The sequence below is a fragment of the Paenibacillus dendrobii genome (assembly GCF_009807035.1).
In the GTDB taxonomy this organism is placed as follows: domain Bacteria; phylum Bacillota; class Bacilli; order Paenibacillales; family Paenibacillaceae; genus Paenibacillus_AQ; species Paenibacillus_AQ dendrobii.
Genome location: NZ_WUBI01000009.1, coordinates 1 through 57,671, shown reverse-complemented (window position 1 = coordinate 57,671; position 57,671 = coordinate 1). Strand labels below are relative to the sequence as shown.

Annotated in this window: 49 protein-coding genes, 9 tRNA genes, 1 rRNA gene and 1 other RNA gene (1 of these 60 running past the window's edge); 7 read left to right on the top strand and 53 right to left on the bottom strand. The window is 49.5% G+C overall.

Features of this window, described 5'->3' with window-relative positions:
- Window positions 1-494, bottom strand: the 5' end (the start) of a protein-coding gene (locus tag GRF59_RS28635; RefSeq protein WP_160501111.1) for an S-layer homology domain-containing protein. Its footprint begins 4,027 nt before the window's first position; the window shows 494 of its 4,521 coding nt (coding positions 1-494); its start codon is at window positions 492-494; its stop codon lies off the left edge, out of view.
- 848 nt (window positions 495-1,342) lie between these two features.
- Between GRF59_RS28635 and GRF59_RS28630 the strand changes: the two genes are divergently transcribed.
- Entirely contained in the window at window positions 1,343-4,354 is a 3,012-nt protein-coding gene (locus GRF59_RS28630; RefSeq protein ID WP_160501110.1) for an S-layer homology domain-containing protein, read from the top strand.
- A gap of 191 nt (window positions 4,355-4,545) precedes the next feature.
- Here GRF59_RS28630 and ssrA read toward each other — a convergent pair.
- From ssrA to GRF59_RS28580, 10 genes are all read right to left on the bottom strand, one after another.
- Window positions 4,546-4,912, bottom strand: a transfer-messenger RNA (tmRNA) gene (gene ssrA, locus GRF59_RS28625).
- Between the two features lie 239 nt (window positions 4,913-5,151).
- The gene (gene smpB / locus GRF59_RS28620; protein WP_160501109.1) at window positions 5,152-5,634 is read right to left on the bottom strand and encodes an SsrA-binding protein SmpB; all 483 of its coding nucleotides are present in this window, start codon (window positions 5,632-5,634) and stop codon (window positions 5,152-5,154) included.
- Between the two features lie 265 nt (window positions 5,635-5,899).
- Window positions 5,900-8,617 carry a ribonuclease R gene (rnr, locus tag GRF59_RS28615; RefSeq protein ID WP_160501108.1) on the bottom strand — a complete coding sequence of 906 codons (2,718 nt, stop codon included), beginning with the start codon at window positions 8,615-8,617 and terminating at the stop codon, window positions 5,900-5,902.
- Window positions 8,618-8,856: 239 nt separating this feature from the next.
- The gene (gene secG, locus GRF59_RS28610) at window positions 8,857-9,090 is read right to left on the bottom strand and encodes a preprotein translocase subunit SecG (RefSeq protein ID WP_160501107.1); all 234 of its coding nucleotides are present in this window, start codon (window positions 9,088-9,090) and stop codon (window positions 8,857-8,859) included.
- Between the two features lie 214 nt (window positions 9,091-9,304).
- Window positions 9,305-10,591 carry a phosphopyruvate hydratase gene (gene eno / locus GRF59_RS28605; RefSeq protein ID WP_160501106.1) on the bottom strand — a complete coding sequence of 429 codons (1,287 nt, stop codon included), beginning with the start codon at window positions 10,589-10,591 and terminating at the stop codon, window positions 9,305-9,307.
- Between the two features lie 67 nt (window positions 10,592-10,658).
- Window positions 10,659-12,203 carry a 2,3-bisphosphoglycerate-independent phosphoglycerate mutase gene (gene gpmI / locus GRF59_RS28600; RefSeq protein WP_160501105.1) on the bottom strand — a complete coding sequence of 515 codons (1,545 nt, stop codon included), beginning with the start codon at window positions 12,201-12,203 and terminating at the stop codon, window positions 10,659-10,661.
- A gap of 1 nt (window position 12,204) precedes the next feature.
- The gene (tpiA, locus tag GRF59_RS28595; RefSeq protein WP_160501104.1) at window positions 12,205-12,957 is read right to left on the bottom strand and encodes a triose-phosphate isomerase; all 753 of its coding nucleotides are present in this window, start codon (window positions 12,955-12,957) and stop codon (window positions 12,205-12,207) included.
- 98 nt (window positions 12,958-13,055) lie between these two features.
- A complete protein-coding gene (locus GRF59_RS28590) occupies window positions 13,056-14,237 on the bottom strand; it encodes a phosphoglycerate kinase (protein ID WP_160501103.1) in 1,182 nt (393 codons plus the stop codon).
- Window positions 14,238-14,521: 284 nt separating this feature from the next.
- Window positions 14,522-15,532 (bottom strand): type I glyceraldehyde-3-phosphate dehydrogenase, encoded by a 1,011-nt coding sequence (gene gap / locus GRF59_RS28585; RefSeq protein WP_160501102.1) that lies wholly within the window; start codon window positions 15,530-15,532, stop codon window positions 14,522-14,524.
- Between the two features lie 112 nt (window positions 15,533-15,644).
- Entirely contained in the window at window positions 15,645-16,700 is a 1,056-nt protein-coding gene (locus GRF59_RS28580; RefSeq protein WP_160501101.1) for a sugar-binding transcriptional regulator, read from the bottom strand.
- Between the two features lie 325 nt (window positions 16,701-17,025).
- Here GRF59_RS28580 and GRF59_RS28575 point away from each other — a divergent pair.
- A tRNA-Arg gene (locus GRF59_RS28575) sits at window positions 17,026-17,100 on the top strand.
- Window positions 17,101-17,288: 188 nt separating this feature from the next.
- On the top strand, window positions 17,289-17,885 hold the full coding sequence (gene clpP, locus GRF59_RS28570; RefSeq protein WP_127604593.1) for an ATP-dependent Clp endopeptidase proteolytic subunit ClpP: 597 nt from the start codon (window positions 17,289-17,291) through the stop codon (window positions 17,883-17,885).
- A 257-nt stretch (window positions 17,886-18,142) separates the two neighbouring features.
- Here the strand turns inward: clpP and GRF59_RS28565 are convergent, their stop codons facing one another.
- The 14 genes from GRF59_RS28565 to GRF59_RS28500 all read right to left on the bottom strand — a co-directional run bounded on the left by GRF59_RS28565 (window position 18,143) and on the right by GRF59_RS28500 (window position 33,299).
- Window positions 18,143-19,258 (bottom strand): DUF3298 and DUF4163 domain-containing protein, encoded by a 1,116-nt coding sequence (locus GRF59_RS28565; protein WP_160501100.1) that lies wholly within the window; start codon window positions 19,256-19,258, stop codon window positions 18,143-18,145.
- 203 nt (window positions 19,259-19,461) lie between these two features.
- Window positions 19,462-20,568 carry a PdaC/SigV domain-containing protein gene (locus GRF59_RS28560; protein ID WP_160501099.1) on the bottom strand — a complete coding sequence of 369 codons (1,107 nt, stop codon included), beginning with the start codon at window positions 20,566-20,568 and terminating at the stop codon, window positions 19,462-19,464.
- Window positions 20,569-20,708: 140 nt separating this feature from the next.
- Entirely contained in the window at window positions 20,709-21,914 is a 1,206-nt protein-coding gene (locus tag GRF59_RS28555; protein WP_160501098.1) for a DUF2087 domain-containing protein, read from the bottom strand.
- A gap of 160 nt (window positions 21,915-22,074) precedes the next feature.
- Window positions 22,075-23,127, bottom strand: coding sequence for an extracellular solute-binding protein (locus GRF59_RS28550; RefSeq protein WP_160501097.1), 1,053 nt, complete (start codon window positions 23,125-23,127; stop codon window positions 22,075-22,077).
- Window positions 23,128-23,311: 184 nt separating this feature from the next.
- Window positions 23,312-24,118 carry an ABC transporter permease gene (locus GRF59_RS28545; protein ID WP_160501096.1) on the bottom strand — a complete coding sequence of 269 codons (807 nt, stop codon included), beginning with the start codon at window positions 24,116-24,118 and terminating at the stop codon, window positions 23,312-23,314.
- A complete protein-coding gene (locus GRF59_RS28540) occupies window positions 24,115-24,966 on the bottom strand; it encodes an ABC transporter permease (protein ID WP_160501095.1) in 852 nt (283 codons plus the stop codon). The genes GRF59_RS28545 and GRF59_RS28540 overlap by 4 nt, the downstream gene beginning before the upstream one ends.
- Window positions 24,963-25,937, bottom strand: a complete 975-nt coding sequence (locus tag GRF59_RS28535; RefSeq protein ID WP_202128928.1) for an ABC transporter ATP-binding protein — start codon at window positions 25,935-25,937, stop codon at window positions 24,963-24,965. Before GRF59_RS28535 ends, GRF59_RS28540 begins: the two co-directional genes overlap by 4 nt.
- Window positions 25,938-26,382: 445 nt before the next feature.
- Window positions 26,383-27,135, bottom strand: a complete 753-nt coding sequence (locus GRF59_RS28530; protein ID WP_160501093.1) for an SIMPL domain-containing protein — start codon at window positions 27,133-27,135, stop codon at window positions 26,383-26,385.
- Between the two features lie 147 nt (window positions 27,136-27,282).
- Window positions 27,283-28,797: a methyl-accepting chemotaxis protein gene (locus tag GRF59_RS28525; RefSeq protein WP_160501092.1), complete on the bottom strand. Its 1,515-nt coding sequence runs from the start codon at window positions 28,795-28,797 to the stop codon at window positions 27,283-27,285.
- A 225-nt stretch (window positions 28,798-29,022) separates the two neighbouring features.
- Window positions 29,023-29,292: an HPr family phosphocarrier protein gene (locus tag GRF59_RS28520; RefSeq protein ID WP_127604616.1), complete on the bottom strand. Its 270-nt coding sequence runs from the start codon at window positions 29,290-29,292 to the stop codon at window positions 29,023-29,025.
- Between the two features lie 96 nt (window positions 29,293-29,388).
- Entirely contained in the window at window positions 29,389-30,318 is a 930-nt protein-coding gene (gene whiA / locus GRF59_RS28515; protein ID WP_160501091.1) for a DNA-binding protein WhiA, read from the bottom strand.
- A 7-nt stretch (window positions 30,319-30,325) separates the two neighbouring features.
- Window positions 30,326-31,309: a gluconeogenesis factor YvcK family protein gene (locus tag GRF59_RS28510; protein ID WP_160501090.1), complete on the bottom strand. Its 984-nt coding sequence runs from the start codon at window positions 31,307-31,309 to the stop codon at window positions 30,326-30,328.
- A 14-nt stretch (window positions 31,310-31,323) separates the two neighbouring features.
- Complete coding sequence (gene rapZ / locus GRF59_RS28505; protein WP_160501089.1) at window positions 31,324-32,223, bottom strand: RNase adapter RapZ; 900 nt, start codon at window positions 32,221-32,223, stop codon at window positions 31,324-31,326.
- A gap of 125 nt (window positions 32,224-32,348) precedes the next feature.
- Complete coding sequence (locus GRF59_RS28500) at window positions 32,349-33,299, bottom strand: ROK family glucokinase (protein ID WP_160501088.1); 951 nt, start codon at window positions 33,297-33,299, stop codon at window positions 32,349-32,351.
- Between the two features lie 306 nt (window positions 33,300-33,605).
- Here GRF59_RS28500 and GRF59_RS28495 point away from each other — a divergent pair, with 306 nt between their 5' ends.
- The 4 genes from GRF59_RS28495 to GRF59_RS28480 are packed head-to-tail and all read left to right on the top strand — an operon-like array spanning window position 33,606 to window position 37,026.
- A complete protein-coding gene (locus GRF59_RS28495) occupies window positions 33,606-34,544 on the top strand; it encodes an ABC transporter ATP-binding protein (protein WP_160501087.1) in 939 nt (312 codons plus the stop codon).
- Window positions 34,544-35,281: an ABC transporter permease gene (locus GRF59_RS28490; RefSeq protein ID WP_160501086.1), complete on the top strand. Its 738-nt coding sequence runs from the start codon at window positions 34,544-34,546 to the stop codon at window positions 35,279-35,281. Before GRF59_RS28495 ends, GRF59_RS28490 begins: the two co-directional genes overlap by 1 nt.
- Window positions 35,282-35,287: 6 nt before the next feature.
- Window positions 35,288-36,427, top strand: coding sequence for a sensor histidine kinase (locus GRF59_RS28485; RefSeq protein WP_341480153.1), 1,140 nt, complete (start codon window positions 35,288-35,290; stop codon window positions 36,425-36,427).
- On the top strand, window positions 36,424-37,026 hold the full coding sequence (locus tag GRF59_RS28480; RefSeq protein ID WP_160501085.1) for a response regulator: 603 nt from the start codon (window positions 36,424-36,426) through the stop codon (window positions 37,024-37,026). Before GRF59_RS28485 ends, GRF59_RS28480 begins: the two co-directional genes overlap by 4 nt.
- 123 nt (window positions 37,027-37,149) lie before the next feature.
- Here the strand turns inward: GRF59_RS28480 and trxB are convergent, their stop codons facing one another.
- From trxB to GRF59_RS28340, 28 genes are all read right to left on the bottom strand, one after another.
- Window positions 37,150-38,097 (bottom strand): thioredoxin-disulfide reductase, encoded by a 948-nt coding sequence (trxB, locus tag GRF59_RS28475; protein ID WP_160501084.1) that lies wholly within the window; start codon window positions 38,095-38,097, stop codon window positions 37,150-37,152.
- Window positions 38,098-38,117: 20 nt separating this feature from the next.
- Window positions 38,118-39,869 (bottom strand): tetratricopeptide repeat protein, encoded by a 1,752-nt coding sequence (locus tag GRF59_RS28470; protein WP_160501083.1) that lies wholly within the window; start codon window positions 39,867-39,869, stop codon window positions 38,118-38,120.
- Between the two features lie 299 nt (window positions 39,870-40,168).
- Window positions 40,169-41,116, bottom strand: coding sequence for a ribose-phosphate diphosphokinase (locus GRF59_RS28465; RefSeq protein ID WP_160501082.1), 948 nt, complete (start codon window positions 41,114-41,116; stop codon window positions 40,169-40,171).
- A gap of 24 nt (window positions 41,117-41,140) precedes the next feature.
- Window positions 41,141-41,965 carry a histidinol-phosphatase HisJ gene (gene hisJ, locus GRF59_RS28460; protein ID WP_160501081.1) on the bottom strand — a complete coding sequence of 275 codons (825 nt, stop codon included), beginning with the start codon at window positions 41,963-41,965 and terminating at the stop codon, window positions 41,141-41,143.
- A 13-nt stretch (window positions 41,966-41,978) separates the two neighbouring features.
- The gene (gene hisIE / locus GRF59_RS28455; RefSeq protein ID WP_160501080.1) at window positions 41,979-42,677 is read right to left on the bottom strand and encodes a bifunctional phosphoribosyl-AMP cyclohydrolase/phosphoribosyl-ATP diphosphatase HisIE; all 699 of its coding nucleotides are present in this window, start codon (window positions 42,675-42,677) and stop codon (window positions 41,979-41,981) included.
- Complete coding sequence (gene hisF / locus GRF59_RS28450; protein WP_160501079.1) at window positions 42,674-43,432, bottom strand: imidazole glycerol phosphate synthase subunit HisF; 759 nt, start codon at window positions 43,430-43,432, stop codon at window positions 42,674-42,676. The genes hisIE and hisF overlap by 4 nt, the downstream gene beginning before the upstream one ends.
- A gap of 77 nt (window positions 43,433-43,509) precedes the next feature.
- Window positions 43,510-44,241 carry a 1-(5-phosphoribosyl)-5-[(5-phosphoribosylamino)methylideneamino]imidazole-4-carboxamide isomerase gene (gene hisA, locus GRF59_RS28445; RefSeq protein WP_160501078.1) on the bottom strand — a complete coding sequence of 244 codons (732 nt, stop codon included), beginning with the start codon at window positions 44,239-44,241 and terminating at the stop codon, window positions 43,510-43,512.
- 120 nt (window positions 44,242-44,361) lie between these two features.
- A complete protein-coding gene (gene hisH / locus GRF59_RS28440; protein ID WP_160501077.1) occupies window positions 44,362-44,991 on the bottom strand; it encodes an imidazole glycerol phosphate synthase subunit HisH in 630 nt (209 codons plus the stop codon).
- A complete protein-coding gene (gene hisB, locus GRF59_RS28435; RefSeq protein ID WP_160501076.1) occupies window positions 44,992-45,600 on the bottom strand; it encodes an imidazoleglycerol-phosphate dehydratase HisB in 609 nt (202 codons plus the stop codon).
- Window positions 45,590-46,897, bottom strand: a complete 1,308-nt coding sequence (gene hisD, locus GRF59_RS28430; RefSeq protein WP_160501075.1) for a histidinol dehydrogenase — start codon at window positions 46,895-46,897, stop codon at window positions 45,590-45,592. Before hisD ends, hisB begins: the two co-directional genes overlap by 11 nt.
- Window positions 46,898-46,949: 52 nt before the next feature.
- Window positions 46,950-47,582, bottom strand: a complete 633-nt coding sequence (gene hisG, locus GRF59_RS28425; protein ID WP_160501074.1) for an ATP phosphoribosyltransferase — start codon at window positions 47,580-47,582, stop codon at window positions 46,950-46,952.
- 40 nt (window positions 47,583-47,622) lie between these two features.
- Window positions 47,623-48,789: an ATP phosphoribosyltransferase regulatory subunit gene (locus GRF59_RS28420; RefSeq protein WP_160501073.1), complete on the bottom strand. Its 1,167-nt coding sequence runs from the start codon at window positions 48,787-48,789 to the stop codon at window positions 47,623-47,625.
- Between the two features lie 303 nt (window positions 48,790-49,092).
- Window positions 49,093-50,295: an acyltransferase gene (locus GRF59_RS28415; RefSeq protein ID WP_160501072.1), complete on the bottom strand. Its 1,203-nt coding sequence runs from the start codon at window positions 50,293-50,295 to the stop codon at window positions 49,093-49,095.
- A 266-nt stretch (window positions 50,296-50,561) separates the two neighbouring features.
- Complete coding sequence (locus tag GRF59_RS28410) at window positions 50,562-51,101, bottom strand: acyltransferase (RefSeq protein ID WP_341480152.1); 540 nt, start codon at window positions 51,099-51,101, stop codon at window positions 50,562-50,564.
- Between the two features lie 6 nt (window positions 51,102-51,107).
- On the bottom strand, window positions 51,108-51,749 hold the full coding sequence (ppaX, locus tag GRF59_RS28405) for a pyrophosphatase PpaX (RefSeq protein ID WP_160501071.1): 642 nt from the start codon (window positions 51,747-51,749) through the stop codon (window positions 51,108-51,110).
- 8 nt (window positions 51,750-51,757) lie between these two features.
- A complete protein-coding gene (gene lgt, locus GRF59_RS28400) occupies window positions 51,758-52,798 on the bottom strand; it encodes a prolipoprotein diacylglyceryl transferase (protein ID WP_160501070.1) in 1,041 nt (346 codons plus the stop codon).
- A gap of 12 nt (window positions 52,799-52,810) precedes the next feature.
- On the bottom strand, window positions 52,811-53,749 hold the full coding sequence (gene hprK, locus GRF59_RS28395) for an HPr(Ser) kinase/phosphatase (protein ID WP_160501069.1): 939 nt from the start codon (window positions 53,747-53,749) through the stop codon (window positions 52,811-52,813).
- 318 nt (window positions 53,750-54,067) lie between these two features.
- A complete protein-coding gene (locus GRF59_RS28390) occupies window positions 54,068-55,192 on the bottom strand; it encodes an ABC transporter ATP-binding protein (protein ID WP_160501068.1) in 1,125 nt (374 codons plus the stop codon).
- 104 nt (window positions 55,193-55,296) lie between these two features.
- Window positions 55,297-56,466, bottom strand: a complete 1,170-nt coding sequence (locus tag GRF59_RS28385; protein WP_237392106.1) for a PucR family transcriptional regulator — start codon at window positions 56,464-56,466, stop codon at window positions 55,297-55,299.
- A gap of 258 nt (window positions 56,467-56,724) precedes the next feature.
- A tRNA-Lys gene (locus tag GRF59_RS28380) sits at window positions 56,725-56,797 on the bottom strand.
- Window positions 56,798-56,804: 7 nt separating this feature from the next.
- Window positions 56,805-56,889, bottom strand: a tRNA-Tyr gene (locus GRF59_RS28375).
- Window positions 56,890-56,897: 8 nt separating this feature from the next.
- A tRNA-Phe gene (locus tag GRF59_RS28370) sits at window positions 56,898-56,970 on the bottom strand.
- A 73-nt stretch (window positions 56,971-57,043) separates the two neighbouring features.
- Window positions 57,044-57,120 (bottom strand) — tRNA-Asp (locus GRF59_RS28365).
- 13 nt (window positions 57,121-57,133) lie between these two features.
- Window positions 57,134-57,209: transfer RNA gene (locus GRF59_RS28360), tRNA-Thr, on the bottom strand.
- Between the two features lie 6 nt (window positions 57,210-57,215).
- Window positions 57,216-57,291 (bottom strand) — tRNA-Val (locus GRF59_RS28355).
- Window positions 57,292-57,302: 11 nt separating this feature from the next.
- A tRNA-Met gene (locus tag GRF59_RS28350) sits at window positions 57,303-57,379 on the bottom strand.
- A 30-nt stretch (window positions 57,380-57,409) separates the two neighbouring features.
- A tRNA-Ser gene (locus GRF59_RS28345) sits at window positions 57,410-57,501 on the bottom strand.
- A 91-nt stretch (window positions 57,502-57,592) separates the two neighbouring features.
- Window positions 57,593-57,671: ribosomal RNA gene (locus GRF59_RS28340) — 23S ribosomal RNA — on the bottom strand; the annotation flags it as partial.

The window sequence follows — 57,671 nt, the reverse complement described above, 5'->3', positions numbered from 1 at the left end:
TGATCCTGAAGATAAGTGCCCATCGGCACTTCCGCAGTGCTTTTCGCTGTAAATTTATCTGTATAGGGACTATTTGTATCTACAGAGGGGAAGGTACCATTAAAATTATGGTCCAAGCTATTCGCGGCAGAGCCCCTTGCCTCCATATACAGAGTGTGACTCGGGACTCTTAATACAGTAGCAACCGTCAGGACCAACTCTGCTGATATAATGGTCCCTTCTGGAGCACCTAGATTAAAAGTTGTTGCCATCCTATTGCGCACATTGGCGAAACCGTCATTATTGTTCATGCCGACATAGAGATAACCATCGCCGTCATTATCATAGATTCCGTTATATTCCGCTTGACCATTTAATTGCATGGTATCAGCCGTTGCTGTGTAGGTCTTTGTAACCGTTCCTCCTGCCGCTTCAGCTCTTGGAGCTAACCCGGGTGTGATTGTTGTGAATACAATAATCATAGTCATGAATAGAATTGAAATTCTTTCTTTCATTATGTCTCCCCCATTTTATAAAAAAACAATAATTTCACACTTAGCAATGAACAACTCCACTTAATCCGTCCACATATGTACTTGAAAAGCGTTTATGCACTAGAAAATTCTGGTTATATCATAAATCTTTTAAATTGAGATAAATAGTGACAGCAGTCATCAAATTGTCATGTGACACTTTTACATTTTATGGTGTAATAATCCCTCCAGGATATAAACAATTAAATTAACAGCTATAGTAACCACCCCATACGACTCCTCCAAAAGTGGATTTATTTGCTCCATGCACCGCAATTCATATCATTCCGTAATATCATTCTTGCTTACCCGCGCAATAAACTCCTCCGGTTCGCTTCCCGGCTTGTTAATCCATCAATTGCAACGTTTCGGCTTGGCAACGGATAGATATAACTACCAATTTAAACAGAGATACGATCTCTCTTTTTTTTATAAAATTAAATCCTGGACGATACAAGGTAATTGTAAAATTATTTCGGTTTGTCACATGACAATTTGATGATAGGAGTAACTATTATTTAAAGTAAAAAATTAATATAATTAAATGATTATTCGGAGATATAGCCATAAAATACAGGGCCTAGAGCCAATCGAGAAGGAAATTATTAGCATGAGTACTGAAATTGAAGAAATAGAGGCGGCGTGTCTGTTAGTTCCCAGTATGGGGCTTTCGGCGTTTGCCGCTCCGCCCGGGGGGAGGGTGGAACCAAGCCAATCCGTTAATGACGAGTTGATGCGTTTTTAGCAATCCGATTACGGCAAAAAACAAGCCCCCCCGCGATGCTCTTGGCTTAGACAGTATATAACACATTAAATAAGGAGGAATTTTAATGGAGAGTAGAAGAAAGCTGTTTAAAACAACGATGAGTTTACGAAAAATAATTGTATTCCTGATTATACTTGCAGTAGCACTTCCTGTAACCGGCACGGTTTCTGCAGCCACTCCGCCGTCAATTGTTATTACTACTACAACCTCCAACGTATCGCTGCCCAGCAGCGGTACCGTTACGCTCTCTGCGATCGTGACTTTTACTGGGGGGACCGCCCCTACAGGCTGGATTGAGACTACACTAACTACACCCAGCGGCAGCGCATTAAGTACTCCCCTTAATGTCACTGGGAATAAGTCATTTACGGTATCAACCACTCTTCCCACTTTTGGACGGGTATCCGGCACGTATACTTGGGCCGCAACCTATACCGATGATATTAATTCAGACAATAATGCTGTCAGCAATCAAATTCAAACTACCGTTTACGCAGCAGATACTACCCTTGCACCCAACGCCTCCACCTCGACCACGATCGGATCGTCCCCCGCCGTGCTCAGTTCTTCCGTGAATTTATCCGGAGGATATTACCCGACCGGTACGATTACGTTCAATCTGCATGCTCCCGGCGGAGCCGTTGTTGATACTGAGACAGTCGCCGTGAACGGAAATGGAACTTATACAACTCCAACAGGATTCACACTTACCCCATCAGGGGCGGTAACAGGCACGTATACCTGGTATGTACTCTACTCAGGTGATTCTAACAACATCACTTCCACCACTTCCAACGACTGTTCTGTAACGGTAATTCCCCAGGCTGACCTCTCCCTCGCAACAACGGCGATGAACGCGACGCCGAATGTTGGAGACACGATAGCTTTCGCCGTCACTGTTAAAAATAATGGGCCTGCTAGTGCGACAGGTGTCGTTGTAACCGATTCGCTGCCTGCCGGTTTGACATTCATCTCTGCTACGCCTAACCAAGGAACCTACGACTCCGCAACAGGAGCTTGGTCTGTCGGAACCGTCCCGGTAGCTTCGCCTGTATCTCTCGTGTTCCAAGCCAGAGTCGTCTCGCCGAATGCGCAAACAAACACAGCAACAATATCGCACGCCGACCAGTCCGACCCGGACACAAGCAACAATTCGGCATCGGTAACTGTAACTCCTCAACAAGCTGACCTCTCCGTCGCAAATACGGTGAGTAATGCAACACCGAATGTTGGAGACACGATAACTTTCACCGTCGCTGTTACCAATAATGGACCTGATAGTGCAACAGGTGTGGTTGTAACCGATTCGCTGCCTGCCGGTTTGACATATGTTTCTGCAACGCCAAGTCCTGGAACAACCTACGACCCCACATCCGGAGATTGGACTATCGGAACAGTCGCGCAAGCTTCGGCTCCATCTCTCAAACTCCGAGCTGAGGTTGTCTCAACGAATGCACAAACAGACACAGCGACAATATCGAGGACTGACCAGTATGACCCAAATACAGTCAACAATACGGCATCGGTAGCGGCAACTCCTGTAACTCCCCAAGCCCCAACCTACACTGTCACCTTAGACTCCCGGGGGGGCAGTTCTGTATCAAATATAAGCGGTGTTACCTCAGGCTCCACAATAAGCGCCCCGGTTGCACCTACATTATCAGGCTATACATTTGTTGGCTGGTATAAGGAATCATCCTATACTAACGCGTGGAATTTCAGCATAGATACCGTAACCGGTAACGTAACCCTATTTGCGAAGTGGATGTATAATGGTGGCGGCGGTAGCGGTAACAGTAGCGGTAGTAGTAGCGGTAGTAGTGGCGGTAGTAGTGGCGGTAGTAGTGGCGGTAGTAGTGGCGGTAGTAGTGGCGGTAGCGGAAATCTCCCTGTCATATCAACTTACTATGCAGTTGCATCAGGAACCGGCATGTCGGAATCTACCCTGCCTATTATTACGAATACGGATGCCGGCAGCGCTGCGGTAGACCTGGGAAATATGGCAGAATATAAGCCCAATGATGAAAAAGCGATTGTTATCACCATGCCTGGCATCCCTGGAGTGAATACCTATACCTTAGGAATTCCAGTTGACTACCTGTCCACGCCAGATCGAAAAGGGACTTTGGTCTTCCGTACCCACATAGGAAACATAACTCTTCCTGCAGGAATGTTGGCCAATATTGGTGGATCAGAAGGACAAAAAGCTGAAATTACCATCAGCCCGGGCGATAAATCAAGTTTGCCTGACAGCGTAAAAACAGCTATAGGTGATAGGCCGCTGATCCAATTGACAGTGAGTATAGGCGGAAAGAAGTTCGAGTGGAACAATCCCAATGCACCGGTCATGATATCCATACCCTATACACCGACAGAGGCCGAGCTTGCAAGCCCCGAAAGCATTGTGATCTGGTACATCGACGACAGCGGCAAGGCGGTCTCCGTACCAAACGGACAGTATGACTCGGTCACAGGAACCGTAACCTTTTCCACCACCCATTTCAGTAACTACGCTGTAGCCTACAATCAAGTTAGCTTTAAGGATGTGGCGGCAGGTACGTGGTTTGACAAAGCGGTTTCCTTTATAGCCGCAAGAGAGATTACCACAGGTACAAGCAGCGGGAATTATAGCCCGGATACCAAACTGATTCGTGGGGATTTCCTTGTCATGCTAATGAAGTCTTATGGTATAGCCGCGGACACTAATCCAACGGATAACTTCTCCGACGCAAGCAATGCATACTATACCGGTTATCTTGCAGCGGCAAAGCGGCTCGGCATATCCTCTGGCGTGGGTAATCATATGTTCGCACCGAAAAAGGAAATCACACGCCAGGAAATGTTTACTCTGCTCTACAATGCCTTGAAGGTCATCGGAAAACTGCCGCAAAGTCATTCCGGTAAGACGCTCTCTGATTTCACCGACGCTAACCTAATCGACTCCTGGGCAAAAGAAGCTATGACGCTGCTGATCGAAACGGGAAGCATCGGCGGCAACGCTGGAAAGCTCACCCCTACGAGCACGACTACAAGGGCGGAAATGGCGCAGGTGCTGTACAATCTGTTAGCGAAGTAGATCATATAACGCTTTAAAAATCAGGCCGCGAGTAAAAAAGCTCGCGGCCTGTCTTACATACAATAAAGCCTTAAATCAGTTATAAGGAGTTGGCCGTAACGGTGTTGAAAGTATTAATCGCAAAGTTGATACCATCATGAATCGAGAGTGTTACAGCAAAAATCCACAACCGATTAGGTTGTGGATTTTCATAATGGAGGCGAGGGGAGTCGAACCCCTGTCCGAAGACAACGCCACATAAGCTTCTACGGGTGTAGTGACAGTTTTGTTGTCACCCAATCAAGCTCCCCGTCACCGGATCTCAAAAGGGTCAGCCTGATTATCTTCTTCCGTCGACCCCAGGCGGAGACCGAAGCGGCGTATCCCACTACTTGTTAGCCCCTAGCCTAGTCACATGGGCGATGCTAGGTAGGAGCACGCTAACAGGTTATTAAGCTGCTAAAGCGTAGTTGTTTTGTTGTTTGCCGTTTAATAGGCTTTAGCGTTGATGAAGTGGACGCGTCCCCACTACCCGCAACCTATGCTCGAACTATCCCCGTCGAATCCAAGAACGCCCCCTTATTATAAAGGGCTTCTTCGGATTAGATGAGCTGCTCTGCAGCATAAGAAGCAATCTATTCCGCATCCTTTCCCTCCATAAGAAAGGATGATCAGAAGCAAATTCACTATTCATGTAAAAGATCAAGTGTTAAGCTCGCCTCTTACATTACTTATTATATCACACCATCCGGCCAAAATGACACAGAGGATACAGGAAATGCAGGTTAAACTTGGTTGATCTTTCACTTAACCGTGCGTTAACGCGCGATTTTCTGTTTTTCGCGTAGTGCGCGCTGAATGTCACGCTGTGCATCACGCTTGGCAGCCGTTTCACGCTTGTCATACTGCTTCTTACCGCGGCCAAGGCCCAGCAGCAGCTTGGCATAGCCGTTGCGGATGTAAATCTTCAGCGGAACAATAGAGAAACCGTCCTGCTTGGATTGACCCAGCAGCTTATGAATCTGCTCTTTATGCATCAACAGTTTACGCGTTCGCGTCGGATCTGTCGGATTGCTCCGGTTGCCCTGCTCGAACGGGCTGATGTGCATGTTGTGAATATGAATTTCCCCATTACGGATCGTCGCAAAAGCGTCGCCGATGTTGGCCTTCCCGTTCCGGATCGACTTGATCTCGGTCCCGGTCAGCACCATGCCCGCCTCGTACGTATCCTCGATGAAATAATCATGGGAAGCTTTCTTGTTCTGGGCTAGTACCTTCCCGTCACTCTTCTTACCACCCATGTCCTTCACTCCTCACCCATTACAAAATAGCCGGACTCCCGGTCGCCCGCATCACCATGACGCATCGTACCAGAAGTCCATTGTATCAACTGATTCGGGCAAAATCAAGGCGGAGACAGTCTCTGCCCTGTGCCAAAAATAAGCCGTCAATATATATAATTCTTTTCTGCGAAATGCTTCCCATTACGACGACACGGGCATGCATGGCATACTCCCCCATACAGCCCGTCGCACATTCTTAATGCGCACATGGGTTGCAGCAGAATTACTTTTTATTCTTCCTTACAAAAGCCGCGGTGCTGTTCTTGCCAGCGCCCTTTTTCTTCTTGCGCTTGCGGAAACCACCTTCGCCATTGTTTGGTGCTGCGTTGCCTCCGGCTTCCTGTTCACCGCCGTTATTCTTACGACGACGTCCACCTTCGGCAGGAGTTCCGCCTTCACCGATGAAAATGCCGCTGCCGGACGTTTTCTTCTTTCGTCCGCTACCGCTATTCTCGCCCTGCGCAGGCGAGTTGTAGCCGCCTTTGCCCGAGCCGAATCCGAATGTCATCGGGCGTTTTGCTTCGACGCTCGCATCCGTCGCTGCCGGGCCGCGTCCGCCGCCTCCAGCACCGCCGCCGCGTTTGCCGCGCTTGCCTGCGGACGCTCCTGTGCTCGCATTACCCTTACCAGCAGCAGCCTCCCCGGCTGCGCCTGCGGCCGAGCGCTCTCGCTTGCCTGGACGGCCCGCTTTGCCTTCACCCGACTTCTTGCCGCGACCGCCGCCGCGTGCAAAACCACCCTTATCGCCGCCGCGCTCACCGCCACGGCCGCCAAATCCGCCACCGCGATTGCGTTCGCGGCGCGGCTTCATATCCAGCAGCTCGAAGTCGATGGTATGGTCGTCCATGTTGACGCGTGCCACACGGATCTTGATCTCGTCCCCGATACGGAATACTTTCGAGGTGCGCTCACCGATGAGCGACATCGACTTTTCGTCGAAGTTATAATAGTCGTCCGTCAGGGCCGCCAGACGGATGAGGCCTTCTACCGTATTCGGCAACTCGATGAACATGCCGAAGTTCGTCACGCTGCTGATCATGCCTTCGAATTCCTCGCCGACCTTATCCAGCATATACTCGGCCTTCTTCAGCTGATCAGTGTCACGTTCTGCTTCCACAGCCACGCGTTCGCGCTCGGAAGAATGCTTAGCAATCTCCGGCATCCGGGATCCCAAGTACTCCTGCCGTTTCTCGGAGAGCACATTGTTGCTCTCAATCACCTCGCGGATAACGCGGTGAATGACAAGGTCAGGGTAACGGCGGATCGGAGACGTGAAGTGCGAATAGAATTCAGCCGCCAGACCAAAGTGGCCTGACATATCCGCATCGTATTTCGCCTGCTTCATGGAACGAAGCATCATCGTACTGATGACCGTCTGTTCCTTGGTATCCTTGATTTCCTCCAGGAGATTCTGCAGTGCACGCGGATGTATCGCGTTGCCCCGGCCTTTGACATGAAAGCCGAAGTTCTCGGCAAATGCCATGAAGTTCTGCAGTTTCTCCGGATCCGGATTTTCGTGAATCCGGTATATGAACGGCACCTTCAGCCAGTGGAAATGCTCCGCAACCGTTTCGTTGGCTGCCAGCATGAATTCCTCGATGATCTGCTCAGCGATCGAGCGCTCGCGCTTCACGATATCGACCGGCTTGCCGTTTTCGTCCACGATGACCTTCGATTCCACGAAGTCAAAATCGACCGCGCCTCTGTTCATACGTTTCGAACGAAGTTTTAACGCGATTTCTTTCATCAGTCGGAAGTCATCCACGAGATCCTTATAGCGCTCCATCAATTCCGGCTCTTCATCCTCAAGGATCTTGCGCACATTGTTATAGGTCATACGTTCCTTGGTCTTGATCACGCTCGTGAACACGTCATGCTTCACGACCTTCATATGCTCGTCGAACTCCATCTCACAGGAAAGGGTGAGACGATCCACCTGCGGATTCAAGCTGCAGATGCCGTTCGACAGACGGTGAGGCAGCATTGGAATAACCCGGTCAACGAGATACACGCTGCATCCGCGATTATAAGCTTCCTTGTCGAGCTCAGAGTTCTCCCGTACATAGTAGCCGACATCGGCAATATGAACGCCAAGACGGTAATGTCCGTTCTCCAAGCGTTCTACGTTAACGGCATCATCCAGATCCTTGGCATCCTCGCCATCAATAGTAACGATTGTCTTGCCGCGCAGATCGCGGCGTCCCTGCTTCTCAATTTCTTCTTCCGTAATCGAATCTGGAGCATTCTCTGCTTCTTCCATCACTTCTTCCGGAAAACCTTCCGGAAGCTGGTGCTTCCGAATAATAGAGAGGATGTCCACCCCTGGATCATCCTTGTGCCCCAGGACCTCGATGACTTCGCCTTCAGCAGCCGAACGGCCTTCCGGATAATTTACGATGTGCACGACGACCTTATCGCCATCCACAGCTCCTTTGGTCGATTCCTTCGGGATGAAAATATCGCGGACGATCCGCTTGTCGTCAGGCAGCACAAAGCCGTATGCTTCATGCCCCTGGAACACACCTACCACCTGACTCGTGGCGCGAGTGATGATTTTGACGACCTCGCCTTCCAATTTGCCTCCAGCAGGCCCTCGTGTCGTAATTCGGGCAAGCACCGTATCACCGTTCATGGCGCTCAGCAGATCATGGGCTCCGATATATACGTCAGGGTGTTCCTTATCCTCGGGGATCAGGAATCCAAAGCCCTTGGCATGAACCTGCAGCCGTCCGCGCAGAAAGTCCAAGCGCTCAGGGAGACCATACCGGTCCGTGCGCGTCATCATGACTTTACCTTCCTGCTCGAGCGTGTTCAGCAGTTTCAGGAATTCCTTGAATTCCACTGCATCGGAGATCGCAAAATGCTTCTCCAGTTCCTGATACGTCATGGGTTTATAGTCCGGTGCTTGCATCAATTCTAGTATGGATTGTTCCGTTATCATGGTTATCTCCTCGGTTGACTCGCAGGTAGGAGTATGCCTTCCGCAAGTATCTATGTATTCAATCAGAATGTTTTGCCGCTTAGTATACACATACCCTAGTATACACGAATTTAATCGTTTGCATCCCTGCTTGCCGCTTACATGCCTTCAAAGACAACATCAGCAAAATTATCGCTATATATCAAAAAACCCCCGCTCTTCTTCATTGCAAGAGCGAAGGTTTTCAAAGACCAGCTATGTTATTTCGCGAAGACAGCCGTAAGAATGGCCAAGATAAAGAAACAAGCTGCCACAACCACGGTCACGCGCTGCAGGACCAAGTCCATGCCACGAGCCTTTGTTTTTCCGAAAAGATGTTCTGCGCCACCGGAGATGGCACCGGCCAGACCTGCGCTTTTCCCTTTCTGCAAAAGAACAACCGCAATTAGAGCGACAGAGAAAATCACAAGCAGCACTTTCAATAAGATATCCATTCGTTCCACCTCCTAAATGGCTTAAACATCATTCTATGTTTGAATAATTCTAAATCCTTGTTCATGAATGCTAAGTATTCGTCCATAAAACAGCATTTTTATTGTACCATAGCCCATTTCCTAAAACAAGGACTTCCCCCTCTTCTTGATACAAAAAAAGCCGCCCTGGCATTCCTGCCGGGACGACTTTCTGAATTACAGCGCAAAGGCTGTATTATCTTTTCAGGTTGTAGAAGGATTTCAGGCCGTTGTATTGAGCCAGTTCAGCCAATTCGTCCTCGATGCGGAGCAATTGGTTGTACTTCGCGATACGGTCGGTACGGGAAGGTGCACCCGTTTTGATTTGGCCTGCATTGGTTGCAACAGCGATGTCAGCAATGGTGCTGTCTTCGGACTCACCGGAACGGTGGGAGATAACAGCAGTGTAGCCAGCACGTTTTGCCATTTCGATCGCATCAAAGGTTTCAGTCAATGTACCGATTTGGTTCACTTTGATCAAGATGGAGTTACCGATGCCTTCATCGATACCTTTGCCTAGGCGCTCTGTGTTTGTAACGAACAGGTCGTCACCAACGAGTTGGATTTTGTTGCCGAGCTTCTCGGTAAGAAGTTTCCAGCCTTCCCAGTCATCCTCGGAGCATCCATCTTCGATGGTGATGATCGGGTATTTATCAACCCAAGATACGAGCAGGTCAACGAATTCGGAGGAAGTGAAGGATTTGCCTTCGCCTTCGAGATGGTATTTGCCATCTTTGTAGAATTCAGTAGACGCTACGTCCATACCGAGGAATACGTCAACGCCTGGTTTGTAACCGGCTTTTTCGATCGCTTCGATAATAGAGCTGAGTGCATCTTCGTTGGAAGTGAAGTTCGGTGCAAAACCGCCTTCGTCGCCAACAGCTGTGTTCAGACCCTTGGATTTAAGTACGGATTTCAAGCTGTGGAAGATTTCAGCGCCTGTGCGAAGTGCTTCTTTGAACGTAGGAGCGCCAACAGGCAGAACCATGAATTCTTGCACGTCTACGTTATTGTCGGCATGAGCGCCGCCGTTAACGATGTTCATCATAGGTACAGGCAGTTGTTTCGCGTTGAATCCGCCGAGGTATACATACAGCGGCAGGTCCAAAGCGTCAGCTGCTGCACGGGCAGTAGCCATGGAAACGGCCAGGATCGCGTTTGCGCCGAGTTTGCCTTTGTTTGGAGTTCCGTCCAGTTTGATCATCAACTTGTCGATGCCGAGCTGGTCCAGAGCGTCCATGCCGATCACTTCGGGAGCGATGAGTTCGTTTACGTTGTTAACAGCGTTCAGAACGCCTTTGCCGAGGTAACGGTCTTTGTCGCCATCGCGAAGCTCAACAGCCTCGTGAGCGCCTGTGGAAGCGCCGGATGGAACGATCGCGCGGCCCATAGCGCCGGATTCCAGATAAACTTCAACTTCAACAGTCGGGTTGCCGCGGGAGTCGAGGACTTCGCGTGCGTACACGTCAGAAATAATAGTCATAGTACTTGTTCTCCTTTGTCATTCATATTTAGTCCAGGTGTAAAACACATCTATATCATTATACCGCTTATTTGCGGCTTGCAATCATCGATTCTCCAGTCATTTCGGCAGGCTTCGGCAGCTGCATCAGGTCGAGAATGGTTGGAGCCACATCGGCCAGGATGCCTTCCTCACGCAAAGTTACGTTATCCGCCGTCAAAATGAACGGTACCGGGTTGGTCGTATGTGCTGTAAAAGGTCTTCCCTCTTCGTCAAACACCATGTCGGCGTTTCCGTGGTCCGCGATAATGATCGCAACCCCGCCTTTGGCGATCACGGCATCTACTACTTTACCCATGCATTCATCCGTTACTTCAACCGCCTTGATCGTTGGCTCCAGCATGCCGGAGTGTCCAACCATGTCCGGATTGGCAAAGTTCAGGATAATCGCGTCATGCTTATCTGCTTCAATTTCCTTCACGCAAGCATCTGCCACTTCATAAGCGCTCATCTCAGGCTGAAGGTCATAGGTCGCAACCTTCGGCGAGTTGATCAAGATACGCGTTTCGCCCGGAAGCTCAACGTCGCGTCCTCCGCTGAAGAAGAAGGTTACATGCGGGTACTTTTCGGTTTCCGCAATACGAAGCTGCTTTTTGCCCTGCTGCACGAGCACTTCGCCCAGCGTATTGTCCAGGTTTTTCGGCTCGTAAGCCACAAACCCTTCCACTGTCTCGCTGAAGAGCGTCAAACATACAAAATGAAGGTTCTCAGGGAACTTCGGACCCCGGTCAAAGCCGCGGAAATCCTTGTTCGTGAACACTTGGGACAGCTGGATGGCACGGTCTGGGCGGAAGTTCAGGAATACGACAGAGTCGCCGCTTTCCACGAGCGATACCGGCTGACCATTCTCGTCCACGATGACCGTAGGCTCTACGAACTCATCGAATACTGATTTGTTGTAGGATTCTGTGACAGCTTCCAAAGGATCCGTGTATTTAGGTCCGTCTCCGTACACGATGGCACGGTAGGACTTCTCTACGCGCTCCCAGCGCTTGTCGCGGTCCATCGCATAATAACGGCCTTGAACGGTCGCGATTTTGCCGACGCCCACTTCTTTGATTTTGGCTTGAAGCGCTTCGATGAACTTCTTGCCGGAGTCCGGAGATACGTCGCGTCCGTCAAGGAAAGCGTGAATGTAAACTTCATGCATTTCCTCTTTCTTCGCAAGATCCAGCATAGCAAACAGATGCTCAATGTGGCTGTGCACGCCGCCGTCGGACAGAAGTCCGTACAGATGAAGCTTCTTGCCGCTATTTTTGGCAGCACGTACGGCTTCAACGAGCGTCGGGTTGCCGAAGAACTCACCTTCACGGATCGACTTCGAAATACGGGTCAAATCCTGATATACAACGCGTCCTGCGCCGATGTTCAAATGGCCCACTTCGGAGTTGCCCATTTGACCTGCCGGCAAACCCACGGCTTCGCCGCAAGCTGTAAGCGTTGTATGCGGGTATTTTGCTCTCAGACGGTCATAGTTAGGCTTGTTGGCTTGAGCAACTGCGTTGCCTTCTTCCGTGCCGCGAAGACCGAATCCGTCCATGATGATCAATGCTACAGGTTTAGGTGCGGTCATCTTACTTCGCCCCCTCGACGAGCTGGATGTACGAAGCAGGCTGCAAGCTGGCACCGCCGACAAGAGCGCCGTCGATATCACTTTGGCCCATGTACTCAGCTACATTCTCAGGCTTCACGCTGCCGCCGTATTGAATGCGTACCTTGTTTGCTACTTCTTCTCCATACAATCCTTTCACCAGTTCACGGATATAGGAAATGACTTCGTTCGCATCCTGTGCTGTTGAAGATTTCCCGGTTCCGATTGCCCAGATCGGTTCGTAAGCAATGACAGCTTCAGCCGCTTGATCTGCGGACAGACCTTGGAAAGCTGCTTCCGTTTGCACCTTGCAAACATCCTTTGTTTGGCCGGCTTCGCGCTCTTCGAGCTTTTCGCCTACGCATACGATCGGAGTCAGTCCGTGGCGGAATGCCGCATGCATCTTCTTGTTCACCGTTTCGTCGGTTTCCGCAAAATAAGCACGGCGCTCGGAGTGGCCGATGATCACATAGTCCACGCCCAGATCCTTCAGCATTTCGCCGCTGATTTCACCGGTATACGCACCGTTGTCTTCGAAGTGCAAGTTTTGGGCGCCGATTTTGATGGAGGTCCCTTTAACCGCTTCAACGAGAGCCGGAAGGTTCGTGAATGGTGCGCAAATGACGCTTTCCACGCCGTTCACTTCCGCTTTGCCTTTTACTTCTTCGATGAATGCCTTGGCTTCAGGAACGGTTTTAAACATTTTCCAGTTGCCAGCGATGATTGGTGTTCTCAATTGTTTCAACTCCTTCTTAAGTCAGGGTTTTGCAATACAGGTTCCACTCGCCGCTCTGCAAGATGATTGCAAAACCCTTATACCTACACTACTCGGATTTACTTATCGTTCAGGGCTACGACGCCAGGAAGCGCCTTGCCTTCCATGAACTCCAGCGAAGCGCCGCCGCCTGTGGAGATATGGTCCATTTTGTCAGCCAGATGGAATTTCTCTGTTGCCGCAGCAGAATCGCCGCCGCCGATAATGGTATAGCCTTCTGTAGTTGCGCAGGCTTCAGCCACTTCGCGCGTACCGTTAGAAAATGGATCGATTTCGAATACGCCCATCGGTCCGTTCCATACGACCAGCTTGGAGTTTTTGATCACTTCGGCATATTTAGCGCGGGTTTTCGGTCCGATATCCACGCCTTCCCATTTCTCAGGGATGTTGCCCACTTCAACGATCTCTACGTTCGCATCCGCTTTGAAGTCGTCTGCAATCACGATGTCAACCGGAAGCAGGAAGTTCTTGCCGAGATCCTTTGCTTTTTGGATAAATCCGAGCGCTACGTCCAGTTTATCATTATCGCACAGGGACAAGCCAATTTCGTATCCTTGAGCCTTCATGAAGGTGTAGGACAGTCCGCCGCCGATCAGTACGTTGTCTGCAATGTTCAGCAGGTTGTCGATCACGTCAATTTTATCCTTTACTTTCGATCCGCCGATAATGGCTGTGAAAGGACGCTCAGGATTGGAAAGAGCTTTGCCCAATACAGACAATTCTTTTTCCATCAAAAGACCGGAAACCGCCGGCAGGAAATGCGCGATGCCTTCAGTAGAAGCGTGCGCACGGTGAGCGGCGCCAAATGCGTCGTTGACGAACAGATCCGCAAGTTCAGCAAATTGCTTCGCCAGTTCCGGATCATTCTTCTCTTCACCAGGGTAGAAACGCACGTTTTCAAGCAGCAGCACGTCGCCGTTTTGCATTTTCGCGATCTCGGCTTTAACAGCTTCGCCTACGGCTTCGTCTGCTTTAACGACCGGTTTGCCGAGCAGTTCGGACAGACGCTCAGCCGCAGGAGTCAAGCGCATGGAGTCCACAAATTGACCTTTTGGACGGCCCATATGGCTCGCCAAGATTACTTTTGCACCGTTTTCGATCAAGTACTTGATCGTTGGCAGCGTTTCGCGAATGCGCGTATCGTCAGTGATTTTGCCGTCTTCCAATGGCACGTTGAAATCCACGCGTACAAAAACGCGTTTGCCGTTTACTTCCACATCACGTACAGACTTTTTATTCATTGTTCGTTCCTCCGCACCCATTTTTTTGTTTGTATCAGGAATCAGGGGTAACAGTTATAGAATGAACTAAAGAAAATCCTAGCTCCGAACACCGGCGTGTCCGCAACCTTTAGTTCAATCTATATAAGTATCGGGATTTTTACAATCCTCGTGTTTTTATCTATCCAAACTCTCCAGTTTCACTATCCAAATCGGTTTTCTATCCAAAAAAACCTCAGTATTTATAAAGAGCGGAAACAAAAGGTTCTGTTTCCGCTCCATATGTTCGTTAAACGGCGCCGTTATTACTTAGCCAGTTTAGCGAAGTATTCCAATGTGCGAACCAATTGAGCCGTGTAGGACATTTCGTTGTCGTACCAAGCAACGGTTTTAACGAGCTGCTTGTCGCCTACAGTCAGAACTTTAGTTTGAGTCGCGTCGAACAGGGATCCGAAAGTGATGCCTTTGATGTCGGAAGATACGATTTCGTCTTCAGTGTAGCCGTAAGTTTCTGGATCAGAAGCGGCTTTCATCGCTGCGTTCACTTCGTCAGCTGTTACTTTTTTGTCCAGAACAGTTACGAGTTCAGTCAGGGAACCTGTCGGAACCGGAACACGTTGAGCTGCACCGTCAAGTTTGCCTTGCAGTTCTGGAATAACCAGACCGATCGCTTTAGCAGCACCTGTTGTGTTAGGGATAATGTTCTCAGCAGCTGCACGAGCGCGGCGGAAGTCGCCTTTTGGATGCGGAGCATCCAAAGTGTTTTGGTCGCCAGTGTAAGCATGGATGGTAGTCATCAAGCCTTCTACGATACCGAACTTGTCGTTCAATGTTTTAGCCATTGGAGCGAGGCAGTTCGTTGTGCAAGATGCGCCGGAGATTACTGTTTCAGTTCCGTCCAGAGTTTCATGGTTTACGTTGTAAACGATGGTTTTCATGTCGCCTGTAGCTGGAGCGGAGATAACAACCTTCTTAGCTCCACCTTTCAAGTGCTTCTCAGCAGCTTCTTTCGTTGTGAAGAAGCCTGTGCACTCCAGAACGATGTCAACGCCAAGGTCTCCCCAAGGAAGTTCTTCAGGGTTACGGTTCGCAAGAACCTTAACTTCTTTGCCGTTCACTTTGAAGAAGCCGTCATGTACTTCAACGTCGCCTTCGAATTTACCTTGCGTAGTATCATATTTAAGCAAATGAGCCAACATTTTAGCATCAGTCAAGTCGTTGATTGCTACAACTTCGATACCTTCCACATTTTGAATGCGGCGGAAAGCGAGTCGTCCGATACGTCCAAAACCGTTAATGCCTACTTTTACACTCATTGAATAGTCCTCCTAGAATTTCTTTTTTTTGAGGATTCCGCTAAGCCATAATGGGGCCGCGTAATCCAGTATTTATTCAAAACAGGCAATTACGCCTGTATTGATAACTCGTTTACGTATGACTCTCCGGGGATTGTTCATCAATCTGCCTGCAGATTTCGCTTGCGGCCGCCTCATCCGTAACGAGAATATTCTCGTGACCGAACTTCAGCACCGCGTGAATGGCATCCGCCTTGTCTCTACCACCGGCAATACCAATCACGATCTCCGTTCTCATGATGTCCTCGAGCCGAAGGCCGAGTGTAAGCATCCGATGAACAACTTCTCCCTGCTCGTTAAAATAATAGCCAAAGGATTCAGCTATCGCGCCTTCCTTCTGAATGTCCTGCACTGCGGACGAATCCAGTCTTCTGCGCCGGGTCATTTCCATCGCGTCTCCAATGCCATGCATGATAATGCGGCACTGCCGGATCACCTGTACAATCTCCTGAATGTTTCGGTCCTGTACAAGCGATTGATAGGCATCGTCGCTCAGCAGATCCGGTACATGAAGCAGCCGGTACTGCGCGCCCACGCGTTTGGCCATCGTCGAGGCTATGGTGTTGGCCTGGAATTCCATACTCTCTCCAAGTCCGCCCCTGGCTGGTACAAACCAGCTGTTCTTCATCGGTACGGAGACTTGAGGGTTCAGCTCTTCTGCCACAGCAGCCAGCGTAGATCCACCTGTCACGGCTACCGTGTCCTCTTGATTCATGACTCCGAGCAGCGCCTTGGCTCCGGCGCGTCCGAGGTCCCGTTTGGTCAGCGGCGAGGATTCGCAATCCCCCGGCACAACCACAACCTTATGCAGGCCGTAGGCGCGGCGGATTTTCTCACCTAGCTCGTTCAGTCCGAACAGTTCCTTGGCCATCGGGCCCATCTCTTCCAGCAGTCTTCGTCCCGCTTCGCTGATCCTCATGCCGGAACTCTCGATATCGATCAGCCCTTGGGCCTTCAAGAGATCCGTCTCTGCACGCAGCACCCGCTCTGTCATATGTAGCGATGCAGCCAGCGTGCGCCGTCCTACCAGCTCCGAGAGCATGATCTGATGAAGAATAGTGTACCTTGTCTTAAGAATGTCCATGAGATCAGGCAGAAGCTGCTTTTGTATCTCTAATATTTTCCGCATTGCTTTCCACTCCTGCAACTTCAACTTCCTTCTCTCCGACTCCCTTGGCCTTAAAATGTCCCGGGTTAACGTTTTAAGTCCCACTTACATTCTACTCAATTTTCGTGCCCGTTGCAAGTAGTCCAACGACTATCTTTCACATTCTCTCTTCCTCTTATACAGGCCTATAACAGGAAAGCGTTCGCATCCTCCGATAGATACATGTTGGCAGTATTTATAAAGTACCTCTTGCAATCCTAACGAATTTAGCATATAATCATTTTTGCTGTACTGAATGTGATAGAGCTTGGACAACAACTCGATCCCAATTCAATTTCAAACTTGTGCGCCCGTGGTCCAATGGATATGACGTAGGCCTCCGGAGCCTGAGATCGAGGTTCGATTCCTCGCGGGCGCGCCATTTATAATCTCCAAAAGTTCTACCATATGTTTAACCAGCAGGACAAAAGCCAATCATAGGCTATTTTTTTTACCCTGAGTTTGACTTTCTTTGACTTTTTGTTTGAAATTGTTTATCATGTGGGTAATACGGTAACAGTATGAATAGAATGATTACATTTTGATCTAGTGAATAGGGAGGTTTTCCACGTGAGTTATGTACCTATGGTCGTTGAACAAAGCAACCGCGGCGAGCGCGCGTACGACATTTATTCCAGATTGCTGAAAGACCGCATTATTTTCCTGGGTTCCGATGTCAACGACGTGGTTGCCAATTCGATTATTGCCCAGCTGCTGTTCCTGGCTGCCGAAGACCCTGAAAAGGATATCCACCTCTACATCAACAGTCCGGGCGGCTCCATCACAGCCGGTATGGCGATTTACGATACAATGCAATACATCAAGCCTGACGTGTCTACCATCTGCGTAGGCCTTGCCGCTTCCATGGGCGCATTCCTGCTGAATGCAGGTGCCAAAGGCAAACGTTACGGCCTGCCAAACAGCGAAATCATGATTCACCAGCCTCTTGGCGGTGCACAGGGTCAGGCAACGGATATCGAAATCCGCGCCCGCCGCATCCTGAAAATGCGTGATACGCTGAACCGGATCCTTTCCGAGCGCACAGGTCAACCGCTGGAACGGATTGAAAAAGATACGGACCGCGACTACTTCATGAGCGCGAAAGACGCTGCGGAATACGGCTTGATCGATAAAGTATTGGAGCATCCTCCGGTACAAGGCGTATAATTAAGCAAAATCAAACAGGGACTTTCCGATAAGATCTGAAATAAGATCTTAGGGAGAGTCCCTGTTTTTGGGTTACAGAACGGGTTCCTAGCCAAAAGAAGTAATTCACTACCGCAAAGTGAGACCTTCCTTAAATTGAATGGGAACGTTGATCCGCTTCTTATGCCCGATGATAAATTTATATTTATGACTACAAGAAAAAAAGGGGCGCCCCACGGTCTATGACCGTTTTAAGGACGCCCCTTTTGACGAATAAGTTATTTGAAATCAGCGAACGGATCGCTGCCTTTCGGTAGCAAATCAGAGAAGCCAAACGTATATGTCGGGAGACCCGCAGCATACGGTGCGATTTCATACTGTTGATAGAAGATGGCAATGCCGCCTTCCTTCACGTAGAAATCAGGCTTTGCCTTGAGTCCGGCAGAAACGTCTGGGAACGTATCCTTCTTCGACTTTTCCTTCAGTAATTTGTCGAGCTTCTGCTTGTAGTCCGGCGAAGACTTCATCAGATCGCCGAGTTCAAGCCGTTTGCCGTCCTTCAGGGAGAAGGTCCATCCTTCGCGATAAGTGCCGCCATGCGCGCCACCGGAATATCCATACTGGTCAACTACGATGCTAAGAACCCCTTCGCTGTTAAAGTTAACGACGAAGGTCTGAATGAAGTCATATGTGTGCTCAATCGTTCCATCCCGATGAGCGGCTTCCTTTTCACCCTCTGCAGCGAAACTCTCGGCATCTTTTTTGAATGCGTCATTGATTTTGGACTGCACGTCCTCCGGAAGCCCGCTTACTTTCGGATAATGAACCACGATGCTGGCATCTTTATTCGTTTTGGTTATCGTTTCACTCGAAATATTGATGTTATTCAGTGTTTGTTTGCTGATGTCGAGTGACTTCAGGGAAGAATTCCACACACCCTTGAAACCCATGAAGTCGTTCAAAACCTTGAATGGCACATACAGATGCCCATCAATATTTTTGGATTCATAGAGATCGACGCCATTACCACCGTAGCTGTAAATATAATAGCTGTTCAGATTCGAGGTTACGCCATACTCGGACAATTCGAGATTCAGCTTCGATGTTCCGCTTCCGACGCTGTACGTTTTCGTACCCGGGTTATAACTGAGCGGAAGGCCCAGCGAATCACGCAGTACCGTGATTGGAATCATCGTTATGCCATTTACGATTTTCCCCTGCTGTTTCAGGGTTGTACCATTATATTTGAGAACAACGGATGGCTGTACGGTCTGCTTCAACGCCGGTTTACCGGCCGCTGCCGCATGTACTGAAGTCCCTCCCGTCATATTCGCTCCGCCTAACAATACGCCTGCAGCCAGGACAGCTGCGCTCCATTTCATGCTTTTATTCATTCCTTACGTCCCCTCTCTCCATAGATTGCTACATATGCTAGTCATATGAATGATTACTGAATTTATCCACTTCCTCATTATACAAATGGCCGCATCCGATTTGATGACAATCGCGGTTACATTATTGTCGTATACAAGCGGAAAAAGTATAATTCTGTTCATTATTTTTCCATATGCAAAATATCCGTCGTACCCGATTCAGTTTACTTGAAAGCTGCGAATGGATCCGTTCCTGGCGGCAGCAGCTCCTGGAAAGGCACGGTATACGTCCGAATGCCTTCGGCAAACGATTCCGGGCCTGTATCTCCGAAATAAAAATTCAGACCCGCACCGGATACATAAAACTGGAGAGAACTAAGGTTCTGTTCAAGACTAAAGGTGCTGCCATCCCTCAACATACGCTCTGCCAAAATCTGATACAGCTTTTCTTCCGCACCGCTGCCTTGGGGGAGAAAGTCGCTCAAGCTCAAGAGGCGCCCATCCTTAAGGGAAAAGGTCATCGCCTCACGATGTACAGGGTCCTCACCGCCGGTATACGTCGATTGATCGGTCAACAAGCTGAGTACACCGTTTTGATTGTAGGCCACCATGTAATTCGTATTATAGCTGTACGGAAACGGAACAAGTTCCGGGTCGCGGTGCGAAGATCTTTCTGTTCCTTCCGCCGCAAAGGCATCTGCCTTATTCTTAAATTCCTCATTGATCTGCTGCTGCACCTGTCCGTTGGCCAGACCGGTTATTTGTGGATAACGGATCACCATTTCCAGGTCTTCTGTCTTTTGAGAGAGCGTTCCGGACATCACCTGGAGCGAATTGATCTCCCTGGTCTCCAGCTTTAGCATGCGGGATGCCGGATCATACGCCCCCTCGTATTCGAGAACATCATTCAATAGTTTAAAAGGCACATAAATTCTGCCTTCGATGTTAACCGCATTGTATTCCGTACTAATACTTCCCATGTAAAAATGGTTCACACTCGTCAGCAATCCGTTTTCGGCAGTGCTCAGAGTCAGCTGGCTGCTCCCCGAGCCTACGTTATACGTATAGGTACTGTTATCGTAGGTAATAGGAACACCCGCAATATCCCGAAGTACCGTAACCGGCACCATGGTCCGGCCGTCAATCAGGATACCCTGCTGCTTCAGCTTATTGCCGTTAAATACGAGCTGCACCTGTACCGTTTGAGCGGCCTGTTTGAGCGTCGGCGCTTTTGCGGCATCGGAAGCTTTCGCCGTATGAGCGCCTCCAGCCCCGCCGATCAGCAGACTTGCTGACATGAAAACCGAACTCCACTTTATCCACTTGTTCATTTCCCAGGTTCTCTCCCATTCCATATTTATAAGCATTTATAAGCGCTAAGGATTATTACCCCAATTTGCAGGTGTATATATCCTAAACGATGAGAAAGAGAGAGAAGTAACAGGAAAATGACAGAGACAGAAGCATTTTTCTAGGATTTGATTGTACGCGGGCGCTTGTTGTAGCCCTTTTCATCATAAGGTTGAAGCTTTTCCAACCATGCCTTTTCCAAAGCGGCCACTTTATCCTTGTAAATCTTCTGCTGCTTCAGATCATTAGCCGCTTGCGGATCTGGCTCCATCTCTTCCAGAATTTCAAAGGCAAAGGCTTCCTCCCCGTTCTCTTTCCAATCCTTTTGCAGCGATGGGCTGACATGATAATCCGAATGAAGTCTCGCCTTCTGACCGTTGATTGCCCCTGGCATATTCGTGCTGCTCGTCACGTAAACCTTTCCGTTTTCCTTATTACGGATTTGGAACACTCCCATCGGGCGCGGCGTGCTCATATATTCATCCACCAATTCTTTTCTTCTCTGGTTCTTCATATCGTTTTTCCCCTTTCCCTTACCTTCCGGCTGTTTAATCCAATACTCGGCCCCATCCGGCAAACGGTCCAAAAAACCGTACTCGATCAGATATCTTCTCATCGTCACATAATCGGCATAACGGGTTTCAAGCACCTGGTTCACTTCTTTTTCGCTGTATGAGCGCCCCTCTTCGAAATCGGAGGCTAATTGACGCAAAATGGCAACTCTGCGTTTCTCCTGCTTAGGAAAAGACTTCAACGGTCCATACAGACCCTCCGCAAAGTATTTGCTTAGAATTTGCTCGTTCTCTTCATTCGTAATGGAAAGACGGTCCCCCAACTTGCCCGGTAGTCTGGGTTGCGTTGATTTAGTTGAAGGGACCGATGACTGGCGGCTGGAATTCTTCCCGCCTTCCTCCATCAGCTCCATGACTGCCAGGAACAGCTTCGCCTGTTTCATCTTCTCCCGCAGCATGAAACGGTGATTACGGATGGTTGACGTGCTCCCCCCGTCAATCTCCGCGATAATGTCCTGATCGCTTAATCCCTGATGGAAAAACCCAATCAGTTTCCGCTGCAAATCCGTCAGTCCCGTCAGCTTCTTATCAAGACTGAGCAAATAGTCCAGCATGGAATCATGCTCATCTTCAACATGGCGACGCATGGATTTTTCCGCCTCGTAAAACACCCCGTCCTCTGGATAGACAACTCCCTTTTCTGTTTGGTGCCCGCAAATCAGACATGTATAGGTATCAAGGCTTGAATCCTCCGTATATCCGCGTTTAAGATCCTGCATGCCGGCATGCAGCATTTCGTCTGAAACAGTATCCATCAACAAACAACTCCCGTTATTATTTAATATATATTAGACATTTTATATTATTGTCTATTATTTTTCAACCATGTATGCCTATACGCGCAAAAAAATCCCCCTTCCTTCATGGAGAGGGGATCATCACCTTGCTTATTCATGCCCATCTTGGCTTATCTATTTATTCACGTCCGCTCTTCAGTTCAGTCCAATAGCGGTCATAGACCTGAAGCGTTGCACCGACATCGCCGAGCCATTCCGTACGCTTCATTTCATCTTCGGTCAGATTAATCATATGGTTATTGCGGTATTCTTCACTGTGATATTGCATCGCCTTGGCATTCGGATCGCTGTAACCAACCGTTTCGTAGTTCTTCGCGCTTACCTGCGGATCCAGCATGTAATTGATGAACTTTTCAGCCAGCTCCTTGTTTTTGGCGCCTTTTGGAATCGCGTAGTTGTCCGAGAAGATCGTCGATCCTTCTTTGGGAACCACATATTCAATATCCGGGTTGTCCTTTACGATAAAGGCAGCGTCGCCCGACCATACCGTGCTGATCCAGCCTTCTTCCTGAATCATTTTCTGCTTAATAGTATCCGTATCGAAAGCGAGCACGTTTGGCAGCAGCTTTTTCAGGTCATCCACAGCGGATTTGATCTCGCCCTCGTTCGTGGAGCTGTTGGAATGTCCCTGCTTTTTCAGTGCCATGCCGATCACCTCGCGGTTGTCATCCAGCAGCAGCACTTTGCCCTTATAGGCGGGATTCCACAGGTCTTCCCAGCTGTCGATCTTGTCCTTCACGTATTTCTTGTTGTAGGCAATCCCTGTCACGCCGGACATATACACGATCGAATACTTATTGCCCGGATCGTAGACCGGATCCTTCAGGGAATCCTGGATATTGGCGAAGTTCGGGATATTCTTCATTTCCAGCGGCTCAAGCAGCTGGTTCTTGATCATCGTGGCCACCATGTAATCGGAAGGCTGAATCAGATCATAACCGCCTCCGCCCGCCTTGATCTTGGCCAGCAGGTCCTCATTGTTTGCATAGTTGTCGTACGTGATATCGACGTTGTACTTGTTCTCGAAATCCTTCAGTACATCCTCATCGAAATTATCAGCCCAACTGTAAATATGAAGCGTCTCCTTGGAGGAGCAGCCTCCCAAAGATGTTAACGACAATGCAGCAATAGCCCCAGCCAGCACCAAGCCGGCGATACCCTTTCTTTTCACAGTTACATATCTCCTCTCTTTCCGTTACTCCATTTTTTTGGAATGATCCATATTGCTTAATAAACTTGTATTAAGAACAGCGTCTATTCACGTATTCTCTGTGACAATAGGCTGCTTCGGGCGGAAGCCTCTCTGAAGATAATGAATCAGAGCACCGCCTGTATGATAATTGCACGATAATCGCCTAAATCGGCAGCATCTTGTGCTTCTTCTGCCCCTTGCCGCGGTTCAGGAAGAACTGCGCCAGCAGGATCAGCGTCACGCTCACCAGAATCAGCAGCGTGCAAAGCGCATTGATCTCCGGCGATATGCCGCGCTTTACCTGACCGTAAATGAAGATCGGCAGCGTGGTCGAGCTAGGGCCCGCCACGAAGAAGCTGACCATGAAATCATCCAGGGACATCGTAAAGGCAATCAGCGCACCCGAGATAATCCCCGGAGAAATCTGTGGCAGCGTTACATATCGAAATGTCTGCCAGCCGGTCGCGCCCAAATCTGATGCGGCTTCTTCCAGTTGTCTGCCCATGCCGGCCAGCCGCGCGGTGACCACCACATATACATAGGACATGCTGAACGTGATATGGGCGATGATGACCGTCGCCTTGCCCAGCGGAATGTGCATCTGGTTAAACAGCACCAGGAGCGACAGACCCATAATGATATCCGGAATGACGACAGGCAGATACATCAGGCCGTTCATGCTGCCCTTCCATTTCCTGCCCAAATTCCGCAGCGACAGTGCGGCAAGAGTCCCTAGCAGCGTTGCTGCAATGGTTGAAATCAATGCTACCGTCAAACTGTTGGTGAGGGCCTCCATGACATGCCGGTCCTTCAGCAGCGAAGTATACCAATCGAACGTAAATCCCTTCCAATCCCCGCTCAATCTCGTGTTGTTGAAGGAGTACACGATAATGAGCAGAATTGGAACATAAATAAAGATCATCATCAGCAAAGAGTGGATTCCCAAGAGGGGATGACTTTTCTTCTTCATGCGCTCCCCTCCTTTACGCGGTCTGCCCTGGACTGCATGGCCCGGTTAAACAGCAGAATCAGAATTAATGACGTGATGACGAAAATAACAGACAGCGCCGAACCGAATGGCCAGTTTCGCGCTCCGAGATATTGTGATTGAATGATATTGCTGATCATCATCGACTTGGCTCCGCCTAGAATATCCGTGACCACAAACATTCCTGTCGTTGATACGTACACCAGCACGCAGCCGGTCATGATGCCCGATTTGCTCTGAGGCAGCGTAATGTGACGGAACGCCTTCCATCTCGAAGCCCCAAGATCGCTCGCTGCATCCAGCAGCCGTTTGTCCATCTGCTCCAAGGCAACATATATCGGCAGCACCATGAACGGAATAAAGTTGTATACCATGCCCAGCAGCACCGCTCCCTTGGTATACAGCATTTGTACCGGATCTTCAATCCATCCAAAATGCAGCAGCAAAGAATTCACGATCCCTTGCGTCCGCAGCAGCAGCACCCAGGCATAGGTACGGATCAGAAAGTTAATCCAGAACGGAATGGTAATCAGCACAAGTCCCCATGTCTGAATCTTCGGGGTTGCATTGGCAATGTAATAAGCCAGCGGATAACTGACGAGCAAGCAAATTACGGTCGTCACCACCGAGAGAACCAGCGTGTCCCAATAGATACCGAGATAGAGCGAGTCAAAAAAAGTCTTGTAGCCGGTCATGCTGAACCCAAAGACAACATTGCCCAGTGTGTCGCGTTTCATAAAAGAAATGACCACGACAATGACCATCGGAATCAGAAGGAACAGCGCCATCCAAAGCAACACGGGTAACATCAAAAATTTCGATTTTCTCATGCCCCGATGATCACCTCGTCCTTCGGACTCCAGTTCACCCCGATCTTCTCACCGATTTGCCACGGCCTTTCATCCGTAAAGTCAAGCGCAATGGTAACGGTCATAGGCTCATTATCCAGTTGCACCGTCAGCTTGTGCACGTTACCCAGATAGAGCACATCCTGGATCACGCCCGTTGCACGGGCTCCTTCGAGTTCGCGTACTGGGTGTAGCTTCTCCGGACGAACGGCAAAAAGCCCTTCAGCCGAAGAGAAAATGTTATTCTCTCCCACAAAGGTGGCAGTAAACAAGGTCTTGGGAGTTGCATAGATTTCTCTCGGCGTACCTACCTGCTCAACCTTTCCGTTATTCATAATGACAATCCGGTCGGACAGCATCATCGCTTCCTCCTGATCATGTGTCACATAGACAAAGGTAATGCCCAGCGAGCGCTGCAGATGCTTCAGCTCGGATTGCAGGTTCTTACGGAGCTGCAGATCCAATGCTCCTAGCGGCTCGTCCAGTAAAAGCACCTTCGGTTTATTGGCTATCGCGCGCGCAATGGCTACCCGCTGTTGTTGGCCACCCGATAGCTGATGCGGATAACGTTTCGTTAGCGCCGTCAACTGAGTCATCGCAACAGCTTCTTCAATCCGTTTCTTCTGCTCGGGCTTTGGCATCTTTTTCATCTTCAGCCCAAAAGCGATATTCTCTTCTACCGTCATATGCGGAAACAGCGCGTAGTGCTGGAACACAAGGTTCAAATCCCGCTGGTTTGGCGGAAGATTCGTCACGTTCTGACCTGCCAAGACCACGTCACCGTGGGTTGGCGTCTCAAAACCCGCAATCATGCGTAGTATGGTCGTTTTACCACAGCCGCTTGGACCGAGCAGAGTCAGGAATTCTCCCTCTTCAATGTTCAGTGACAGCGGATGCACGACCACTTGTCCCTCAAAATGTTTTTCAATCTGGACAAGATCAATCATATGCATCTACCCCCTATCCCATACTTCAAAAATCATGAATCATGAATGACACCGAAATTCCCTTTAACACGCAGAAAAAACGTCTTGCGACGCTTTCTCCAGGAGCGACAGTCCATAAGCTTCCTTCGAAGTTTATACTTTCTAATATCTTTAAGAAAAAAAGCCATATCCATGGGTATGGCTTACCAGGCTCAAAATATTCAAATATGTGAAGTTTCACCGTCATTCCCGGCAATAACCTTTGCAAGTACAAAAATTCGCATATTCACTATACCGTTTTTTACCCCTGGGTACAACACTTTTCTGTAGGATTCGACAGGAAAAAGATTCATATGTACAGAAGGTGAAAATAAATCCCGGCTTAACCTTCCACAAAATGAGAAAACCGCCCGACTCCCCTAGAGCAGGTTATGCTCATCAAGGAATGGGCGGCTTCGTTCCGCAGCAATGCCTATTTCAATTCGTATTGCACGCTGAGCTGCGTCGAAACTTTCACTTCGCCAGGGGATACAGCTGTGGAAGAATTCGAACCCGCTGTATCCATCGCTGCCATTTTAGCCTCTGCGAAAACCACAGGATTGCTTGCATCGCCTTGGCTAACCACCAGCACTACACCAAGCTGACGTTTAGCTGCTTTGGCAATGGCGCCAGCTTTCAGATCTGCGTTTGCCATTGCCTTTTGAATAACCTGCTCTTCAAACTGATCACGGTTTTCAACCGAAAAGCTTACATTGTCAATATTGTTGGCGCCTGCATTCGACGCGTCATCAAGCAACTTGCCGATCTTGGACAAATCGCGGTATGAAACCTGAAGCGTATGATGGGCCGTATAACCTTTTACCTTTTGTCCATCTTTATCGTTGTAAGTGTAATTCGGCTGCACATAGAAGGATACGCTTTGAATGTCCTTGTCCGCAATCTTCCATGTGTTTTTCAGGAGATCGGTAATCTTCTGAATCTTCTCGGCATTCGCCTTTTGCGCGCTCTGCGCGGTATCCGCCTGCGTATCCACGCCGATGGACAGATAAGCAATGTCCGGCTTGACGGAAATCTCGCCTTTGCCTACGACATTAACCACGTTACGCTGTACATCCTGATCCGCATAAGCGGTAGATGTGCCAGCAATTCCGCTTACACCTGCTCCTCCAACTAACAATGCCCCTGCAATCAGTACCGACCCCACAGGTTTGATCCATTTGTTCACTTTAATGACCTCCTCTGATTGTTAAACATTTTTTCCAAAGAGACGCAAGTGCAAAAGCCATCTCTCACTTTCGCCTGATTTGTCTACTAGACGCAGAGGATTGGTAAATGTTGCAGATATGCGTAATTTTTTCTGCCCAAATTTGTCTTAGGCAAGCGCCTGCAAATTGCTTTGGGCTTTTTTGATACCCTGCAGACTGTTCTCATTGTTGCTGAGCAGGGATTGGAGCGTTGCGGTCAGTTCCTGCAGCGTTGCAGAGGTCTGCTCATTCACGGAGGCCAAATGTGTTGTAGAATCATCAATTGAGCCGGAGAATACAGCAATATCACGTATATTTTCACGGTATCCGTTAGAAATTTCCAACAGCTCAGCAATGGATTTTTTGATCGAATTAAAAGCTTCAAACGTTTCTCCCGTCAGCACGCTGCTCTTCTGCATTCGTTCGGCAACCTGTCCCATACGGATAATCGTCTCGCTCATCAAATCCGAGAAACCGTTCATTTCCGATGAAATCTTCTCGGCCGAGCCTGATGCCACTTCGGACAGCTTGCGGATTTCCTTGGCCACCACGGAGAAGCCTTGGCCATGTTCGCCAGCACGCGCAGCCTCAATGCTCGCATTCAGGGATAAAAGGTTCGTCTGGTTCGCAATTTCCTGAATGGTCTGACTGAACTGCGAAGTTCGTTCCACCCGTTCGGTCAAGCTTTGAATATCGGCCGACATCGCATCAATCTGTTGTTTGAAATCAAGGATGGCCTGATTCAACAGCTCCACTTTGTTCTTGCCGGTTTCGGAGAGCCGGCTCGCATCATCCGTTTGTTCGAGCAGCGTTTCCGTGGAACCTGACATTTGCTTCACCATCATGTTCATCTGTTTGACGGACTCATTGATGGCATAGGTTGAGTCCACTTGCGCGGACGCGCCGCCGGTAATCTCCTGAAATGCCACGTTCATTTGCTCAAAGGAGGCCATGTTATCTTCGACGCCGTGCGTAATATCATTGATATTGCCGGTGATCAGCACGACATTTTGCATCAGTTGCTCTTTCTGTTCCTGCTGCTCCAGCATCAGCTGTTCACTTTGATCACGTGCGGAGTTCATATGTTTCATCAGGGTGTTGGTAACGCGCAAGAGAAGGAAAACCATAATAGATACGAGCACGACCATAAGGATTGCCTGCTGCTTATCCTTTAGCGACATCTCAATTCCCGTGTTTCCGAAAGCCAGATAGATCGTAATGAGTAGTGAATAGATAAGCGTGATGGATGTGATAACGAGTTGAAGTGTAATAATTGCGAGTACAATCAGGTAGTAGACGGCGAAGAAGCTTGCCAGGGTAGGCTGAATAAAGGATTGAATCCCGATATTCAAGGCCATGCTGAACACGCTGATATAAGAGATATAATTGATATATTTTTTTCGAATATGTAAGTAAACATAAGAAACCAATGCAATGACATTAATCAGGAAACAAAAATTGGTCACGCTAATTAGATGGCCAGGCTCTACGGTCGTAGCTGCAAAAAACGTCGTGATGATGATAGCGGCCAGCAAAATCTTGTTTCTTCCGGCCATATCCTTTTCTCTAAGCGTCAGTATTCTTTCCGATCCTGTAGCTTCCCTCCCGGATGATGAGTTTTCCTTATTGCTCCATTTCCCCATAAACGGTGACTCCTTTATCATGTTTTTCGTTTATAATAAGCCGCTTCCTGATAAAGCCAGCTATAGTATGATATCGGTTAAGGAGCTACTTTTTGTAAGAGAATGAATTGAAAATGATGTATGTTTCATGAAAACGCAAAACAGCCTTCTCTTCATCGAAGAAAGGGCTGCTCTTGAATATTTCCGGAAGGTACGACCCCTCCGGCAGAGTATGAATCAACCATATTATTGGTTCTCGAGTTCTTCCTTACCCACCAAACTGACTAAAGCGGTTACAGCCTGATCTGCGTCCGCGCCTTCGGCACTGATGATTACTTCTGTCCCCGAACTGATTGCAAGGCTCATAATTCCCATGATACTCTTGGCATTCACTTTTTTATCATCTTTTTCCACGAAAATTTCAGACGAGTACTTATTCGCTTCTTGGACGAACAACGCTGCCGGTCTGGCATGAAGACCCGTTTTCAAGCGGACAACTACCGGATGCTTTGTCATGGAAACCTTACCCCCTAATTAAGAAATCTGCATAGCTCTCATACCATATTTGGTAACATTATAACATTATAACATGAACGACACTAGAAGAAAAAACTAGCCGTTCCGAATCTTCTCAGCCAGCTCGTCAATCTTCCGTAGTCGGTGGTTCACGCCCGATTTGCTGACGCTTCCCTTCAGAAGCTCGCCCACTTCCTTCAGATTCATGTCCGGGTGCGCCAAACGGATCTCGGCAACCTCACGGAGTTTGTCGGGCAAATTTTCCAGTCCCATTTCCTTCTGCAACAGCTTGATGTTGTCGATTTGCCGAACGGCCGCTCCGATCGTCTTGTTCAGATTGGCTGTTTCACAGTTGACGATCCGGTTCACGGAATTCCGCATGTCGCGCATGATACGCACGTCTTCAAACTTGAAAAGGGCTTGATGCGCCCCGATCAGGCTCAGGAATTCAATGATTTTCTCGCCTTCCTTAATGTAAAGAATGAATCCCTTCTTCCGCTCGATGAGACGGGCATTCAGCTGAAATTCATTCGCCAAGTCCACCAGCGCCTGACAGTGTTCTTCGTACATGGAGGAGATCTCCATATGATAGGAAGAGCCTTCAGGGTTGTTTACCGAGCCCCCGGCCATAAACGCTCCACGCAGATAAGCCCGCTTGCAGCAGTTCTTCTTCACGAGGTCCGGGTCGATGTCTGCTCGGAACAAGAAGCCTTCCGAGACAATCTTCAGCTCTTTCAGTATTTCCTGAACACGGGCTGGAATACGGACGATATAGACATTATTTTTCTTTAGACGCATTTTCTTGCGGACGAGCAGCTCGGTATGAGCCTGAAAATACTTTTTAATCAGCGTGTAGATACGTCTGGCAATCGCTGCATTCTCGGTGGATATATCCAAAATGACCTTCTTGTTCGAAAGCTGGACCGCCCCGTTCATGCGGATCAGTGCCGACAATTCGGCCTGTTCGCAGCAGGTGTCTGCTTCGATCATGGTCAGTTCTTTTTTAGTCAGCGCCGCAAACGACACGGGACTCTCACCTCTTTCTTAAAATCCAGTCCTGAACCAGCTGGTAAATATGATGGCTCAGTTTGTCGGCATCATGCCGCAGATAGGTCCGGAAAAGCACCAGCGTATCGGCGATCACCTTATATCCAAGGTTCGTGACCTCTTCATAGTCGAGCTCCACCGGCTTGGCGCCCTTTTCGGCGTATTTGTCCTGAACCTGCGGTGGAATATCTCCACTGTTCACAATGACATAATCAAACAAGTGTTTGCCGATATGATCGTAAATAGCCTGGAGATGATCACTGACGGTATACCCGTCCGTTTCTCCCGGCTGAGTCATGACGTTGCAGACAAAAATTTTGATCGCTTCCGAAGCCATCACGGCTTCAGCCAGCTTGGGAACGAGCAAATTCGGCAAAATGCTGGTATACAAGCTTCCCGGTCCGATCAGGATCGCATCAGCCTCTTCAATGGCAGCGACTGCCTCAGGCAGCGGCTCCACCTCGGGCTCCAGGAATACACGCTTGATCCGCAAGCCCGCTTCAGGAATCTTGGATTCGCCTGTCACAATAGACCCGTCCTCCATCTCAGCCGACAACACCACCGCTTCACCGGCAGCAGGAAGCACACGGCCACGCACCGCAAATACACGGCTTAATTCCCGCACTGCCGTAACAAAGTCACCGCTGATGTCGGTCATGGCGGCCAGGATCAGATTCCCAAGACTATGTCCTGCCAGACCCGAGCCGCTGCTGAAACGATATCTCATCATCTCTGACATTAGAGGCTCAACATCAGCCAGGGCCGTCAGAACGTTGCGGATATCGCCTGGAGGCGGCATCTGAAGCTCGCTTCTCAGGATACCAGAGCTGCCCCCGTCATCGGCCACGGTTACAATTGCCGTAATGTCCAGCGGCATTTCCTTTAAACCCCGCAGCATGACCGACAAGCCTGTGCCTCCGCCCATGACAACGATCCGCGGACGCTCTCTTTTTTGTTCAGCCACTCTCATCACTTCCACTCTCATTAATGCCGATCACGTTCAGAATCCCGGTGGCTGACCGAAACCGATTCTGTTTCACTGGCCCCCAGCATTTTGCCTAAATATTCAGCAATGGCTACCGAGCGGTGTTTGCCACCCGTACATCCGATGCCGATAATCACTTGGCTTTTGCCTTCCTTACGGTACTGTGGAATGAGAAAATGCAGCATATCCAGCAGCTTCGTCAGGAACGCCTGGGTTTCTGGCCATTTCATGACATAATCGTATACTTCGCTGTCCTGTCCTGTTCGCGGCCGCAAATTTTCCACATAGTGGGGATTTGGCAGAAAGCGAACATCAAATACCAGGTCGGCGTCAATCGGAATCCCGTATTTGAATCCGAACGAAGTAATATTGATGGATAGCGTGTTGCTCTCCAATTGGGAGAACCGCGAGATGATTTTGTCCTTCAGTTGTCCCGGCTTCATGACGCTGGTATCAAGCACAACCGTGGCAGAGCTTTTCAGTTCCTCCAGCATTTTGCGTTCAAGGCGTATGCCGTCAAGCGGCATGCCCTCCGGTGCTAGTGGATGCCGGCGCCGGCTTTCCTTATAGCGCTGTACCAACACCGAGTCGGTTGCTTCAAGAAATAGAATCTCGCAATGTATTGTAAAATGGTCCTTGATATAATTTAAGGATTCCGATAAGGCCGTAAAAAATTCGCGTCCACGCAGGTCAATGACCAGCGCAACCTTCGCGATCTTCCCCTTCGACTGCTCAATGAGTTCAGCAAATTTGGGAATCAGCACCGGAGGCAAATTATCCACACAGAAAAAACCGAGATCCTCCAGGCTCCGTACTGCTAACGTCTTTCCAGCCCCTGACATGCCTGTAATAATAATCAGGGTGGCCATGGCCGACGCAGTGTTGTCACCGTCTTGCATCAGCTTTCCCTCCCTTGGTTTGGTATTCAGAAAGCGAAAAAACGGGCCGCAAAACCTTCAAAATCTTCCTTTTTCCACGCCCGCTATACATTCATTCTTTCGCACAAACAGCCGATAGCCCTGTTCTAGGAACGAAGCAAAAGTCCCGCTGCCCCGACAACGCCGGCTTCATTTCCAAGCTGTGCTGGCAGGATCGAAACACCCTTTTGCAGCGGCTCTGGAGTCAGCTTGGCGAATACTTCACGCACCTCATTAAACAGGATATCTCCCGCTTTCGATACGCCGCCGCCAATGATGAATACTTCCGGATTCAGTGCAGCCGCTACAGCTGCCATGGATTTACCCAAGTAGAAAGCCGCACGCTTCACGATGCGTTGTGCCACTTCATCCCCGGCTTTCGCCGCATCAAAGACTTCCTTCGCAGCGATATGCTTTTCCAGCGCCAGCGAAGTCCGGTCCCCCCGCTCAACGGCATCCTTCGCCATGCGGATAATGCCTGTTGCCGAAGACACCGACTCTAGACAGCCCATTTTGCCGCATCCGCATTGGATCGCTTCCAAATCGGGAACAACGGAAATATGACCAAGCTCGCCTGCCAGACCCGAGAAACCTTGATAGATTTTACCATTGATTATGATTCCGCCGCCTACACCCGTGCCGAGCGTATAGCAGACGCAGTTGTCGATGTCGCGTCCTGCGCCGCTCCAGGCTTCACCCAGTGCAGCAACGTTAGCGTCATTATCTATTTTGATAGGCTTGCCGATTTTTTCTTCCAAAATGGCACGAATCGGCACATCACGGAAACCTACGTTTGGCGCGAAGATAATGATTCCCTCACGGACATTGGTAAAGCCGGCAACTCCCGCTCCGACGCCTGCCAGCTGATCCCAGCTGTATGGGGACTGGTCAACAATATGCCGTACATACTTCTCGATATTATCGACGACAACATCAACGCCCTTTTCCGTTTCTGTGGGTCCTTCATACGTTTGAATAAGCTGCCCTGCTTGATTGCAGATGCCGACCTTGATCGCTGTTCCGCCTAAATCGACACCAACGTAGATTTGCTCAGACATGTTACAAGCCACCTTTTTTCCTTGAGTAATAGTTTGCTCCTACTGTACCAACTATAATTGAAGCCTTACTATCGGTCAAGAGATGTGAGAACCGTCACAAGCCCCGCTCAGAGCCCGTACTGCGGGCTTGTTCCGCTTTTTGAAGATTTCGTGAAACAGTCCGCTTGCCCTATTCCCAGGCTCACAGGAATATGACAACTGTCACATGCTTTTCATGACACCCCACACTAACCAGACTCGTTTCCCCCGCTTAAAATGGAAGTATCAGGAATGACAGTCAAGAAGGCCATTTAAATGGAGGTAATTATGGAAAATATAGCGGAACTTCAACATGTATCCAAATTGTTTGGAGGGAAAACGGCGGTGGATGATGTATCCTTTGTTATTCCCAAGGGATCCGTCACCGCGGTTCTGGGCCCTAATGGAGCCGGCAAAACAACGGTACTGTCCATGATGCTCGGACTGCGCGAGCCCAGCTCCGGCAGCGTCCGAATTTTTGGACAGTCCCCCAAGCATGTACAGGTCAAAAGACGCATCGGCGCCATGCTGCAGGAAGTCAGTGTGATTGACGGACTGAAGGTGCATGAAGTCATGAGCCTGATCCGGAGTTACTATCCGAGCCCCTTGAAGCTGTCGGAAATGGTACATCTGGCCGGCTTCACACCGGAAGAGTTGAACAAACGTGCGGATAAGCTCTCCGGCGGGCAGAAACGTCGCCTCGGCTTTGCCCTTGCGCTCGCAGGCGACCCGGATCTTCTGTTCTTCGATGAGCCGACCGTAGGGCTGGATGCCCCGGCACGACGTGCGTTCTGGCAGCAGGCGGACGAATTGGCCGATCAGGGAAAAACCATTTTATTTTCCACTCATTATCTTCAGGAGGCCGAGGATACCGCACACCGGATACTTCTTTTCAACAAAGGGAAGATCGCCGCAGACGGCACCCCGGACGAGATTGTCTCGAGATTGACCAGCAAATCGGTTTCATTCATGGCCGACTTAAACGGAGATGAGGCATACACTGCGGCTGAAATGGTTCACCGGATGCGTTCCATCCCCGGCGTGAGCGATTGCAAGGAACAGGAAGGTCGATGGGTCGTTACGGCAGACAACACAGACACGGTGCTGGCTGCGATTTTCAGATACAACATTCTCGCTCGGGACATTCGAACCGGTCAAGGGCGGCTGGATGATGCTTTTGAACTGATGCTTACGCATGATGATCATGAGAAGGAGGCGGTATCGTAATGAAAATGCTGCTCATGCAGTGCAAGGTAGAAATGCTGCGGATTATTAGGAACCCTTATTATGTATTTTGGTCCCTGCTTATGCCCATCGTATTTTATTTTATTTTCACCAAAATCGTAAATACCGGTATTGATAATGCGGAAGCCTGGCAGGCGCATTACCTGATGTCGATGACCACTTTCAGCGTCATGGGTTCTGCGATAATGACCGTCGGCATACGCATGGTTCAGGAGCAAAGCCTCGGTTGGGCCGTCTATATGCGAATCACGCCTCTCCCGGGCAGCGTCTATTTTATCTCCAAAATGTTCGGGCAGACGGTCATGCATGCCTTTTCGGTCATCGTTATTTTTATCGCAGGCTTTCTGATTAACGGAGTTCATATGTCCATCGGCCAATGGGTCGGCAGCGGGCTTTGGATTCTGGTTGCCTCCATACCTTTTCTGGCTTTGGGTACGCTGTTCGGTACAATGAAAAGAGTCGATACCGCAAGCGGCGTGAGCAATATTGCATACATGTTGATGGCCGTGCTTGGAGGTATGTGGATGCCAATTGACAGCTTCCCTTCCGTACTGCAAACCATTGGCAAATGGCTCCCTTCCTATAACTACGGCAGCGGGGTATGGTCCATTGCCGCCGGAAAGGCTCCCGACCTTAAACCGATGCTTATTTTAGCCGGATATTTGTTCCTATTTATGGTACTATCCATATATATTCGAAAAAAACAGGAAGCGGTGTAATCATCCGTGAGTCGTTCCCGATTTAATATTTTCCCGAGCGAACTGGGCTTTTTCCCTTATGTGTGGCTCATTTATATCTCCATGCCAATTTTTTATATCAGTCAGGAGCATGGTTTGAAGATGGCGGTGGGTTATCTAATGATCGCCTTGTTTTTAGTAACCTACCGCCAGCTATTTTTCGCTAAAAAATCATTTCCTTACTGGCTGGGACTTCAGATGCTGCTCGCCTTCATGCTCTGTATAACGTACAGTCCCTTCAATTTGTTTTTGGGATTTTACACGGCCAGCTTTATCGCTTATTACAAAGACAAACGCCGGTTTTTCATTGCACTGGCTGTCTTTTACGTTATGCTGATCCTGCCGGTTATCATCAATATTCCTCGTTTGGAACGATCGGATATCTACGTCATTCTTCCTTTTCTGGTCGTCATGATGATGTCTCCGTTCGGCATGCGCTCTATGTTCAAGCAGCAGCAGCTCGAACGCGATTTGAACCAGGCGAATGAACGGATTGAGGAACTGGTGAAGCGAGAAGAGCGCATACGGATCTCGAGGGACCTTCATGATACGCTGGGGCACACATTGTCGCTTATCACCTTGAAAAGCCAGCTGGTGACCCGGCTGGTTGAGCGCGATCCACAGAAGGCGCTGCTGGAAGCACGAGAGATTGAGCAGACCTCCAGGGCTGCCCTGCGCCAGGTACGTGAGCTTGTGAACGGGATGCGGGCAATATCCGTTATCGAGGAGGTGAAGACTTCTGAGCGGATACTGGAGAGCGCAGGCATCATGCATAATGCAGAGGGTAACTTCCGCTTGGAAGGGATCTCGGGATTCATCCAAAATATTCTCAGCATGTGCCTGAAGGAGGCCGTTACCAATGTCGTGAAGCACAGCCAAGCGAATGCCTGCACCATGGCCATAGAGCAGACATCGGGTGAAATCCTGCTGACCGTCAGCGACGACGGCATCGGCTGGGATACAGGCTTGGATGGACAGCTTAATGATGGCAACGGTCTGGCGGGCATGAGAGAACGGCTCTCCCTGATTGACGGCAGTCTTGAACTCGCTTCTTCCAATGGTACAAGAGTTATTATTCGCATACCCATCATTAAAAATAATGCTGGCAAGGAGTGTGAAACCGCGTGATCCAAATCGTGATTGCCGAGGACCAGCGCCTTTTGCGCGGCGCGCTGGCCTCATTGCTTGATCTGGAGGATGATCTGCAGGTCGTCGGCCAAGCCGGGGACGGACAGGAAGCACTCTCCATGATCTTGAACCTGAAACCTGATGTTTGCCTGCTGGATATTGAAATGCCGGTGCAAACCGGCATCGAGGTCGCCGAGCAGCTTAAAATAGAGTCATCTCCGTGCCGGGTCATCATTCTGACGACCTTTGCCCGGCCCGGATATTTCGAGAGAGCCGTGAAGGCGGGGGTCAGCGGCTATTTGTTGAAGGACGAGCCCAGCGACAGGCTTGCCGAATCGATTCGGAGAGTGATGCAGGGTCACCGGGCGATTTCCCCAGAACTGATCTTCGACTCGGCTGTTCAGAAGAATCCGCTCACGCCAAGAGAATGCGAGATTTTGCAGCATATCGCCGGAGGCAAAACCGCAAACGAGATTGCCCGCGCGTTGCATTTGTCGCATGGCACGGTCCGCAATTATATCTCTGAAATTCTGAATAAACTCGATGCCAAAAACAGGATTGAAGCGATTAGCTTGGCCGAGGAGAACGGCTGGCTATGACCCGCTGCAAACCATAAGAAGCCTCACCTCGCTGTTTTCTCCCGGTAACCACTACCGAAAAAATAAAGGGCGTCCCTCTGCCATATCATGGCGTGGGACACCCTTTTTGTATGAAATCAGTACTTACAGCGTTTCGCTCCAGTCATGCACCATGCTGCCTTCAAGGAACTTCTCGCAGTCCATCGCAGCCATACAGCCTGTTCCCGCTGCGGAGATGGCTTGGCGATAGCGGACGTCCTGTACGTCGCCACATGCGAATACGCCCGGAATATTGGTTTCCGTCGTACCTGGTTTAACCAGAATGTATCCAACCTCGTCGGTTGTAATCTGATTCTCCAGGAATTTGGTATTCGGTGTATGTCCGATAGCGACAAACACGCCGTCCGCTTCAATCAGCTCTTCCTGCTTCGATTCATTGTTGAATACCTTGAGGCCCTTAACGCCGTTATCGCCCGCTACAACCTCAAGCGGTACACGATTCAGTGCCCAGATAATCTTTTCGTTGCCGCGTGCTCGTTCCTGCATGATTTTCGAGGCTCTCAGCTCTTCTCTGCGGTTAACCAGCGTTACGCTGGAACCGAAACGAGTCAGGAAGTTTGCCTCCTCCATTGCCGAATCGCCGCCACCGATCACGAGGATTTTTTTGCCGCGGAAGAAAAATCCGTCGCAGGTTGCGCAGGTGCTGACGCCGCGTCCGATATTTTCCTGCTCACCCGGAATGCCGAGATATTTCGCGGAAGCGCCAGTGGAGATAATGACGGATTCAGCTTCAATCTCGCCCATGCCCTCTACAGTCAGCTTAAATGGACGTTTGGAGAAGTCCACTTTGTCCACCCATCCTGTTTTGAACTCGGCACCGAAACGTTCGGCCTGCTTGCGCATGTTGTCCATAAGTTCCGGTCCCATAATGCCGTCGGGAAAGCCAGGGAAGTTCTCGATATCCGTGGTCGTGGTCAGCTGTCCGCCCGGCTGCATGCCCTCGATGACAAGCGGCTTCATATTGGCTCGTGCCAGGTAAATGGCCGCCGTAAGGCCTGCTGGGCCTGTACCGATTACGATTGATTTATACATATCATGATCCTCTCCTCTACTTATATATTTTCTGTAAAAGGACGGAAAAGTTCATCCTTTTCTTCCTTGATTGAGCAAACGCTGTCGATGCGTTTCGCGTAGCGGCTGACCGTTGATACGGAGACTCCATACCGCTCTGCGACTTCCTGATAGGTCATGGCATTTCCGTGTTGTTTGGCCGTTAAGTATTCGAGCGCCGCAGACCATCCTTCCGTATGCCGGATCATCGGTTTTTCCGGATGAAGCTTGCCCAGAAACTGGGTCCACAAGTTTTGCAGATGCTTCTTTTGTTCACGGTCCGATTGAGCATCCATATGCAGCAGCGCCTGATCAACCACAGCCTGCAGGGTTTCGCCGCCGATATGATGCTCGTAGGATGTCCGGGTCTCAGCAATCATTGGAGCCGAAGACGCACTTACCTCCAGAACGGCTTGAGTAGGGCCATCTAGCGCCATCTCTTGCAAAATGCGCAGGGCTTCATTCTTCAAATCTGCGGCCTCGTCCGGCTCCTCCAGGAAGGCTTCAAGCGTCTCCTTCACTTCTTCGTCGGCAATCCAGCCCAGCGCACGGATCACCTGAAGCTTGGTTCCTTTGTCACCATAACGGAGCGCCCAAAAGAATGAGGAACGAATCAGCGGGTTCGTCTTGATCTCCTCGTACAACTCGCCTTCATCCTGCTCCCAGCGTTTCAGCTGTTCCTCGAACGGCAGATGATAATGATAGCTCAGCTCCAGCTGCTGCATGCCTGATAGATCCAATATCTCGAGCTGCGCCAAGTAAAAGCGCGGAATATCCGATTCGGGATCCATTTTCTGCAGCTGCCGCCAATACCGCTTCGCTTCCTTGTAGCGCCCACTGTTGAAGGCAGCTACCGCCGTGTAGTGGTAGAGGCTCGGGTCTCCATTGACTTCTTCGTCCTTCAAAAGACGGCGAAAATGACCGTAGGCCGACGCATGCTTACCCAAAATCCCCATCGTGGTGGCAAGTTTGAATACATGCTCCTGATGAAAAGGAATCGTGATTTCGAGCAGCTCCAGCAGAGGATTCAAGGAATTAGTATCCCCCTCATGCTGGTAAAATATCGCCAGATTGCACAGACCATGAATATTCCCTTGCTCCTGTTCCAGCACTTCGCCAATCGTCGCCTTGGCTTTGCGGAACAACCCCATGTAATAATAAGCCAGTGCCAGGTTGTTACGGGCTGCCAGGAAATCCGGGTGCTCCTGCACAATGCGTTCCAGCAGCTCTGCTGCCTGGGAGAACTTCCCTTCTTCCATCAGCGCGCGCGCTTCTTCGTGCTCTACCATACCTTCGCGGCTGCGGATCCGGCTCACCTTCACCGGACGTTCCAGCTCGTACTGGAACAGCTCCATCATCTCTTCAGCCTCGTCCAAAAACTGGCCGGCGGGATCATCCTCCAAGTACTTGACCAGCACCCGCTCGGCCTCTTCAAAATTGTCCATATTGGCATAATTGTTGGCCATATAGAAATAACATTCCGTCATGGAAGCATCGACATGCTCCAAAATATCGGCAAGGACGGCGTTTGAACCTTCAAAATCGCCCATCTCTGATAATATACCCGCCATATTGCAATGATTCACCGGGTTGTCCGGTTCATATTCAACAGCTTTGCGAAAATATCTTAATGCCTTATCATACTGAAGGCGGTCCAGTGAACGGACTGCACGTTCAAAGAAGAAATTGGCATTCATATGAATGGGTATGACTTTATGTTGTAGGTCCTCAGCCTGCAAATGATTTTCCTCCATGTAAGCAAGGCACCTCCCTTAAGTTGCATATAACAATTCTATCAAAGAGAAACAAGAGTTTCATCTTATCTATAAATTGAACTAAAGAATGGAAAAGTACTTCACTTATATTCCAGATGGATCCAAGGAGAAGCAAGGTAAACTTTAGTTCATTTTATCTATCCAGAATAGTATACCATAACTTTATAGGAGCAACGAAGGCAATATCTATTATAGAAATACTGTCCGTGTGCTTATAATCAGAGGAAAAAAAGCCCTATCCGTTGATGCCATAAACAATAGAAAAAGACGCCGGAGCACTATACTCCAGCGTCTTTGAACATGGTCGCCAGTGACCCGCCTTCCATGATGATCCTTACGGCAGCAGACAGCATGGAGGCAACCGACAGCACCGTGAGTCGTTCATGCCGCTCCTCCACAATCGCAATTGAGTCCGTGACCACAATTTCCCGAATGTGCGAATGGCTCAAACGTTCCAGTGCATCACCCGAAAACAGCCCGTGCGTCGCGCATACAATCGCAGGCTCCGCGCCGCGCTCCTTCAGACTTTCGATCACGTTAATAATGGTCGACCCCGTATCGATAATATCTTCGATGATGATCGGTGTTCGTCCCTCCACATCCCCGATAACATGCGTGACAATGGATTCATTATGCGCAGGACGCTTCTTGAACATGATCGCAAAAGGAGAATCCAGGCGGTTAGCCAATTTCTCTGCGGTCTTGGCCCTTCCCGCATCTGGGGATACAATAACCGGGTTCGCGAGATTTAAAGATTTTAAATAATCGCTAATCAAATCCAGCGCTGTAAGGTGATCCACAGGAATATTGAAGAAACCCTGAATCGCCGGAGCATGCAGGTCCATGGTTATTACCCGGTTGGCTCCAGCCGTCGTCAAGACGTCAGCCACCAATTTGGCGGAGATCGGCTCGCGCGGTGCGGACTTCCGTTCTTGCCGGGCATATCCATAGTACGGAACCACAATGTTGATCGTACGCGCGGAGGCGCGTTTCGCCGCGTCAATCATGACCAGCAGCTCAACAAACAGCTCGTTAATCGGATGCGATAGAGATTGCACAATAAATACATCGCAGTTGCGGATGCTCTCTTCATAATTTACGTAAATTTCGCCGCTCTTAAAGCGGGATAACGTCACACTGCCCAGCTCCGCTCCCAGTTTCTCGCACATGCTCTCAGCAAGCAGGGGATTGGACGACCCGGAAAAAATACGCACCTTGTGCTGCATATGCTCCTCCTGATACCCGTTTTTTTAGACTTCCAGAGGGATCATGGTTCTCTGCCGTTTCTCAAATACCGCCAATTCACGGAAGCCGGCTTCCCACAAGGCAACACGCGCCTTGTCCAGGTTCTCGCCGAGCTTCTTCGGATCATGTGCATCCGAGCCGACCGTGAGCGGAATGCCAAGCCGATAAGCCTCATGAATCATCCGCTCCGACGGGAACATCTCCGTGCAAGGCTTGGACAAGCCAGAAGCGTTTAATTCCATGGCTACGCCGCTCTTCGCCACCGCCACAAGCGCCGCATTTTCCAGTGCCCGCGCCTCGTCTGCGAATTCCTCTCCCGGGTGGTATCCAAAGCGTTTAATAACATCCAAGTGGCCCATGATATCGTAAAATCCAGTCGCGGCCGCCTTTTGAATGGCATCGTAGTAGGTTTGATAGACCCCGAACGAATCACGGCCTTCCCAGCCCTGAACTTGCCGGTGATCCGTAATATCCCACTCCCCCAGGAAATGGACGGAGCCAATGACATAATCCCAAGGGTAGGCCTCGACGATCCGTTCAATCGCTTCTTCCCATCCTTCAATATAGTCTCCTTCGAGACCAAGTCGTATATCGATCTGATCCTTGTACTTTTCCTTCAGCTTCAGGCACTCCTCCACGTAACGTGGAAGTTCGTCCATCGGCATGGCCATTTCCGGATAATAATGTGCCGGATCAACGTGAAGCAGCGGCATATGATCAGATAAGCCGATCTGGCCCAGTCCAATCTCTATGCCGCGGCGTACATACTCTTCAAGCTCTCCGACTGCATGGCCGCACCGTACATGATGCGTGTGATAATCGATCAGCATGCTTCGTCCTCCCCTAATCCCGGCGAGGACGCTCATGGCGACGGTCCAGTTCAGCCATAATATCATCCAGCGGAAGCTTGCGTTCCTGCAACAGAACGAGCAGGTGATATATCAGATCGCTGACCTCAAGACGCAACTCGGCATTGTCCTTGTTTTTGGCCGCGATAATGGTTTCTGCCGTCTCTTCGCCAACCTTTTTCAGGATTTTATCAACACCTTTGTCAAAAAGGTAGGTGGTATAAGCGCCTTCCGGACGGTCCTTCTCTCGCTCTGCAATAACCTGCTCCAGTTCCTCCAGTACTGCAAACCGGTGTCTGGCTTGATCCGTACTCCCGCTCGCTTCCACGGAAGCTACTGCCGGAGTTGTGATCCCGCGGTAGAAACAGGTGGTCTCTCCGGTATGGCAAGCCGGTCCCGCAGGCTTTACCAGGAACAGGAGGGTATCGCCATCACAATCATAATGGGCGGAGACGATTTTTTGCGTATTGCCGGAAGTCGCTCCCTTATTCCACAGCTCTTGACGCGATCTGCTCCAAAACCAGGTTTCGCCGGTTTCGATGGAACGTTTCAATGACTCCCTATTCATATAAGCCATCATTAATACTTCCTTGCTGGCAGCATCTTGAACAATGGCCGGGACAAGCCCATCCCCGTCAAATTTGATTTGATCCTGCACCTGCTCAAGCGATTGCTGCTTCGATTGTTCACTCATCTGATTTCAACCCCTTTTTGCTTTAAGTCCTGCTTCAATTCCGGTATGGAAATTTCCTTATAGTGAAAGATCGTGGCTGCAAGCCCCGCATCTGCTTTTCCCTGCGTGAATACTTCAACAAAGTCATCCTTCGTTCCCGCTCCGCCTGAAGCGATCACCGGAATACGGACCGCATCGGCTACAGCCGACGTCAGCGCAATGTCAAAGCCGTCCTTCGTTCCATCGGCATCCATGCTGGTCAACAAAAGTTCTCCAGCCCCCAGCTCCTCTGCTTTCCGCACCCATTCGAGAGCACGGATGCCGGATGCTTTGCGTCCGCCATGCGTATAGACTTCCCATTCGCCCCATGCTTCGTTATATTTGGCATCCACAGCCACAACAATGCACTGTGAGCCGAAGCGGCGCGCCCCATCTGCAATCAGCTGCGGATTAAGGACAGCCGCCGTATTAATACCGATTTTATCCGCTCCTGCGCGAAGAATTCTTTTCATGTCTTCAACCTGGGATATCCCGCCGCCGACCGTGAACGGAATCGAGATTTCCCCCGCCGTCTTTCGTACAACCTCAATCATCGTCTGTCGCCCCTCAACGGAGGCTGAGATGTCCAGGAACACCAGCTCGTCAGCACCTTCACGGTCATATAGTGCCGCTAGCTCAACAGGATCGCCCGCATCCCGCAAATTCTCGAAATTGACTCCTTTAACTACCCGTCCGTCCTTTACGTCTAGACACGGAATGATGCGTTTTGCCAGCATAGCCTCTCTCCCTCTCCAAAAAGCCTGTTATGTGGTATAGGGTATGATTCGGAATAACCATATCCCCCGCCGACACTTTACTTGAGTGTTTTGACCGCTTCAGCCAGATCAATGCTCCCCGTATACAGAGCTTTGCCGACAATCGCCCCACCTACGCCTTCCTGACGGTACTCGTTCAGGCGAACCAGATCCTCCATGACGCTAACCCCGCCGGAGGCAATTACGGTTCTGCCGTTGCTTTTAGCCAGAGCCACAATGGCATCCACATTGGGCCCCTGCATCATGCCATCCCGAGAAATATCCGTGAAGATGAAGGTTTCTGCCCCTTTGGAAGCCAGCTCTTTGGCAAGCTCCTCTGCCTTAACCTCAGAGGTCTCCAGCCAGCCCCGCGTTGCTACATAGCCGTTTCTGGCGTCAATGCCAATCGCAACTTTGTCGCCATAAGTGCCGAGCACCTCTTCGGTGAACGCACGGTCTTCAATTGCAGCCGTACCGATAATTACGCGGCTTACTCCGAGAGAAAGCAGTCGTTTGACGTCGTCCACGGTACGCAACCCTCCGCCAACCTGTACCGGGACGTTAACACCGGAAGCAATGACTCCTATCACCTCGTCATTTACCGGATGGCCAGCCTTAGCCCCATCCAGATCCACCAAGTGGATATAAGAACCGCCTTGGGCTTCCCATGCTTTTGCAGCCGCGAGTGGGCTGTCGTTATAGACTGTTTCCTGATTGTAATCTCCTTGAATCAGCCGGACGCATTTGCCTCCACGGATATCAATGGCCGGATAAATGATGAATGATGACATCGAATGACTCCCCCGCTTTCCCTTTTCGTGAATCAAGTCACGCTCATAAAATAAAATCAGTAGTTGCTGACATGCTTAGTGACCATTGCAATATCGGATCGTTTCGCAAAAGGGTTTCGCTTACACCAATGTTGAGGTATGTCCGCAGAGCTTCAAAAACTGTCCCAGCAGGTTCATGCCGAGCTCCCCGCTTTTTTCCGGGTGAAACTGCATGCCGTACACCGAGCCCCGCCCGACAATGGCCGTCACCGGCTGTCCGTAATCCGTAACGGCTAGCAGGTCGGACTTCACTTCCGGAAGAACATGATAAGAATGCACGAAATAAACATGCCCTTCCGCAAGTCCCGCCAACAGCGGATTGTCCTTTTGCAGAAACTCCAGCCGGTTCCAGCCCATATGCGGTACCTTGTAATCGCCTTCCGCAAAACGGATGACTCTGCCTGGCAGGATGCCGAGCCCAACATGTTGACCATGCTCCTCACTGCTTCCGAACAGGAGCTGCATGCCGAGGCAAATGCCAAGCAGCGGTCTTTCCGCTGCAGCGGCTTCCTTCATGACCTCGCCAAGCCCGCTCTCTCGCAAATGCTCCATGGCATCGCCGAAAGCACCTACGCCGGGCAAAATAATTCCATCCGCATTTAGGATCTCCGCACGGTCGCCCGTAACGAGCGCCTCTGCTCCGAGACGCTCTACGGCCTTGCTCACGCTGTGCAGATTGCCCATGCCGTAATCGACAATCGCGATCGCCACTTACAGCACTCCTTTCGTGGATGGAACCCCCGTCACGCGCGGATCAATGCTGGTCGCTTCATCCAGTGCACGTCCCAGTGCTTTGAATACCGCTTCAATCATGTGATGTGTATTTTGTCCATAGTGTACGATGACATGGAGCGTCACCCGCGCTTCAAGTGCAAACTTCCAGAGAAATTCATGCACTAGCTCGGTAGAGAAACTGCCAACCTGTGAAGAAGGATATTGCGCGCGGTATTCAAAATGCGGCCGGTTGCTGATATCGATGACAACCTGCGCAAGTGCTTCATCCATGGGAACGAAGACGCTCGCATAGCGCTTGATGCCTTTTTTGTCTCCCAGAGCTTCCCGCAGCGTCTGTCCAAGGCAAATCCCGATGTCTTCAACCGTATGATGATCGTCGATCTCAATATCTCCATGAGCCTGAACCTTCAGATCGAATTGTCCGTGCTTGGTGAACAGATCGAGCATATGGTTCAGAAATGGTACATCCGTCTCAAGCTCCGATATGCCGGTCCCGTCTACGGAAAAGGCCAGTTTGATATCCGTTTCATTCGTCTTTCGACTTATTTCAGCGCTTCTTGCACCCTTATCCTGATTAAATTCCATTCTCTTCTCCTGCCTTTCCTTCTCGCTTCATGCGAACTTCGATCGCCCGAGCATGTGCTTCCAACCCTTCACCGCGTGCCAGCTCCATAATAGCAGCTCCGTTCTTCATCAAGGCTTCCTTGCTATAGTAAATCATGCTTGATTTCTTAATAAAATCGTCCACATCGACCGGCGAGGAGAATCTCGCCGTACCGTTAGTCGGAATGATATGATTCGGACCCGCAAAATAATCTCCCACAGGTTCCGAGCTGTATGCACCGAGGAAGATGGCCCCCGCATTTTCAATCAAACCTACATGGGCCATCGGATCAGCGACCATCAGTTCCAAATGTTCAGGAGCCAAACGGTTAACTACCGAAATTCCTTCAAGTAGCGATTCCGTAACAATGATTGCCCCATAGTTCTCAATCGACGCAGAAGCAATATCTCTTCTTGGCAGCAGTTCCAGTTGACGCTGAACTTCGTTAGAAACGCGGTCCGCAAGCTCTCGTGACGGAGTGACCAGAATAGCAGACGCCATCTCATCATGCTCTGCCTGTGACAGCAGGTCAGCAGCCACATATTCCGGATCGGCCGACTCATCGGCAAGTACGACAATTTCGCTTGGTCCGGCAATGCTGTCAATATCAACAGCGCCGTAAACCTCACGCTTGGCAAGCGCTACGTAGATATTGCCAGGCCCGCATATTTTATCAACCGGAGCGATGGATTCCGTGCCATATGCCAGCGCAGCGATAGCTTGGGCTCCACCGACGCGGTATATTTCATGCACGCCCGCTTCCGCTGCGGCCACAAGAATGTACGGATTGATCCCTTCCGCTCCACCGGTTGAAGGTGGGGTAACCATGACAATCTCGGGTACGCCGGCTACCTGAGCCGGAATAACATTCATCAGCACGGATGATGGATAAGCTGCCTTGCCGCCGGGAACATAGACCCCCACTCTTTTCAGCGGGCGGATAATCTGACCCAAAATACTTCCGTCCGGCTGCAGATCCATCCATGAATTCCGTTTTTCCCGCATATGGAAAGCACGGATATTCTGTGCTGCCGCCGAGATCGCCTGGATGAAGGATGGCTCCACCTGCTCGTAGGCCGCTTCCAGCTCATCCTTCGTCACCCGCAGCATGGCTGCGGACAACTCTGTACGATCCAGCTCTTGGGTATAACGGAGCAGCGCTGCATCTCCTTCCGCTCTAATGTCGCCTACAATCTGTTTGACTCGTGCATTTTGCTCCGGAGTCCCGTAGTCGACTTCTCTCCGCAGATCAAAATCCTGTACCGATACAACCTTCATTCCACTCTCTCCTCGCTCTCTCCATCTGTCTTCCGGTTCCTGAGCCCAATGCCTAGGCTTCAACGGCAATGGCCTTCTGAAGACGATCGCACAGCGACTGGATTTGTCCGTTCTTCATCCGGTAACTCACCCGGTTGGCGATCAGACGGCTCGTAATTTCAAATATCTGGTTCATTTCAATCAATCCGTTTTCTTTCAACGTCTGTCCGGTTTCCACCATGTCGACAATCCTGTCAGCAAGACCGATCAGCGGCGCCAGCTCAATCGAGCCGTTCAGCTTGATTACCTCCACCTGCTGGCCCTGCTCACGAAAGTACTGGGATGCAACATTCGGATATTTGGTCGCTACCCGTTGTTGAATTCCAGGCTGCCAGTTTGGCAGTCCGATGACCGACATCCGGCATTTGGCGATCCCGAGATCCAGAAGCTCGTATACGTCCCGGTTCTCCTCCATCAATACATCCTTGCCTACGATACCGATATCTGCTGCTCCGTACTCCACATAAGTTGGCACGTCTACCGGCTTCGCCAGAATAAACTCCATATCGAGCTCAGGCAGGGCAATGACCAGCTTGCGGGTCTCATCTACCTCTGTCGGTATTGGCAGTCCGGCAGCACGGAATAAATCCGCCGCCTTTTTATAAATCCGTCCTTTCGGCATGGCTACCTTCAAAGTTTCTGCCAACGTACTCCCTCCTCATATATCTCGTATACATGAACTCCATTTAGGAGAATGTCTCTACCTTCCCATATACCTCTGCGGACTTATTCAGAGTCTCGCTCTCATTCTGAACCAGCATCGTCACAACGGCCATTCCCTGCTCTCTCAGCTCGGCTGCTCGTGCAAGACCCTCCTTGCGGGCCGCCGTAGTATACCTGATCAGAACAGGATGATTTTCTTCCACGACAGTGCCTTTAACCCCATCGAGGATACGGTTTGTCTTCAGAGCAAATCCTGTAGCTGGCACATCACGTCCAAACTGACGCAGGAGGTTATCGTATCTGCCGCCGCTGCATACCGGAAATCCTAGCTCTGCTGCGTAGCCCTCAAAGGTCATCCCCGTATAATAAGAGAAATCGCCGATCATCGTCAGATCAATGAGGACATGCTCCGATACGCCATAGGCCTCCAGCACTTCCCATACCTTGCATAAGTGATCAATGGAGGCCCGGGCCAGCAGATGTCCGCTCAGCTCCGACGCCTGATCGCAAATTTCCTTGTCTCCGCGCAGCCGCAGAATGCCTTCGAGTACTTCAAGCTGCCCATCGCCGATTGCAAGCTCCCGGATTGCTTTCCGGAATCCGACATAGTCGCGGTCCAGCAGATGCTTCTTTAATGCCTGCTGTTCATTGCCCCGCTCTGCCAGTACTTCTTCGAATAGTCCGTTCAGAAATCCGACATGCCCCATAGCGATTTTGAATGATTTTACCCCTGCTGCCTTCAGCGATTCAATCGCAAGGGCCACTACCTCGGCATCCGCTTCCGGCGAATCATCGCCGACCAGTTCAACTCCGGTTTGAAAGAACTCTGCTTCCCGGCCTGCTTCCTCTTCAAAGGCCCGAAATACATTCGCATGGTATGAAAGACGAATGGGCAGCGATTCCTCCTTGAGCAGCGAAGACACCACTCGAGCTATCGGGGCAGTCATATCGGAACGAAGCACCAGCGTGGTTCCTCTGTTATTCAGCAGTTTAAACAGCTTTTGATCTGATGTGGAGCTCGCTACGCCCACCGTTTCATAAAATTCCATTGTTGGCGTCATGATTTGCCGGTAGCCCCAACGGCCCATACAGTCCAGTACATTGCGCTCAATCGCTCGCAGCTTATCCACGGCATACGGTACATAATCACGGACACCGACCGGTTTTTCAAAACCTTTTGGTTTCGACACCTTGCTTCACCTCAGCTCATATTAAAATCATTTATCTTTATCACATTAAAGTGCTACCATTCTACCAAAGTAAAGAATAATGGATATATTATCATGAAATCCCGCCTTCGTCAACGATTGCCGGCTGCTGCACCTTGATGCCTTCAATCAAGAACTCCCTCTTGCGGATGTCTAACACGAAAACACACACTGTCTCAATTTCCCGCATAATTCTTGACCAAGCTGTCTATATTGTAACAACGGTTGGCATGTTTTGTAAGATGTAAAAAAACCGCCCGGTATAGACCGAACGGCTGCATTACTTTACATATTGAGTTTAACCGCTTTTTCCTCGACGCTTTTTTGCGGACGTTTCGGTGCTGTACCGAAAAATATCCATGACCATGGGATGTACCGGAAAGCAATGTACACAATGATCCATGAAATCCCCAGCGAAATCAACCAGCCTCCCCCGATACGCGCCGCATACTCCACGGAACCTCCGTGGGCTGGTATTTTGCGATATAGGAACAGCAGGAACGGATGGAGCAGGAAAATCCCGAAGGAGCAGGCCCCCATAGACGTCAGCGCCGAGCTCAGCCACTTCCAGCCGTAACGATAGAGGATATAGGATACCTGCATCAGCACGATACATGACAGAAGTGAATGAAGATCCCACATGAACTCATACCACAAGCTGTTGATCTTGCTGCCCTGTGTATTTAGGCCATAATACAAATTCACGTGAATGATACCCGCCGCGATCCAGGCTGCCCATACCAGTATCCATACCATTCCCTTGCCGCTTTTAAAGCCTTCACGAGTTACATTAAGCCATTCCTTGAGTTGTGCATAATAAGCTGCAATGAATGCACCGAAGAGATAGAAGGACATATAAGAGAAAGCGATGCTTCCCTTTGGCAAAGGCAATCGGATGCCTGTCCGGTACACGCCCGCTTCTGGCAAGTGAAACCCATATTTGTACAGGTACACATACAACCACTGAATGGCTACGCCAATAATCGCTATCCATGGCAAAATGGAACGTTGCTTCTGAAACCACCATAAAAAGAGCGGAAACACGATATAGAGCTGCAGCATAATGATCACATAATATAGATGGGTGTGCGCGGTTCCTTTTAACAACTGAATTCCAAAATCATGTGCCAGCTGGGTAAACGGAAGACCAAGCTTTCCTTTGACATAGGTATTGAGCAAGAAATAAAACAATGAAAATAATATATACGGCAAAAGGATATATAATAGACGTTTGGTATAAAAAGATTTCAGCATCGCTTTATTCAACGGCCGATCCAGGTAATTGTAAAAGAGTACGAATCCGCTCAAAAAGATAAACACAGGAACGGCGAATTTGCTGAATATGTTAATAAACAAAAACGGATAATAGGAAGAAGTCCCCAGTGTTGTATTCAGCGTGGTGGAAGTGGCATGGATAAAAATGACTGCCATAATCGCGAATGATCGGAATATATCCAGCTCCATGATTCGTTCTTTTTTCTTAAGCATGCAAACACTCCCGTAATAATTTATTTGCCCTCACGCAACGGTCTGTTGGAAAATTTTAATGAATTCCCCATTTAAAAATACTATATTTATATCCGTGTACGCCAGTTTAATATTTTTGGGTTCGTCATCAGATGCAGAAACCTCTGCTTCTTCCGCTTACCTACTACTATAAACCCCGAACCTTAAGAAAACTTAAATTTCAGAAAAAAACCACCCAAAGCGAGCTTTGAGTGGTTTTGGTTCCTAATATTATAGGGTCTGCCCAGCTACTTACCTACCATCTGTGATGTCTGTGCTTGAAATGCTTCGGACACATCTGTATCCTCGCTTCGTTTCATTTCGCGGAGTGGATTACCTCCCACAAAAGCACCTGCAGCTACATCCTTATGTACTACTGCCCCAGCCGCAACGACGGCGCCGTCGCCAATCGTTACACCGGGTAGTATCGTCGTATTTGCGCCAATCAGTACGTGATCCCCAATCTTGACCTCACCCAATCGGTATTCATGAATTAAATACTCATGCGCCAGAATGGTCGTGTTATAGCCAATGATAGAATTGTTCCCAATCGAGATCTTTTCAGGAAAAAACACATCCACCATCACCATCAACCCGAATGCGGTATGCTCTCCGACCTTCATGCCAAGTAAATGACGATAAATCCAGTTCTTGAGTGGAAGAATCGGGCAATAACGTGCCGCCTGGATACAGATGAAGTTCTTGACCCCTTTCCAGGGGCTGACTGTCTTATAAATCTGCCAGAGCGCGTTGGGCCCTTCCACCGGATACCGGGTCACTTTTCTCACTATGCCTTACTCCTGTTCTAACAGCTTATATAGATCCTTCATATCATGAATGACGTAATCCGGTTGATGCTCCAGCAGCGCCTTCTCACCCTTCAAAGACCATGCAACGCCCACTGAGCGGACACCGGCGGCTTTCGCCGACTGGATATCCACGGGACTGTCTCCTACCATTAATGTCCGGGAAGGATCGGCTCCGAGGATTCCGAGGGCCTTTAATATCGGCTCCGCATGAGGCTTGGGATGTTCGACATCATTAAGCGTAACGACAGCACCCATATATTTTTGAAGACCGAACATTTCCATGACCCGGATGGTTCCGGGCTTGTTCTTCGTTGTCACGACACCCAATTGAATGCCTTGGGCATGCAGCTGTTTGACGACTTCCTCCACGTGAGGGAACATCTTCACCATTACGTCATGATGTTCATCATTGTAACTGCGGTATGACGTCATCAGTGTGGTGATATCGCCCAAACCGGAAAACTCCTGGAGCTGCTGCTCCAGTGTCGCGCCCATCTTCGGAATAATCTCTTCCCGTGTCAGAGGCGTCAACTGATGCTTCTCCAGCACATGCATAAATGAGGTGATAATCAAATCATTGGTGTCAATGATCGTTCCGTCCAAATCAAATAATATGGTATCAATCATGCTGTATTTTACTCCTTTTTGTCCTCCGCGCCCTCAGGTTCCTGATCGGATATAGGCTCAGTGCGGGTTACTTCCGGTTCTGCCGATTTATCCTGCGGTAAAGATTCAGAATCTGGCACATTGTCCGGACTCGCCTTGGTAGAATAAATCGGATCCAGATAACGAGTCTCGGCTTTGCCTGTTGCGCGGCGCACAATGATCATCACAACCGCTAAGACAATGATCAGGATTGCAAGCAGCTGCGAGATCCGTACATTTCCATAAGCCGAATCAAGCGCACCATGTTCGAATCCCATCCATTCCATCGGCTTCCATAGTCCATTCATCAGCGATGCCAGCCAGTTTGGTCCGATAAAGGCCAGAGAATCTGTTCGGATTCCCTCTATAAAGAAACGCCCAATCGAATACCAAATGAAGTAAGACAGGAACAGCTCAGCAGCCCGCAAAAATCTCTGACGGCGGAGAATGAATAGAATAATGATGCCCACGAGGCTCCATAACGATTCATACAAGAATGTCGGATGATGATATACGCCCTGCACATTCATTTGATCTACAATAAAATTCGGAAGGTGAAGCTTGTCCCGAAGGAAAGATTCCGCAACCGGGCCTCCGTAGGCCTCCTGGTTGACGTAGTTTCCCCAGCGTCCGATCATTTGTCCCGTTAACAGGCCCGGAGCACAAATATCGGCAATGCGCCAGAAATTATAACCTCTATAGCGGAAGTAGATCACGGCACAGATAATCGCACCGATCAACGCGCCATAAATGGCAATCCCGCCATTCCATATTTTGAACACATCGACCAGATGGTCCTTATAATCATCCCACTTAAATGCTACAAAATAAATGCGTGCACCAATAATGGCAGAAGGCACGCCCAGCAGCAGCATATCCATGAAAAATTCTGGCGATATGCCGAATCGCTTGCCTTCACGGATTGCCACCATGAGACCCGCCAGTGCACCGAGCCCCAGAATGAGGCCGTACCAGTGTACCGACAGGGATCCAATCGAGAATGCGATCGGATTGAGAAGCAATGTGGCCATTTTTTCACTCTCCTAATCCATATCTTCCATGTCTTCCGCAATGGTAGCCGTCAGCTTGTTAGTAAATTGCAGAGCCGCATTGAGCCCCATTTGCTTCAAGCGATAGTTCATGGCAGCCACTTCAATAATGACTGCAAGGTTACGACCGGGACGAACCGGGATGGTAACCAGCGGAATATCCGTATCAATAATTCTTGTCGTTTCTTCGTCCAGGCCAAGGCGATCATACTGCTTATCCTGTTGCCAAGCTTCCAGTCTGACGACAAGCGTGATTCTTTTATTGTTTCGAATGGCGCCGGCTCCAAACAAAGTCATTACGTTAATAATGCCGACACCGCGTATTTCCAGCAAATGACGGATCAGCTCCGGTGCCGTACCATGCAACTGGCTATCCGATGTTTGACGAATTTCAACCGCATCATCGGCAATTAAGCGATGTCCTCTTTTCACCAGCTCCAGCGCCGTTTCGCTCTTACCGATACCGCTGCTTCCCGTAATCAGCATACCGACACCGTACACATCGCATAATACGCCATGAATTGTCGTCGTCGGTGCTAGTCTTCTTTCCAAAAAGCCGGTGATCCGGCTGAGCAGTATCGTTGTAGCCATACTGCTGCGCAGAACTGGGAGCTGTTTCTCCTGACTGATGTTGACGAGTTCTTCAGGAACCTCCAAACCGCGCGTTACTACGATGCAGGGAGTCACCTCGGTGCAAAGACGCTCCATTCGCTCCTTGCGTTCTTCCGCTGTAAGCATGCTAAAAAAGGCCAGCTCCGTTCTTCCCAGCAGCTGTACCCTTTCTTGGGGATGATAATCAAAATAACCTGCCATCTCTAGACCCGGCCGATTCAAATCATCAGTAGTAATGATGCGTTTCAGGCCTTGCTCTCCGGATATGACTTCCAGCTGAAATTGCTGAACCAATTCTGCTACTCTAACCTTTTTAGCCATTCCATGTCTCCCTTTCTGTCCGATTGGCTCAGACTCCAGCCATATTGCTGTCCGAGACGATTCTATATTATATCCATTGTACCCATCGTAAAGGAAATTTCCAATGAATGCAATCTCGGCAAAACGAAGTCGCAATTCCTCTTCATACCTGAGGAAAAACATTGATAGTTATATCTTCGGCAGAAGACATTGCCGCCTTTAACGGAATAGCATCATCAAAATTCACATTCCTTCCGATCTGCCGAGAACTTATTTATTTCTGTAATATAAAAAAGCCGCCCTTTCGGGCGGCTTTGGGTTTCAGGCATACCGCCTGTATTAGTCCGTCAACAATACATTCAGTTCAGACTCTTTGTCGAAGATATGAATTTTGTTCATATCAACTGCAAGACGTACGCTTGCGCCTTCACGAGTGTTGGAACGTCCGTCTACACGGGCGATTACAGTCTCGCTGCCAATTCCACTCAGGTAGAGGAGCATTTCATGACCCAGGTTTTCAGTAACGTCAACATGGGATGTGAAGATTGTGTTTGGAGAAGCTTCCATGAATACTGGCTCTTCGTGGATATCTTCCGGACGCACGCCCATGATTACTTCTTTACCGATCAGGCCTTTGCTCTTCAGTGTTTGTGCTTTGCCGCCTGGAACTTCAACATCAAGTCCTTGGGAACGGAAGCGTACAGCACCGTTAGATTCGCTCAGAGTTCCTGTGATGAAGTTCATCGTAGGGGAACCGATAAAGCCTGCAACGAACAGGTTCGTAGGGCTGTTATAGAGCTCTTCTGGAGAAGCAGCCTGTTGAATGATACCGTCTTGCATAACTACGATACGGTCACCCATGGTCATAGCTTCTGTTTGGTCATGCGTTACGTAGATACAAGTGGTTTCAAGACGCTTAACCAGCTTTGTGATCTCAGCGCGCATTTGTCCGCGAAGTTTAGCATCCAAGTTGGAAAGTGGTTCGTCCATGAGGAAGACTTGCGGATCACGCACGATTGCGCGGCCCAAGGCAACACGTTGACGTTGACCACCGGAAAGTGCTTTCGGTTTACGGTCAAGCAAATGCTCGATGTCGAGGATTTTTGCTGCTTCACGTACACGTTTGTCAATTTCGTCTTTTTTCACTTTACGCAATTTCAGACCAAAAGCCATGTTTTGGTATACGTTCATGTGAGGATACAAAGCGTAAGATTGGAATACCATCGCGATATCGCGGTCTTTAGGAGCAACGTCGTTTACGACGCGGTCGCCGATATAAAGTTTGCCTTCGGAGATCTCTTCCAAACCGGCGATCATACGAAGAGTTGTAGATTTACCGCAACCGGACGGTCCTACCAGTACCAGAAATTCCTTGTCTTGAATGTCAAGGCTGATATCCATAACTGTTGCTTTGTCGGAACCCGGATATTTTTTGAAAATATGCTCTAAACGTACACCTGCCATGAGATTTGCCCCCTTAAGTGTATATTATGAAATCGAATACATTTTTATATTACTATCTTACCCAACATCTCGCAGACTGGCTATACACAAACTGCACAAAAAACCTATTTTCTTTTCGTTACTTTATACAATAACATCGTCAACTTCACTAAAACCGCGTCTCCAAAGCTTCTAACATCCAATCCGGTCTCTTGTTTAATCTTATCCAAACGGTATAAAAGCGTGTTGCGGTGAATATATAATCGTTTGGCCGTTTCACTCACGTTGCAATCCAGCTGGAAAAAGGATTCCAGCGTGGACAGGGTCTCATTATCGGAAAATAACACCCCATGGTCACCAGCCTGCTCCAAAAACAGCCGTCGTTGATCAACAGGAATACTGTAAATCAGTCTCTCCAACAAAAGTTCCCACGGGAAATGGACATGTTCGGCAACATGAAAGGTCCGCCCGAGGAAAATCGTCTCTCGGAGGAGCGACACCATGGAAGGCAGCCACTTGATTGGCGAAAAGGATGGACCTGCGGATAAATGAAAGGTACCTACCCACTCGTTAGCAATCAATTCATATAGCCCAAGGCAGAAAGCGGATAGCATGTCCGTCTCGGATTCGGAGTTCTCCTCATCCTTGTCTTCCCCGGCTCCGATGACGAGTTCCTTTTTCGCTAATACCAGCCACTCGTAGCTTCGTAGAGGGACAAGCACAACCTCTCCGTCAAAATAGCTCTTTAGCAACTTCTTAAGCTGAGTCCGATGGATATCGGCTGCATGCACGCTTTCACAGGTGAGCAGAAACGGTATCATTTCCCCCGTCAACCGCCGCTTAAGCTCAAGGTCGTCTGGAATTTCACTATCTCCGCGTTCCTGATCGAGTTGCTCAACGATCCATGCGCTAAAGCGAAGAACCTCACGCTCTTCATCTCCCTGCAGGGATACGCTTGTATCAACTTCCGGTCTCACCTGGGAAATCAGCAGTTCGATCAGTTGCATGACTTCATTACTCAGCTCGCGCACCGGCGCTTCCAGCACGAAAATATGGCCATTCTTCGAATACAATGGGTACCATATCATATCCTCAACCACAATCGAATTCTTCAGTATGAGATCAGATCCGGCTTGACTGTCGCTGCGTTCTGAAATTATTGGCGATTCCTGACGTTCGACTCGGTTATATACGCTTTCAGTCTGTTGTTTCGTCAATTGCTTGATGCGCAAAGGCGCCCCTACAATCTGTTCCAACTTGTTACGTAATGTCTCCAACTCCACCATCGATGTCATCCACCACTTTGCCGTTTTTGTTTCCTATTTTATCATATTGCGTACGAAATTCCGAAAAACGTTAAAATGCTTCTTTGACTGCGTGTCAGGGGAGTAATAATTCTTGATTCATGCTAATTTAAATAACCCTTGTATCTATGTCCGGTCTCAACTCCAGAATAATTCAAACGACTATTCAAACGACTATGTATTTAGTTCAAAATAAAGTGTTAGAAATAGCAAAAAGACCATCAACCCTAAGGTTAATGATCTTTCGGATGAGCCATGAAGGACTCGAACCTTCGACACCCTGATTAAAAGTCAGGTGCTCTACCAACTGAGCTAATGGCTCATAAAACTGGTGGAGGCTGATGGATTCGAACCACCGAACTCGTAGAGAGCAGATTTACAGTCTGCCGTGTTTAGCCACTTCACTAAGCCTCCATATAAGGTGGCTCGGGACGGAATCGAACCGCCGACACGAGGATTTTCAGTCCTCTGCTCTACCGACTGAGCTACCGAGCCTTACAAAAAAAATAAAGTGGTCGATGTTACTCTTCCCACTTAATTGCGTGGAAATGCATTGATTTAAAATAAATGGCGGGACCGACGGGATTCGAACCCGCGGTCTCCTGCGTGACAGGCAGGCATGTTAGGCCTCTACACCACGGTCCCTCATTATTTTAAATGGTGCCGGCGAGAGGACTTGAACCCCCAACCTACTGATTACAAGTCAGTTGCTCTACCAATTGAGCTACACCGGCGTATGATGGTGGAGGCTGAGGGGATCGAACCCCCGACCCTCTGCTTGTAAGGCAGATGCTCTCCCAGCTGAGCTAAGCCTCCGAAAAATAATATGGTAGCGGCGGAGGGGATCGAACCCCCGACCTCACGGGTATGAACCGTACGCTCTAGCCAGCTGAGCTACACCGCCATATTCAATATATCTTACGTAGTATACAGATGGCGGAGAGAGAGGGATTCGAACCCTCGCACCGCTTACGCAGTCTAACCCCTTAGCAGAGGGTCCCCTTATAGCCACTTGGGTATCTCTCCAAGCATATCGCTGTATATACATAATGATATCATATTCAAGTGTTTTGATCACCTGAAAACTAGATACGAAACGAATTTGTGTTTTAGTTATTAGGATAAGCCCTCGACCGATTAGTATTGGTCAGCTCCATGCATTGCTGCACTTCCACCTCCAACCTATCTACCTCGTC

Coding starts and splice junctions, on each gene's coding strand:
- GRF59_RS28630 (WP_160501110.1), top strand. CDS start 1,343: ATGGAGAGTAGAAGAAAGCTGTTTAAAACAACGATGAGTTTACGAAAA.
- smpB (WP_160501109.1), bottom strand. CDS start 5,634: ATGGGTGGTAAGAAGAGTGACGGGAAGGTACTAGCCCAGAACAAGAAA.
- rnr (WP_160501108.1), bottom strand. CDS start 8,617: ATGATAACGGAACAATCCATACTAGAATTGATGCAAGCACCGGACTAT.
- secG (WP_160501107.1), bottom strand. CDS start 9,090: ATGGATATCTTATTGAAAGTGCTGCTTGTGATTTTCTCTGTCGCTCTA.
- eno (WP_160501106.1), bottom strand. CDS start 10,591: ATGACTATTATTTCTGACGTGTACGCACGCGAAGTCCTCGACTCCCGC.
- gpmI (WP_160501105.1), bottom strand. CDS start 12,203: ATGACCGCACCTAAACCTGTAGCATTGATCATCATGGACGGATTCGGT.
- GRF59_RS28590 (WP_160501103.1), bottom strand. CDS start 14,237: ATGAATAAAAAGTCTGTACGTGATGTGGAAGTAAACGGCAAACGCGTT.
- gap (WP_160501102.1), bottom strand. CDS start 15,532: ATGAGTGTAAAAGTAGGCATTAACGGTTTTGGACGTATCGGACGACTC.
- GRF59_RS28580 (WP_160501101.1), bottom strand. CDS start 16,700: ATGCGGAAAATATTAGAGATACAAAAGCAGCTTCTGCCTGATCTCATG.
- GRF59_RS28565 (WP_160501100.1), bottom strand. CDS start 19,258: ATGAATAAAAGCATGAAATGGAGCGCAGCTGTCCTGGCTGCAGGCGTA.
- GRF59_RS28560 (WP_160501099.1), bottom strand. CDS start 20,568: ATGAACAAGTGGATAAAGTGGAGTTCGGTTTTCATGTCAGCAAGTCTG.
- GRF59_RS28555 (WP_160501098.1), bottom strand. CDS start 21,914: ATGGATACTGTTTCAGACGAAATGCTGCATGCCGGCATGCAGGATCTT.
- GRF59_RS28545 (WP_160501096.1), bottom strand. CDS start 24,118: ATGAAGAAGAAAAGTCATCCCCTCTTGGGAATCCACTCTTTGCTGATG.
- GRF59_RS28540 (WP_160501095.1), bottom strand. CDS start 24,966: ATGAGAAAATCGAAATTTTTGATGTTACCCGTGTTGCTTTGGATGGCG.
- GRF59_RS28535 (WP_202128928.1), bottom strand. CDS start 25,937: ATGCATATGATTGATCTTGTCCAGATTGAAAAACATTTTGAGGGACAA.
- GRF59_RS28525 (WP_160501092.1), bottom strand. CDS start 28,797: ATGGGGAAATGGAGCAATAAGGAAAACTCATCATCCGGGAGGGAAGCT.
- GRF59_RS28520 (WP_127604616.1), bottom strand. CDS start 29,292: ATGACAAAGCATCCGGTAGTTGTCCGCTTGAAAACGGGTCTTCATGCC.
- GRF59_RS28510 (WP_160501090.1), bottom strand. CDS start 31,309: ATGAGAGTGGCTGAACAAAAAAGAGAGCGTCCGCGGATCGTTGTCATG.
- rapZ (WP_160501089.1), bottom strand. CDS start 32,223: ATGCAAGACGGTGACAACACTGCGTCGGCCATGGCCACCCTGATTATT.
- GRF59_RS28500 (WP_160501088.1), bottom strand. CDS start 33,299: ATGTCTGAGCAAATCTACGTTGGTGTCGATTTAGGCGGAACAGCGATC.
- GRF59_RS28495 (WP_160501087.1), top strand. CDS start 33,606: ATGGAAAATATAGCGGAACTTCAACATGTATCCAAATTGTTTGGAGGG.
- GRF59_RS28490 (WP_160501086.1), top strand. CDS start 34,544: ATGAAAATGCTGCTCATGCAGTGCAAGGTAGAAATGCTGCGGATTATT.
- trxB (WP_160501084.1), bottom strand. CDS start 38,097: ATGTATAAATCAATCGTAATCGGTACAGGCCCAGCAGGCCTTACGGCG.
- GRF59_RS28470 (WP_160501083.1), bottom strand. CDS start 39,869: ATGGAGGAAAATCATTTGCAGGCTGAGGACCTACAACATAAAGTCATA.
- GRF59_RS28465 (WP_160501082.1), bottom strand. CDS start 41,116: ATGCAGCACAAGGTGCGTATTTTTTCCGGGTCGTCCAATCCCCTGCTT.
- hisJ (WP_160501081.1), bottom strand. CDS start 41,965: ATGCTGATCGATTATCACACGCATCATGTACGGTGCGGCCATGCAGTC.
- hisIE (WP_160501080.1), bottom strand. CDS start 42,677: ATGAGTGAACAATCGAAGCAGCAATCGCTTGAGCAGGTGCAGGATCAA.
- hisF (WP_160501079.1), bottom strand. CDS start 43,432: ATGCTGGCAAAACGCATCATTCCGTGTCTAGACGTAAAGGACGGACGG.
- hisA (WP_160501078.1), bottom strand. CDS start 44,241: ATGTCATCATTCATCATTTATCCGGCCATTGATATCCGTGGAGGCAAA.
- hisB (WP_160501076.1), bottom strand. CDS start 45,600: ATGGAATTTAATCAGGATAAGGGTGCAAGAAGCGCTGAAATAAGTCGA.
- hisD (WP_160501075.1), bottom strand. CDS start 46,897: ATGAAGGTTGTATCGGTACAGGATTTTGATCTGCGGAGAGAAGTCGAC.
- GRF59_RS28415 (WP_160501072.1), bottom strand. CDS start 50,295: ATGCTTAAGAAAAAAGAACGAATCATGGAGCTGGATATATTCCGATCA.
- ppaX (WP_160501071.1), bottom strand. CDS start 51,749: ATGATTGATACCATATTATTTGATTTGGACGGAACGATCATTGACACC.
- lgt (WP_160501070.1), bottom strand. CDS start 52,798: ATGGCCACATTGCTTCTCAATCCGATCGCATTCTCGATTGGATCCCTG.
- hprK (WP_160501069.1), bottom strand. CDS start 53,749: ATGGCTAAAAAGGTTAGAGTAGCAGAATTGGTTCAGCAATTTCAGCTG.
- GRF59_RS28390 (WP_160501068.1), bottom strand. CDS start 55,192: ATGGCAGGTGTACGTTTAGAGCATATTTTCAAAAAATATCCGGGTTCC.
- GRF59_RS28385 (WP_237392106.1), bottom strand. CDS start 56,466: ATGACATCGATGGTGGAGTTGGAGACATTACGTAACAAGTTGGAACAG.